Origin of the sequence: Enterovibrio norvegicus FF-33 (assembly GCF_000286835.2) — a bacterium.
Taxonomy (GTDB): Bacteria; Pseudomonadota; Gammaproteobacteria; order Enterobacterales; family Vibrionaceae; genus Enterovibrio; species Enterovibrio norvegicus_A.
In genome coordinates this window covers 728,871-786,541 of sequence record NZ_AJYD02000013.1, presented here as the reverse complement: position 1 = coordinate 786,541, position 57,671 = coordinate 728,871, and the positions used below count along the sequence as shown (strand labels likewise).

Genomic DNA, 57,671 nt, shown 5'->3' with positions numbered 1-57,671 from the left:
GAATAGTTCATCACAGTAACGTTAACGCCATGACCTCTCAGCAGCTCAACCATTTGATTGAATTCCTGCAAAGCTTTTCCACGCACCTGAATATCCGACAACGCCAATGATTTTTGGAATTCATTATCAGCACTGGTTTCAGTATTAAATTTAAAATCAACGGGTGGCACCATCACAACGGCATTGGTTGTATGTACCGCTTGGTTTTGAGAGTGGATCGTATCTCTCAGAATGGGTGCGATCATAAGAACACCTCAACATTTTATTAACATTATTGTTATGAGGTTCATTTTAGTCAGGGAATCGTGGGGAAGTTACCTAAATGAGACGATAATTCTCGTCTCTACTGGGGGTATTACCTCTAAAAAAGTCGATATACAGAAATAATAACCATGAGGCACAGATATTGCCCGTTACTTTGTCTTAACGTTTCGAGATCAAGACAAAGAAATCAACTCAGGGTTAATTCCTGCACTTCGCTTGTACTCGGCAATAACAATTTCACTTCGCGTTTGAATCACACCAGGGAGCTGGATGATTCGAGTAGACATAAATTGCTGATAGGCTTTGATATTCTTAACACGCACTTTGACCATGGCATCAAAGTCACCAGACAAGGAATAACACTCTTCGATCTCTGGAATTAACAATGCCGATTTGGCGAACTTATCAAAGATAGACAGGTTGGTCTGGTCCAAACGCATATGAATAAACACAACAACATCTAAGCCAAGCTTTTCTGCGGAAATATCCGCATGATAGCCGGAGATATAGCCCTCTCTTTCAAGCCGTTTGACGCGTTCGGAACACGGTGTAGTTGTAAGGTTTACACGCTTCGCGAGTTCCACAACAGGCAAGCGACCGTTTGTCTGAAGAATACGGAGAATTTCGATGTCGGTGCGGTCTAAGGAGACCACATTAGAAACAGCCATGCTACAACGTCCTTGTGGGAGAAATTACCTATCTGGGCTCTAACTATTAGGCGTTTTCACTGCAGCATAACGCTTTTACAACAATTGACAAAGTATTGCTGAAATCTGGTAGATACAAAAAAGCCCAGTCAAATGACTGGGCTTTCGAATTTGGTTGCGAGAACTGGGTTTTAACGGGCAAACCCTTTGCAACGGCCTGAGGGTTATGACAAAAACTTGCTATAACCACCGAGCTTAAATTTGGTTGCGGGAGCTGGATTTGAACCAACGACCTTCGGGTTATGAGCCCGACGAGCTACCAGACTGCTCCATCCCGCGTCCGATTAATCGTTCAAAGTACGATGTCAACTTGCCATGTCTAACATGGCTTCACTTTCGATAATATCGACAATGAAAATTTGGAGCGACACATCGGGTTCGAACCGATGACCTCAACCTTGGCAAGGTTGCGCTCTACCAGCTGAGCTAGTGTCGCAATATCAACCGTTTTTCAACGACTAATAAAATGTGGTTGCGGGAGCTGGATTTGAACCAACGACCTTCGGGTTATGAGCCCGACGAGCTACCAGACTGCTCCATCCCGCGTCCGATTAATCGTTCAAAGTACGATGTCAACTTGCTCTCCGTGAGAGCTTTATCTTCCGACGAATCGAAAGCTAAAATGTGGTTGCGGGAGCTGGATTTGAACCAACGACCTTCGGGTTATGAGCCCGACGAGCTACCAGACTGCTCCATCCCGCGTCCGATTAATCGTTCAAAGTACGATGTCAACTTGCCATGTCTAACATGGCTTCACTTTCGATAATATCGACAATGAAAATTTGGAGCGACACATCGGGTTCGAACCGATGACCTCAACCTTGGCAAGGTTGCGCTCTACCAGCTGAGCTAGTGTCGCAATATCAACCGTTTTTCAACGACTAATAAAATGTGGTTGCGGGAGCTGGATTTGAACCAACGACCTTCGGGTTATGAGCCCGACGAGCTACCAGACTGCTCCATCCCGCGTCCGATTAACCGTTCAAAGTACGGCGTAGACTTACTCTTCTTCAGAGTATTATCTTCCGACGTATCAGAAGACAAAATTTGGAGCGACACATCGGGTTCGAACCGATGACCTCAACCTTGGCAAGGTTGCGCTCTACCAGCTGAGCTAGTGTCGCAATATGGAGGCGCGTCCCGGAGTCGAACCGAGGTACACGGATTTGCAATCCGCTGCATAGCCACTCTGCCAACGCGCCTTTGTCCATTCGCATCTGGAAATTTCTTCCCGCTGCGGTATGGGTGGGCATTCTACGGATTCACGTGATCTAGTCAACACTATTTGATAAAAAAAAGTTCGTTCGCTCAAAATCACGGCAAAGACGACATAAATCAACCATTTCGAGCCTTTATTAGGCTGAATTTGGCCGACTAAATAATATTGCGGAAGGTGAGATTAACTCTGGGGCCTTTCATTTTCGCGGTTTTCGGGAGCGTATGCTGCCAATAACTCTGAGTTTTACCTGCCATTATGAGTAAGGAGCCTGATCCTAATTCAAACTCTCGCTTTTCTCCGGTATGAATATGCTTCAACACAAAACGGCGAGCCTCTCCGAACGTGAGTGAAGCAATACTTGGTTCAACCCCTAATTCAGGTTCATTGTCCTGATGCCATCCCATATAGTCTTGACCATCGCGATAGAGATTTGCCAATACCGAATTAAACACGGTGCCAGAAACGCGCTCACATCTGGATTTTAGTTGTTCGATAAGAGGGGGAAATCGAGCTGGGGAAAGCGTAAGACCGGAATAGGTATAACCACAGTCACCAAACCACGCCTGTAAACGCGGTTGTAGCACTTCACGTCCATACATTTTGATTGGGAGTTGTTGCCACGGCAATGTTGAAAGTAACGCATCAAAGAGTGTACTTGCTTCTGATTCATCCACGAAATCAGGCTGCCAGTAAAGTTTGCCATCAGGCAATGAAATCCAACCCGTCTGTTCAAAAAGATCGTTCTGATGCATTTCGCTCAACACTCGCCCTGCAGTTCATCAATACTGTAGCGAAAAGAAGCAGAAACAGCCACGTCTGTTCGCACGGTTCCAAGGCACTCATCAAAAGGACATATCATTTATTGTGCATGGTGATACTAACGCGAAGCCACTAAAGCTTTGCCATTAAAAAGGGAAGCAACGCTCCCCCTTCTCTATGACACACAAAATAACACGCAAAACTAAAGTTATTTCGCCAGAGCGTCTTCCAGTTGTGATTTCCAAATCGCAAGCGCTAGCGCAGGTTTACGCAAGACTTCTGGCGTCGGAATCCAACCTTGTTTGATACGTGAAAACACGTCGAAGCGCCCTGCTTGACCCGCCATTGCTTCTGCAACAACACGTCCAGCAATGTTAGTTAAGCCTACGCCGTGGCCAGTGTAACCATGGGCGGTATATATATCGTTACCCAGATGTGTGATTTCGGGCATGTAGCTGCGCGTCACAGCGAACAATCCGCCCCAATGGTATTCCATTTTCACATCAGACAATTGCGGGAACACTTTGAGCATGCGTTGACGCAAACGTTCCTGACTGTCCGAATACTCACCATTGAACGGATGATTAACACCACCAAACAAAATTCGTCCATCCGCAGTCGGTCGGAGGTAGTCCAAACAATTATTCAGATCCGACATCGCCATCTGATTAGTAATAGGTTGACGGTCTCCAAGCGGTTCAGTCACGGCTATATAAGAGGCAACCGGTAAGACTATAGATTGCGCTTTGCGGTTCAAACCATTGAGGTAGGCATTACAGGCAAGCAAAACCTGTTTGGCTTTTACACTACCCGTGGCGGTTTTAACTGTGTTGATTCCCGCCCCTTTTTCAATCTTGATGACAGGGCTATTTTCGTAAATTTCCGCACCTGAAGAAATTGCCGCTTGTGCAAGGCCAAGGGTGTAATTCAGGGTGTGAACATGCCCACTATTTGGATCGAACAAACCACCAAGATATCGACGCGTGTTCGCCACTTGTTCGATTTTGTCCGTATCCCACCACTGAGCGACAGGATAGTTATAGCGTCCATGTTTCAGCGCATGCCACGATTTCAGTTCTTCTTCTTGGCCTTTGTTCAGCGCCAGTTCGATGTAACCTTGTTGAAAGTCACAATCAATGTTGAACTCTTGGATACGCTCACGAATGATATCGATGGATTCAACGGAAAGATCCCACAGCTGCTTACCCCATTCTGGGCCATAAGTTTCATCAACTTCACGCAGACCAAGGCAATAGCCCACAAGCGCCTGTCCACCATTACGCCCAGAACCGCCAAATGCAATGCGTTGCCCTTCTAGCACAACGACGCTCATTCCCTTCTTACGAAGTTCGATCGCCGCATTCGTGCCTGTCAGCCCTCCGCCAATAATGCAAACATCCGCTTGGATATCGTTAGTCAATGTTGGCTGTTCAGGCAATACATTTGCCGTCGCTTGGTAGTAGCTGTCGATATACCCGTTTTCTGTTGCCATCTTGTGACTCAATCCTGCATGAGTAGAAAAAAAAGACGGCGAATAGTCGCACTCCTCCACAGCACTAGCAAGGAGATTTGCTGCCGTTGGTAAGAAACAGAAATTGTTACTTTTTAAACTGATTTCTGATTGACACTGGTGGCAATACTTTTGATGATGCGCGTTCAAATTTCGGCTTGGTATAGCCTTACAGGGAAACACAATGAACCTAAATCTTAAAGGGGTGAAAGCGGCGAGCATCGCACTTACCGCAACTGTATCTTTCGGCGTTTCAGCAAACAACGAAGTACTTAACATCTACAACTGGGCAGAATACATGCCCATGGAAGTCATTGCGGCTTTTGAAAAGGAATACGGTGTTAGGGTTAACTATTCAACGTTTGAAAACAATGAATCCATGTATACCAAGCTAAAATTGCTTAACGGTAAAGGCTACGACCTCGCATTCGCGTCGACGTACTTTATCGAGCGCATGAGCAACGAAGGCATGCTGGCAAAAATCGACAAATCTAAAATCCCGCATGTTAAAGACATCATTCCTGGCTTAATGGGTCAGCCTTTCGATAAGAACAACGATTATTCACTGCCATATATTTGGGGCGTCACAGGTATCAGCTACAACGGTGACATCGTTGATGGAAGCAACGTCACTAAATGGACGGATTTGTGGAAGCCTGAGTTTTCCGGTCAAATCATGCTGCTTGATGATGTACGCGACGTGTTTGGCATGGCTTTGAAAGCCAAAGGTTACAGCATCAACACCACCAACGAAGCTGAAATCAAAGAAGCTTTCGAGATGCTAAAAGACCTTCGTCCAAGCGTCGTTGTTTACAATTCAGATGCGCCTCACGTGCCGTTTGTCACGGGCGAAGTAGGCATTGGTCAGCAATGGAACGGCAATGCCTACATGGCCCAAGCTGAAATGGATAACATCGAGTTTGTGTATCCTGAAGAAGGGTCAATTTTGTGGATGGATAACTTCATCATTCCCAAAGGCGCGGAGAAGATAGATCTGGCTCATCAGTTTATTGATTTTCTGTATCGTCCAGAGAACCAAGCAGCCATGGTCGAAGAACTTGGCTACCCTGCTCCAAGTAAACGCGCGAAAGAAAAACTGTCCGCTGAATACACAGAGAACAATGTTATCTTCCCAACGGATAGTGATGTGGAGAAAGGTGAATTCACCAATGACGTTGGCGATGCCGTACGCATTTACAACCGCTACTGGCAACAGCTAAAAAGCTAATCCCCTGGCGTCAGTGACGTCTGGTTACGTAAATAGTGAAGCTCAAAGCATGCACGAATAAAAACCGCAGTTTAGGCTGCGGTTTTTGTTTATCTGTATCTGTTTGTCTGCTTCGAGTTACTGCTTATTGAGACTTGAAAAAAAGCAGATGTGCCGCGCTAAGTGATATTGCACACCGGACGATGACTTTAAGTTGATCCGCTGAAATCTTCGCAAAAACTTTGTAGCCAATAAACATGCCCACAAATAATGCAGGCAAACCCACTGCACTGGCTTCGAGCGTTTCCATGTTCACAAGCCCAAGGCTGATCAAACCCACCATCTTAAGTATATTCAGCGTCAAAAACGCCCAAACACGGGTGGCAACGTAAGCGTGTTTTTCCATTTTCTGCTCGAGCAAAAACAACCCCATCAATGGCCCCGCTGCATTGGCAAGCACACCGACAAATCCACAAAGGCCACCAGCAATACCTGCGGCATATCGATGGGAGAATATCGGTAAAGGATGGTAATCAAGCCAAAGTGACAGGCCAAGCAAAGAAAATATGAGCACGCCAAGCATGGTCATAAAGGTGCTCGAATCAATGCTCCCCAATACATAGGTACCAAGCATCACACCAATGGCGCCAAAAGGCAGTAATTTCGCCAGCACACCCCAATTGATATTTTTGCGGTAAGTCATCACAGCAACGAAGTCAGTGAGAAGATATAGCGGGACGATCACCCCAAGTGCTTCAGGCCCAGGGAAGGCCAGCATCATGAGAGGAAGAATAATCAGGCCAAGCCCACCTATGGAGAATTTAGAAAAACCTGTCACCAAACACGCGAGCGAGATAAATAGCCACGACATCTCCATTGTTGTTCCTTTTAATGCCTTCCGTTATGCCAATCAACATCAAATATTGAATGGCTCAACATATAGACGTGGGCGAAATTCGCTATGTTTTGTAATTACTTTTTGAGCGATCAGGAGTAGTCTTGTCGTTCGATCATAGTAGTAATCAGGATAGTTTGGAATGATTGATTTTCGCTCAGATACAGTAACCCAACCGGACCAAAAAATGCGTGATGCCATGGCGAATGCGCCAGTGGGTGACGACGTTTATGGTGATGACCCAACAGTCAACGAATTAGAACGTTGGGCAGCAGAACGACACGGTTTCGAGTCTGCGGTTTTTACATCTTCTGGCACACAAGCAAACTTGCTCGGTATTCTTGCACACTGTGATCGTGGTGACGAATACCTGTGCGGGCAACAAGCACACAATTACAAATATGAAGCAGGTGGTGCAGCTGTGCTTGGTTCTGTCCAGCCTCAGCCTATCGAAAACAACAAAGATGGCACTCTTTGCTTTGAAAAACTGGCATCAGCCGTCAAACCGGACGATGTCCACTTTGCACGCACAACATTGTTGAGTCTTGAAAACACCATCGGCGGAAAAGTTCTCCCGATGAGCTATTTGGCACAAGCACGTGAGTTTGCCAACAAGCACAAGCTTAAGCTGCATTTGGATGGCGCCCGTGTTTATAACGCCTCTGTTGCGCTTGAAGTCGATATCAAAGAAATCAGTCAACATTTCGATTCTATGACCATCTGCCTATCTAAAGGCCTAGGTGCGCCAATCGGCTCGCTTCTTCTAGGTGATGCGGATTACATTCAGCGCGCGCGTCGTCTGCGTAAAATGGTCGGTGGCGGTATGCGCCAAGCGGGTATTCTTGCGGCGGCGGGCATGATTGCATTGACCGAAAACGTTGAACGTCTCAAAGATGACCATGACAACGCGCGATACCTGTCGGAGAATCTAGGGGCAATTCAGGGTTTCAATACCTTTATCTATCCCGTGCAAACGAACATTGTCTATGCTGATGTTGCGTCTCACATTGATATTCATGCCATTGCGAGCCAACTGAAAGAACACGGTATCTTGGTGTCGCCAGCGCACAAAGCGATGCGTTTTGTTACGCATAAAGACGTAACAAAAGCAGATATCGACAAACTGCTATCAGCCATCGAGCAGCAATTGTAACGCTCTTGATGCGGTAACAATGTATACCCAAACAAGTGACAACAAACTAGAGGCGGTTTTCCGCCTCTAATCATATGTGATGAGGAGACATCCCATGGCTGGAGCTAGCCTGCTTACCTTGCTCGATGACATTGCGACCATCCTTGATGATGTCGCACTCATGAGCAAAATGGCCGTAAAGAAAACGGCGGGTGTCTTGGGTGACGACTTGGCATTGAATGCAGAGCAAGTCTCGGGGGTAAAAGCAGACCGAGAATTGCCTGTGGTTTGGGCGGTCGCCAAAGGGTCCCTTCTCAATAAACTTATTTTGGTACCTGCTGCCCTCGCAATCAGTGCGATCGCCCCGTGGCTTATCACTCCGCTATTGATGCTAGGTGGATTGTTTCTTTGCTTTGAAGGCGCAGAAAAGATTATTCACACCTTTTTCCATAAGAAGGACAAAGATAAAGCACACACACCGACACCTGAAGATACCGATTTTAACACTGCCACATTAAACGCCGCCGAGTACGAAGCACAAAAGGTCAAAGGTGCCATTCGCACTGATTTTATCTTATCAGCCGAAATTATCGTCATCACCTTAGGCGTCGTTTCTGGCAGTGATTTCCCTACCCAAGTGATCACACTGTTTGGCATCGCCTTTATCATCACGATTGGCGTCTATGGTTTGGTGGCGATCATCGTCAAAATCGACGACGCGGGTTTATACCTGAGCAAAAAAAGCGGCGCAATTATCCAAGCGATCGGTCGTGGCTTGTTAGGATTCGCTCCAATATTAATGAAGGGCCTCTCTATAGTGGGCACTATTGCGATGTTTTTGGTGGGTGGTGGCATTCTGACACATGGCGTGCATTTACTGTCTGAATGGATCGGTGATGCCGCGCAGGAAACTGCGTTAATCCCTTCATTAGGCAATATCATTTCCGCGGTGCTGCCAACGTTACTTCATGGCCTTATCGGGTTAATCGCAGGTGTGATCGTAGTGGGTATTGTTTCGCTGATCGGCAAACTAAAACCCAGTAAAGCCCATTAAGAAATAAGCAAAATCTCCAATTTCTTGCAGCCATTGCGTAATACTGCGGATTGACGCTGTCGTGACTCGCGCTTAGTTTAAATAGATTATCTAACGTTATGGAGAACACGGATGGCAGCAAAACATGTTTTTATCACTGGTGGCGCAAGCGGTATTGGCTTTGGTATGGCGCAAGGTTTTGCACAGGCGGGTTACCGCGTCACCCTCTCTGATATCAACACCAGCGCACTAAGCGAAGCGGTTGATACGCTCAAGCGCGATTTTGATGCGCCCGTGCAGGGCATTACACTCGATGTCACCGATCCCAAGCACATTGCGAGCGCACCCGATCGTGCGGGTGAGCCTGTCGACATACTGATCAACAATGCAGGCATTCAGTTTGTATCGGCTTTGGAGACATTTCCAGAAGATAAATGGCGACTGATTATCGACATATTACTCACGGGTCCTGCGATGTTAACCAAGGCTTTTCTACCGCAAATGTACGAGCAAAATTTTGGACGGATTATCAACGTAGGTTCCATTCACAGCTTAGTCGCCTCCCCCTATAAATCCGCGTATGTGTCGGCTAAACATGGCCTGCTGGGCTTTTCAAAAACCATCGCTCTTGAAAGCGCAGAGCATGACGTTACTATCAATACGCTTTGCCCTTCTTATGTCAAAACACCCTTGGTTGAAAACCAAATCCTCGCACAGGCACAGACTCACCAAATCAGCGAAGAAGACGTCATTAATACCATCATGCTTAAGCCCATGCCCAAAAAAGCATTTATTGCCCTTCGCGAGTTAACCGATACCGCGCTTTTTCTCAGCTCACCAAGTGCCAAAAACATCACAGCACAAGCCATTGCTATCGACGGTGGATGGACGGCGCATTAACTTTCGATAACAAAAAACGCACAACCTAACTACCCAAACGCCATCAGCATGAACGTTTTTTGCGCACTTGTTCACCTTATACAGGTGAATAAAGTGCGCCAGCCCACATTGCCAACACGTCCTCCCTTCTTTATCTCAAAATCAGTAAGTTAACAGCGCTACACTGGTTCTATACAAAGAAATCAGTGTAAGGAGAGCGCTATGACACACTCACCACTAACCAGTGACAAGCTCTATCGCACTTCACAGCTCAACCGACTCAACGTTTCTTCTACTAAGCATCTTGAGCCATTGGACGAAATCGTCGGCCAAGATCGGGCACGTCAAGCCGTTGAGTTCGCGATGTCGATTCAAGAAAAGGGCTACAACATCTATGCGGTAGGTCAGAATGGCCTTGGCAAACGCACCATGGTGATGCGTTATCTTGGTCGCCATTGGCAGTATAGCCACCCTGTTTACGATTGGTGTTATGTCGCCAACTTTCAGGATTCACGCATGCCAAGCGTACTGCAATTACCTACAGGCAGGGGCTTGAAGCTCAAGAAAGACATTGAGAAGCTCATGGCAAGGCTGAGTAATTCCCTGCCAATGGCCTTCGACAATGAGATGTACTACTCACGCGCCGACATCCTAAAAAATCGCTTAGCCGAACAGCAAGAAGGCGCGTTGGAAGAACTGAGCGAAAGTGCAAAAACACAAAACATTAGCCTTTCTATCACGGCCACCGGTGACTATCAGTTCATTGCATTAGACGGTGAAGAGCCGCATACCGAAGAAACCTTTGATGCCTTGCCAGAAAAAGAGCAAGCGCAGTTCGATACCGTGATCCGTGAGCTGGAAGTACAGCTTCGTGGGTTAGTGCGTAAGCTGACCGAATGGGAAGAGCAATACGCCGAGAAGCAACTCAAACTGGATGAAGAAGTCGCCACAGACGTCGTTTCTCACGTGTTTAAGAAAATTGTCGATGTCTATCAAGATTTGCCTCAGGTGAAAAAATACCTCAAGGCAATGCAAGGTGATATCGTCGAAAATCTCGATATTTTCCTGCAAGAAAGTGAAGAGCAAGCAGGGTTGGCTTATGCCGCACTGGATAAAAAGCTTCCCCGTCGCTACCAAGTCAACGTGTTGGTCGATCAAGATGAAGATGTGCCTCCTATTATCGTTGAAGACAGCCCTACGTATCACAATATTTTCGGTTACGTGGAAAATGCCACTTACAAAGGCACAGTGTTTACTGACTTCTCCTTAATTCGCCCGGGAAGTATCCATCGCGCAAATGGCGGTGTGTTACTTATCGATGCCGTCAAAGTGTTGGAACGCCCTTATGTGTGGGACGGCTTAAAGCGTGCTTTAAGCTCGCGTAAAGTCAGCCTGAGTTCACTGGAACGAGAAATCACCCTCAGTGGCACCATCTCTCTCGAACCAGAGCCGATTCCACTGAACGTCAAAATCATTCTGTTTGGCGATTACAAAACGTACGCGCTACTACAACATTACGACCCGGAATTCAGCGAACTGTTCCGTGTGACGGCAGACTTTGAAGACGACATGCCGCGAAACGATGACAGCGAACTAAAATACGCAAAGTTCATCTCCAGCATATGCCACGATAATAGCCTCCTGCACTGCGATCAGGGCGCGATTGGTCGCATTATCGAGCACAGTTCTCGTCAATCTGGCGATCAGGACAAACTGTCTCTGCACTCATCAGACATTGCCAACTTACTGCGTGAATCTAACTACCAAGCACGCAGCGGTAAATCCAACCTTATCCGTGCATCTCATGTCGAAAAAGCACTGGCGAGCCGCGATATGCGTGTTAGTCGTCTGCGCGATTACGTGATGGAAGGCTTTACGACAGGCACAACCCTGATAGACACCCACGGGTCGAAAGTCGGCCAAGTGAATGCACTGTCGGTGCTCACTACCAACGATTTCAGTTTTGGCGCACCGAACCGCATTACGGCAACGACATCGTTTGGCGAGGGTGACGTACTGGACATAGAGCGAAGCGTTAAGCTAGGTGGCAATATTCACTCCAAAGGGGTCATGATCCTCACCGCTTATCTTTCGTCATTATTAGGTAAAACAGCAAAAATCCCACTGACTACGCGAATCACGTTTGAGCAATCTTATGGTGGTGTCGATGGTGACAGTGCATCAATGGCGGAGTTCTGTGCCGTGGTTTCTGCCATTTCTGGCGTGCCATTGCGACAGGATTTATCCATTACCGGTTCCATGAACCAATTTGGTCAATCGCAGCCCATCGGTGGCGTGAACGAGAAAATCGAAGGCTTCTTCGATGTTTGCACCCTCAAAGGCCCGAAAGCCACTCAAGGTGTGATCATTCCTCGCTCTAACGCGCATAACTTAATGCTGCGTAAAGACATCATCCATGCCGTCGAAAAAGGCCAGTTCCACATCTATGTCATTGAGCATGTGAGTGAAGCCATCGAATTGTTCACGGGGATGCCCGCAGGTAAGTTAGATCCAAAAGGCAAGTTCAAATCAGGTACCGTGCTTCACGAAGCGTTCAAGCAACTCGAAGCACTACGAAGTGATGACTAGCTCAACGCTGTCATTAAAATAGCTAAACGCTAACCGAAAAAGAGGCCGACATCATGTCGGCCTCTTTTATTGGATTATCCATCTACCTATATTGTCGTCAGCACAGTGTGATTACCCATAGGCAATTGATGGTAACCAAAGTATCAAATTGGGCCACATCACCAAGACCACCAAGGCAATTAGCTGAAGAATGATAAAAGGTACGACGCCTTTATAGATATCCATCAGCTTCACTTCCGGCGGACACACCCCTTTTAGGTAAAACAAAGCAAACCCAACGGGCGGTGTCAGAAAACTGGTTTGCAATGCCATCGCAACCAACATCACGAACCATACCAGTTCAGCATTATCCAACCCCGGATACGTACCGATATCCAGATCGAGACCCATCACGACAGGCGCCAGTAATGGCAACACAATCAAGGTGATTTCAATCCAATCGAGAAAGAAGCCGAGCAGGAAAATGACCAATAGAATGAAAGCGACAATGCCATAAGGGCCAAAGGGTAAGGCCTCAAACGCTTGCTCGATAAATTCATCCCCACCCAATTCACGAAGCACCAGTGCAAAACACGTTGCACCGATAAATATCGCAAAAATGTACGCCGTGGTTTTGTAGCTATCCAGCAAAACATCTTTCAGCACAGCCAGCGAGAAACGCTTGTAATACATCGCGAGTAAAATCGCACCAAACGCCCCAACACCAGACGCTTCTGTCGGCGTCGCAATACCTGCGAAAATCGACCCCAGTACTGCAATGATCAGTGCAAAGGTTGGCACAATCGCTTTGGCCACATCTTTGATCACCTCCCAATCAGCGCGTTTTGCGTTTTCTGGCAGTGGCGCAGATTGCGGTTTCAACACACCAATCAGGAGCAAATAGACAATGTAGATAGCACCCAGCATCAGACCTGGGAACATCGCACCCATGAACAAATCACCCACAGACAAGCCAAGCTGATCTGCCATGATCACTAGCATGATCGATGGAGGTAACAAGATCCCCAGAGTTCCCGCAGAAGCAACCGTACCCAGTGCCAAAGGCAAACTGTAACCTTGCTTGATCATGGCCGGTAAAGACATGGTCGCCAGCAATACGACCGACGCACCGATGATCCCTGTTGAAGCCGCAAGGATAATACCAATCGCCATCACGGAGATCGCCAGCCCACCTCGGACACGACCAAACAATGCTTGCATCGCTTGCATCAATCGGTCCGCGACACCGGATCTGTCGAGCATATTCCCCATAAAGATAAACATGGGTAGCGCCACCAATATCCAGTTATCCATGATTTTGAATAAACGGTTAACCACCAAACCCAGCGTGGTGAAATCTAAGCCCGTCCATGTATCAAAATACAGGTCACTGTAGTAACCAATGATGGCAAATGCGACGCCTACCCCGCCCAAGACCCAAGCAACAGGAATGCCGATAAAAAGGAGCAAAACAAAACTACCGAACATCGCCAGAATAAGAATTTCATTTGCTTCCATGCGAGCCTCCCTGACGCAACAAGGCGACAGCGCGAAGTAGCCGAGCAAAACTGGCGAATGCCAACAGCGCAACACTAAATGGAATGGCAGATTTGATTAGCCAGCGCCAAGGTAATCCTGACGGTGCATTAGATCGTTCATCGACACGCCATGCTTCATAAACAAAGTCGAGTGAAGGAATGAAAATCACGTAGGCGAATGGCCAAACAAAAAACAGAACGGTGATGATTTCAACCCACGCTTTCTTTCTTGCCGAAAAGCGGTGATAGAAGATATCGACCCTCACATGAGTGCCGGTGATTTCGGCGTAAGACAACCCGAATAAAACGCCAATGGCGTAGAGATGCCATTGCAGTTCTTCTAAGGCAATCTGGCCGTTATTAAAGACCTTACGAAGCACTACCTGCGTGATGATAACCGCAATCAATAACAGATAGCTCCAAGCAAAAGTGCGCCCGACGATACGAACGACTTGCTCAATGCTGTCTGCAAGCGGTGAAGCAGGAAGCGAGTGAGAAGGCTGGGTCATGATGTGCTCCTTCACCCAGGTTAAAACGAATAAACGGGCAGCGTCCTGCTGCCCGAAACCACAGGGGTCTTAATTGCGAGGAAGGAAACCTTTTGATGCCCAGATTTGGTAGTTCTGGCGGAAGTCAGACATATCTTTCCACACCTTGTTGAAGTAAGGATCCGCTTTTTGCTCCTCTACCACGTCTAGCCATGTGGTTTGGAACAGGTTCAGCATGTCGTCATTCCAATAGCGAAGTTCAACGCCCTGCTCTTGGGCTTTTTGCATCGCTTCAAACTGCATTGACTCACCTTCAGCAATGGAGTTGGTCATTGATGCTAGGCACAACGTTTCAATCCCGGCTTGTTGGTCTTCATCCATCTTATTCCACGTGTCTTTGTTGATCAGAAGCTCAAAGACAGTGGCTTGCTGGTGCCAACCGGGGAAGTAGTTATATTTGACGATTTTATGAAAGCCTAAACGTTGATCGATGGCTGGCTGAGAAAACTCGCTGGCATCAATGGCTCCTTTCTCTAACGCACCAAAGATCTCACCGCCCGGCAGCTGCACCGTACCTACACCCAGTTTCTCCATGACTTGACCGCCAAGACCAAAGAAACGCATGGTTAACCCTTTCAGATCTTCCGGTTTGTCGATTGGCTTTTTGAACCAGCCCGAGGTCTCTGGCGAGATAATGGCGCACGGCAGCACTTTCACGTTATAGCCTGCTTCGTCATACATGCCTTGATAGAGCTTCAAGCCATTACCGTAAAACAACCACGCCATATATTCCGGTGCTTCAGGACCAAAAGGCACTGCAGAAAACAACGCTGCCGCCGGCATTTTTCCTTGCCAATAGCCAGCGGTCGCATACCCAGAATTCACTTTGCCACTGGAAACTGCATCAAGAATTTCTAGCGGTGCAACCAGTTTACCCGGCTCATACACTTTCATCTTGATGGTGTTTCCAGTGACAGGCTGAATACGTTCAGACACCCATTTGATCGGCGTACCGAGTGCCGGCAAATGCGTACCAAACGCAATCGGGGTTTTCAGCAATATTTTGTCTGCCAATGCAGAACCTGAAACGCAAAGTGTCGCGATGGCAATAGCTTTTAAAGTCGTCGAGATTGGCCTATTCATTGTCCACTCCTTGGTGCGCAGCATCACTGTTTAGGATGTATTGTGTTGCTGCTTTTCTGGTTGAGGTTTACAGCACATTGAGACTGTTAATAATTTGTTACCGTCTAGACTATCCCTGCAACTTAGAAAAAAATATCAGTTAGAAAACGGACTTACTGTCCATAGGATTGCGTAATAGGGCTACGTAGTTTCACGTAGCCGAGTGAAAACCTAACAACAAACGGAATTATGTTGACGACGTTATCAGGCATGAGCATGCCCATTCGGATCAAAATATTGATTCTGGCGATGCTGCCGTTGCTATTGATGTTTGGGCTAATTATTGGATTAGTGGTGATCCAATCTGACACCCTGTCTAAAAATCAGGCGAATTTAATCCGTTCTGAAACCTTACTGTCTAAGAAACAAGAACTGCTCAAATACGTCGAACTGGCTCGTGCTTCTATTGCACCAATTTATGACAGCGCTAACGAAAATGATGACAACGCCAAGCAAGCTGTCATCGATATATTGAATAATCTCACTTTCGGAGAAGACGGGTACTTCTTCGCTTACACCTATGATGGCACCAACCTCGTGTTGCCTTATCAACCTGAAATGGTGGGTCAAAACATCTGGGATGTGGAAGACAATCGCGGTTTCAAATTGCTACAAGCCTTGATACTCAGCGCCCAACAAGGGGGTGGTTTTGTTGAGTACTACTGGCATAAACCATCAAGAAAAGAACAAGTCAAAAAGCTGAGTTATGCGATTGGGCTGGACAAGTGGGGCTGGATGGTTGGCACGGGTGTATACATTGATGATATCGACACCCAGGTCACATCGGTACATGGAAAAATAGACGAAACCATCAGCAAGACCTTCATTGGTCTCGGCATTGCGCTGATTATCACCATCGGTATTGTGGCCAGCCTTGCCACCAGTATTCATATTAGTGCGCGAGAATTGGCGGACCAAAAGCTACAAGCTTTGAATCGGCAACTGATTGAATCTCAAGAAGAGGAAAGAACACGGGTTGCCCGCGAACTGCATGATGGCATCAACCAAATTCTGGTCTCAGTGAAATACCGTCTAGACAGCATTAAAGATGCGAAAACCAATGAAGAACGAAATCAAAATGTCGCGCTGGGCCAAGCCACGCTCAATGAAGCCGTCAGAGAACTCAGACGTATCTCAAAAGATTTACGCCCTGCCCTGTTGGACGACTTGGGCTTACTTGCCGCTTTGGACGATCTGGCCAAAGAAGTGACTGAACGTTCAGGAATGCATGTGATTTTTGAACATCATCTCAATATGGACGAGGTGTCAAAGTCTGCCGAAATCACCCTCTATCGTGTGGCTCAGGAAGCACTGCACAATGCCGAAAAGCATGCACACGCAAAAGCCGTCGACATTATCCTTCAACAAGAGGAAGGTGAAATTGTATTGACCATTGCAGATGACGGTGTTGGCTTTGAAGACATCAAGGTGAGCCATAATGCGCAATCAATGGGATTGAAAAATATGCGCGAGCGTATTGAGAATTTGGATGGGATTTTTTCTATCAGCAGCCTAATCGATCAAGGTACTGAAGTCAGAGCCATTCTTCCCATTGCACATTAGAGGCGCTCGCAAGGATTGCTAAGGAAGAAAAGATGGCAAATCAACAAGGAGAGAACCAATGACCACGCTTTTACTCGCAGATGATCATGTGCTGCTTCAGGATGGACTGATAGAACGACTGTCCAGGCAACCTCAGTTCAGCATACTCGGGGCAGCTAACGACGGCGATAGTGCCATTGATAAAGCCCTCTCTCTCAAGCCAGATATACTCCTCACGGATATTTCCATGCCCCATAAATCAGGACTGGAAGTACTCTCCGTATTGAGAGACAAAGCGCCTGAGATCAAAGTGGTGATCCTCAGCATGCACAACAACAAAGAGTACATCATGACCGCGATGCGTGGTGGCGCAAAAGGTTATGTATTGAAAGACGTATCCTCACAGGAGCTGGTACAAGCTCTCGATATTATCGCCAATGGCGGTTCTTATTTTAGTGCTGGAGTGTCAGAAACTCTCATGGAAAGCATGAGCGAATTAGAGAATAAAGATCACGATGACATCCTTCCTACCCCCCGAGAAAAAGATGTACTGATCCTCATCGCCAATGGTGCCTGCAACAAAACCATTGCCCGAGAATTAGACATCAGTGTTCGAACGGTTGAAACCCACCGTCTTCGCGTCAAAAAGAAACTTGGGGTCACATCAACCGCAGGGTTAGTCAAATACGCGTTTGAACAAGGCTGGGTAAATCAAAGCGGAAATGATTGAGGCATAGCAACATGGCAAGCAAGCTTGCTCACTATTGCCCAGAAAATAATAGCGATAGAAAGCATAAGGCATTTCTATTGCTCACAAAAAACACGCGATTATTTTTCGTTTTATTGATATGAAATAACAACTTTCTTACAAAAATGGGTATCGTGTAACGTATCACGAGCACATTGAAGGAGAGTTGTTATGCATCAGGAACAATTCCCTGTCCCTGAATATCCAGACATGGAATTTATAGGTGTTTCATTTCACACGCTCAACCAACAAACACCTGACTTTGTAGCGACATCTAAGTGGTATGCGCGGTTAGGGATCTCTATGGCCTTCCTGCTGTTTGCCGCGATCACCACCGCCTCGTGTTACTACTTCGGATTAACGGACGACACCTTTTTTATTGCCACACTTAGCGTCACACTGCTGCTTTATCTCGTCTCTATGCCCATGCTCACCCGTGCTTACATTGCGTCCGAACGAATGAACCGGAAAATTGTGCTAGAAAAACAACGTTTTTTCGTAAAATCGCTCGCCAATACGCCACTGGAGGAACGCTTACAAGTTGCAAACCGCATTTGGACTGCGCTTCGAGGCGAACAATGGACAGAATGCATCAATCTTGCACATGCATTAGACAAACCTCGAACCGTATATTCTTGCCAGCAAGTTGGCAAAATTGCGTCTAACTTGACCCATACCAACCCGGAAATTTTCTGCGATGCTATGCTTAAAACAATGAATAATCAAAGAGGTAGCATTAACTACTTCTTCGATATTATTTCAATGCTTGGCGAGCAGCAATTTTACGATGAACACGAAGAACAGAGAAAAGTCCGCGGAACAAAGAAGTTAATGCTGGATGATATTTTCACGCACCGCTAGCCAAGCGCCCTCTTACTCCAACCGGAGCGCGCATGAAAATAGTCCTTGTCACCGGAGGCAGCAGTGGTATTGGCCTCCACACAGTTCTCGCCTTTCACCAAGCTGGCTTTAAAGTCATTACCTGCTCACGTAACGAAGATAAGTGGAACAAGGTATTGGCTCGTCATCCTCAACTATCGTCAATCGACTACCTGCCCGTTGATCTAAAAGACGTTCAGCAAGTCGATCGTTTCTTTGGCTACATCAGAGAAAATTACGGTCACTTAGATGTTGCCGTCAACAATGCCTCACCAAAGCTAGAATCTCGTGGTGACTTTGCTAACGTGCCCATTGATGCGCTATATAGCACCATGATTGGTGATTTCTGGCTACACGCAGTGTGCTTGCGCTATGAACTCAACTTGATGCCCGAAGGTAGCGCAATCATCAATGTGAGTTCTGTTAATGGTGTTCGCCCGACCCCAAATGCAGCGATGTACTCTGCCACCAAACACGGCATTGAAGGTCTCACTCGCTCAGTCGCAGTGGAAGCAATTAGAAGTGGTATTCGCGTGAATGCCGTTGCACCTGGTGTGACTTGGACACCGCGATGGGAAGAACATCAGGCCGACATGGGTGCGGCATTGAGAGAAACGGTTTCCAAGCAAGTGCCAAACGGAAGATTCGCCATTCCAGAAGAAATCGCTAAAGCGATATTTTGGCTCAGTTCAGAACAAGCAAGTTATGTTGTTGGTCACACTTTGGTGATGGATGGTGGCTTGAGCTTAACCTAACAATGCATGGTTCGGCCGTGTAAATACGTGAAACACAAGCCAATGTTTTTTATAAAAAATAGAAACAGGCTTGATGAACAAATGATGAAAATCGGATGTTAAAACAAAGAAAATCTAGGATTTAGTTTGGAGATAGAAGGATTGGAGCAAGATATTTACAGGAGGGTATTTCGAAGATTTTTGGTAGTGCAGATAAAAAAGTAGCGCAAATGGCATGGCCATCTGCGCTGTCTTTCGAAATTACAGAGCTACTACGTTAGCAGCTTGTGGGCCTTTTTGGCCTTGCTCAACTTCGAAAGATACTTTTTGGCCTTCAGACAAAGTCTTGAAGCCTTCAGAAGCGATTGCACGGAAGTGAACGAATACGTCAGCGCCGCCGTTGTCTTGAGTGATGAAACCGAAACCTTTATCTTCGTTAAACCACTTTACTAGACCAGTTGTTTTGTTAGACATTTTGTGTCCCTTATATTTGAATTCATAAAATATTCGCATTAATGCGACGCACTGTGCTGGAATTATTTAATGTGACGATGAAGCTAAGGGAAACACAGAGAACTACAACTAGTGACGAAATCTGAGGTTTTACTTTTACTTTACGCTTTATTAATAACTCTGACTTACAGAGCGAGGCCAATATTACTCTAGTCAGAGCTATTGTAAAGACTTATTTTGAATTTGTTTGCATGAAAAATTTGCGTCCCTGTCGATACAGCCGTCATATCGTCGTAAATCAGATCACTAAGTGACGCGCCCGCCTTTGTTTTTGCGTGGTATTTTTCATGCCAAAGGCAAAAGCGACAAGGCAGATCCCATCAGCCTTGTCGCTTATTTTCAATTAATTAGCGCCACTAGTGTTCTTTCTTCACCATCACATGTCTGCCTCCCAACACGAACCCCAGCACGACAAATACCAGCCAATTCACACTACCACCGCCACTGCCACCGCTTCCACCACCAGAGTGTGTCGGCGTCGGTTGGCTAAACATAGGCTGACTAGAATCTGCCCTGGTCGGTTGAACATACTCAGCACTACGCTTTTCACGAGCCCGCTGCTCAGCGGTAACACGGGCGCGATTGTTTCGGTCAATGCCTAGCTCTTGGAAAGCTTGCTCTTCAACCACCAGCAGCGAGGTGTAGTCGGTCAGTAATCCATATTCCACCGCGATGTCTTCAATGGCTTGTTCTTTATCGCCATCTTTTTGCTCTAGATAATCCATCTGCGCCTGCAAATCACGAATGGCAGAGAACGCCCACATTCTTTCCAGTTCAGGATTGCGTAACGCCGTCTCTGGCAATGTAACCTTGGTGATATAACGTCGCGTTTCACCACCAACATCCATGCTCAATGTCACTTTTGCCGTGCCTGCCTTAAAGTAGTGGCCGAACACTACCAACTGCTCACCTCGGTACAGGCTACTGATTTGCTCTGGCGTAATGTCACTCACCTTTACCCCGTCAATATCCAACTCAATATTACGGTAAGCCTGATGTGTCAACTTGCTGGTGACACTCATTAGATGGCCGATAATGTCGTCAGCATTCGACACCGAGGTGGCAATGCCATTCGATAGCTTTGTCATCGGCACAAGCAGCGGCGTATTGGCGCTGTTTCCCATAATGAAAGTGAACAGTCGAACGTCATGTTTTTCCATCAACGTAAAGAACTGACGCTTTTCCGTCACGCCTACGTTAGCCACGCCATCAGTCACCAGCACGACACCAGTGGGACGATCTTGATCCAGATTTTTCAACGCTGCATGCAAACCTTCATAAAGATTGGTTCCATTGTCAGGTTCAACCCTCTCAATCGCTTGTATAGCCTGTTCTGCATTGGCTTTTGTCGCTGACACAAAACCTTTGGTGAGATCATGGGTTGTGTTGTCAAACATCAATACGCGGAAGCGATCTTCTTGTGGCAACCTATCAAGCCCTTGGCGTACACCCTCTACCAACGTTGAGTACTTCCCGCTCATCGAGCCAGACTTATCTAACACAAACACCCAATCTCTACCCTGAGTAACGGGGACTAAGTCATCTCCTGGCGTGAAAGTCAGCTTTACGGTACCGCGCTTAGATGAAGCAGGGTCACGGTGCGCCGCCAAGTCCAACCGACCCGGCAAGCCATCTTGTAAACGCCAGTAAAACACGATGTCTTGATCCAAACGGTAAACTGGCGCAGTTTGTGACGATGTAGTGCCTTCCTCTTCGAGCACGGCTGCAGATTGATTGGCGACTTGCGCCTTCCAAATCGTGTGCTCACCTAACGCTTCTTGTGTGAGTGCGGCATTGGGATGCGAAGGCAAACGCACACCGTCAACGGGATACGCGGATTTCAGCGTGACGTTAAACGAGAAATCTTGCTCGACCGCATCATTGCGCGTCCAAAAGGAGGCTTTTTCCTCGTCAACACCGCCCTCTTCCATCGGGTACACATACCGTCCAACGCCATGATCGAGCAACGCATCTTGCAGATACACCAGTTTTACTTTGACACTTTGCTGAGGTAACACCGGGAATACCCGCATTTCGAACGTTTTGTATTCGTCTTTTTCTGTGATTGCCGCAGCGCGACCCTGAACTTTCTGATCTTGATAGATCTCTCTGGCTTTATCTTTGGCAACCGCTTCTGCAATCACCGGTTTGCCATCTATCCAATAGATAAACTCCCCCACAACCGCCTGCTGGGGAACAGGGAAAGAATAGTGCGCTTCCAGTGCATCATTGTTTGGGTTGAAGAATTCTTGTTCGATGGACGTTGTGGCGTAGCCGTCTTCGATAACGACATCAACACGGTGGGTTTCGATGGTGAGGTCTTGATGTTGGCTGTTTGTCGGTTTCAACAAACCGCTCGCCATTGCGGTGGGTGCAAACCAGCCTAATACAAACGTGAGAAATACCATTCCCCACGTCGTGAATCTTTGCGTCATTTGCTGTTGGTTTAGCATCGTGTGCCTCCTTTGCATCGCTTCCAATGAGAGTCTGTCTCTCTGTTTTCAGAAGCTTGCAATAAGAGAGGGAGGCACGAAAGTACCATCAACAAAGTGACGTTATGTGTCACTCTCCGTCACGTATGATGACACTATTTGGTCAATTCAGACGATGCTCCCTCGTCGACTTCAAATTCGTCAAACAACGGGAATGTCCAACGTCTTATCGCCACCACCATCGACGTGCCGTGGCGCTCATTCATCGTCAATTCGCTGTCATGATTGCAAGATTCATAAAATTCACTGACTAAACGCTGAATTCGCTGCTGAAATTTATAATTGGTGGGTAAAGACATTAATCCCGTCGACATCACCAGCTTTTCGTCTTCACCAGAGAAGTGAGACTGAAAAAATGCACGTATTACCTGCTGCTGAAAGAATTGCTGAATGGGTCCACCTGCTATCCATGAAAACGAAGGGGCTATCATTAACTTGATGCGGTTCTCTGGCAAAAGCTCAATCAGTTTTAAACGATCGAGATGTGCTAATTTTTGGATAAGCAATGTCTCAGGCAAATTATATTGCGCCAATATTTGCTCGAACCGATAACCATTGGTAATGCACACCGCCACCAGCAACAAAGCTTTGTCCGCGACCAACTCTTCTTCTTGTTGTCTCGTCAAGGTTGTCAGGCTTTGGCTATCTTCCGACACCAGTTTAAACAACGCCGCCATCTCCATGTTGATCAGGCAGCACACTGCACTCAATCGATCCAAACTCAGGCTGCCACCATTGGCAAACAGGCGTTTCACCGAGCCTTCACTCAAATCCAGCGCATCGGCGACTTCCTGATAAGTCACACCGCGTGCCTTCAGTTGCTTTTTTAGTACTTTGATGAGTTGTTCGCACTCCGCCATTCCACTCTCCCTATGGTCTTCCCGATCAAACAATACATCATTAGAACACTCACGATTAGTCCCTGCATACCAATGCCAGCCCATTGTATGTGATTTTATACATTTGATGTTCTCTAAGCTCACTCATCTTCAAACCATACAAATTTCATACTTAACAAATTGATATTAAATAAATAACCGTTGAATAAAGCACGACATAAATAAGCATATCCTAATGTACTGTTCTTTATAAGGTTATTAGCTCAGGGCAGATAATGTTACCTATGCCCCAAACTCGTATTCTTCCTCTCGTACTGAATAACCCCATTCTTTTATTAAACTTTTACACCAACACGACCCCAGCCTCCTTGCTATCGGCCGACTGGTGCTGTTGACCGGTCAAACTATATACGTTTTCATCAAAGCAATGACATAAAAAAGAGGATAAGACTTTGAAGGATCTCAGCCTCTAAAACTCAAAAAGGACTCTATGACATGGCAAATGTAATTAACGGTACCTCCGGTAATGACACGATCATTGGAACAGCGGGAAAAGACGAGATTTATGGCCACGACGGTGATGATTTCATTCGTGCTGACGGTGATACTGATTACGTTGATGGTGGTGCTGGTAATGACACTGTCATTGGTGGAGACGACTCTGATGAGCTCCATGGCGGCGAAGGAGACGATCATCTTCGTGGTGGATTTGGCGCTGATTTCCTCTATGGCGATGAAGGCAACGACAGACTAGAAGGCGGTCTTGATGACGACTTTCTTGACGGCGGTATTGGCGACGACGTGCTTTTTGGCCAAGAAGGCAATGACCAACTCTATGGCGGAGCCGGAGAAGACAAATTACTGGGTGGTGACGGCGACGATGTTCTTTTTGGCGGCGATGACAAAGACATTCTCTTTGGCGACGAAGGCGACGACACACTAAACGGCGACGCCGGCAATGATATCCTTTGGGGTGGCAATGGTAATGATACCCAACACGGCGGCGAAGGCGACGATTATCTTTGGGGTGAAAACGGAAACGACACCCAACATGGCGGCAATGGCAATGACGTACTGCTAGGCGGTGACGGTGACGACACCATGTATGGCGACGACGGCGACGACATGCTGTTTGGTCAAGCGGGTAACGACTACCTTCATGGCGGAGAAGGCAATGATAAGCTGGAAGGCTTTACTGGCGAAGATACGCTGATCGGCGGAGCTGGTGATGATGACCTTTGGGCTGGCGATGACAACGATATTATTGACGGTGGTGACGGTAACGACACGATTTCTGGCGGTTGTCACGACGACGATATTGAAGGCGGCGCGGGCAATGACCTCATTTATGGCGATTCTCCAAACTTATTGGTTAACGGCAACTTTGAAGCTTGGGGCAGCAACGCAGGGAGTGAGTGGGCCTTACTTGACGACACAGAATTGGTCGGATGGAGCTCATCAAACGGCAGTACCGTGGAGATGCAACAAGGTTCATTTATCGGCACGCCACACAATGCAGTGACAAATACCGTCATGGAAGTTGACCTTACTGGTGAATCTATCGAGCAGACTGTCAATGTTTCCTACCTAACAGCAAGCAGTGATGCCACTTTCAATCTTTCGTTTGATTATGCAAGCCGAATTAAAGACGGTGATAACAAGACCAGTGGTTTCACCATTGAGATTACCGATCAGGACGGCAATACACTGCTTACCAAGTCAATCAACAATGAATTAAACATTGATATCTACCAAACGTTTGACGGTCAGGTAGCAATACCTCAAAACACCTCAAGTATCACAGTCAGCTTTAGTGGTCATGGCGCTGCAGATGGATTTGGCGCCCTGATTGACAATGTCACGCTGTATAACATCGATCATTGTGAAGGCGATGACGTCATTAATGGTGGCTCTGGCGCAGACGAAATCTACGGCAATGGCGGCAACGACACCCTTTCAGGCGGCATCGGCGCAGACTATATTGATGGTGGTCTAGGAGATGATGTTATTGATGGCGGTGATGACAATGATTACCTCCATGGTAATGGTGGCGATGACAACATCAACGGCGGTGCTGGCGACGACAAAATATTTGGCGACTCCGGCGAAGACATGTTGCTGGGTGGTGATGGCGATGATCGTATCCATGGTGGTGGTGACAACGACATCATCAAAGGTGACAACGGTGATGACAACATTCAAGGCGGTCATGGCAATGATGGTATCTGGGGTGGTTATGGCGAGGACACCATCCAAGGCGGCTACGGGAATGACTATGGTGACGGCGGATGGGGCAACGACATCATCAAAGGCAATCAAGGTGATGACAATTTCGCTGGCGCCAATGGCGATGACTGGATGTCAGGCGGTACTGGTAACGATAATTTACGCGGCGGTAATGGTAACGACCGTATGTTCGGTGGTGACGGAGACGATTATCTGAATGGTGGCAATGACAATGATGAAATTGATGGCGGTAGTGGTATCGATACGATCATTGGTGGCTTCGGCAATGATATTCTTCGAGGTCAAGACGGCGACGATACGTTAAATGGCAATGACGGAAATGACAGCGTTTGGGGTGGACTGGGCAACGACACTGTTTATGGTGGTGGAGGCGATGACATCCTTGGAGGCAATGATGGGGATGATTATGTTTCTGGTCATAATGGCAATGACACCCTTTGGGGTGGCAATGGAAACGACACATTGATGGGTGGTTTAGGTAATGACACTCTTGGGGGCCAAAATGGTAACGACCTCATTATGGGTCACGGCGGGAATGACTATCTCATTGGTGGTCTAGGCAGCGATACATTCGTATTCCGCAATAACAATGGACACGACACCATTCAGGATTTCAATCGTTTCCAAGACACCCTTGACGTTGATAGCACGTTAGCGACGCATTTCAACCAAGTCAACGCTGAACAAATTGGTGCATCAACCGTACTGACATTTGATGGCGGCAACACCATTGTCACCTTGAAACAATTTGATGCTGACAATGTCACCACTGACATGTTTGACTTCACGACCATGTAACGAAAAATTGGTGAAAAAATACCACCCAAATGGGTGGTATTTTTATATGTTATATTAGATTTTATTCTTTACCGAACACGTTGTTTTCTTGTTCTTGTACACGAATAAACGTGGTGCGTTTTGTCAGTTCTTTTAGCTGAGCCGCGCCAACGTATGTACATGTTGAACGTACGCCACCAAGAATGTCTGAAATGGTGTCGTTTACTGTGCCACGGAATGGCAGCAGTACGGTTTTACCTTCTGCCGCGCGATATTTTGCAACACCACCAGAGTGTTTCGCCATCGCGCTTTCAGAAGACATGCCGTAGAACTTCATGAACTGTTTGCCGTCTTGCTCAATCACTTCACCACCGCTTTCTGTGTGACCCGCCAGCATACCGCCAAGCATCACGAAATCAGCGCCGCCACCGAAGGCTTTTGATACGTCACCAGCACAAGAACAACCACCGTCACCAATAATACGTCCGCCTAGGCCATGTGCGGCATCCGCGCATTCGATAATCGCAGAAAGTTGCGGGTAACCCACGCCAGTTTTGACGCGAGTGGTACATACTGAACCTGGGCCGATACCCACTTTCACGATATCCGCACCAGCAAGGATAAGCTCTTCAACCATGTCCCCAGTAACCACGTTGCCCGCACTGATCACTTTGTCTGGGAATGCAGCACGTACACGCTGAACATACTCAACAAGGTGCTCAGAGTAACCATTAGCAATGTCGATACAGATAAATACCAACTCATCAGACAATGCCATGATATCTTGCGTTTTTTGGAAGTCAGCATCAGATGTACCGGTAGACACCATCACATTGTTCAGTGTCTTAGTCTCTGATTCAGCAACGAATGCCGCCCAATCAGCCACGGTGTAATGCTTGTGAATTGCCGTCAGACAACCATGCTCAGCAAGCACCTTGCCCATTTTGAATGAGCCAACTGAATCCATGTTCGCTGCGATGACTGGTACACCAGACCATTGACGACCACTGTGCTTGAATGTAAAATCGCGGGTTAATTCAACTTGAGAGCGGCTTTTAAGGTTAGAACGTTTCGGGCGAAACAGTACATCTTTGAAACCCAACTTCAAGTCTTGTTCGATACGCATGTGTCTTTTCCTTACTGATTAAGACGGTGCCCTTTCGGACATTGCTCATGAATGCGCACTATTTGCAGATAGCGCAAACATTCACCGATGAGCAGGCACAAAAAAACCGGAGCGTTTGCAGACGCTCCGGTTTTCAGCATTATAGGAGTAGAAATATTATTAACAAGACTGATATTAGTAATTTTTTTATGATACCTTTTGCAAGATTACACCCTCGAAAACTCACTTTCCGCACGTATTAACACTTCACCACCACACCACTAAGTATCAGATAAATAACAAAAAAACCGCACACCCTCGTAGAATGCACGGCTTTGATTCTATTATACTTTAGCGTTTATGCCTTCTTCCAAGGCCCCCATTGCTTGTTAGCCGCTGGATCATCACCCTGCGTCCAGTACTTTGCCTGGTAACGAACACCGTCAACAATAACTTGTTCGCCCGCTGTATATGCTTTGTCAGCTAGCCACGTAGACGATCCCGTATCAGGCGTTGGCTCCGTCACTGGCGGCGTTGGCTCCGTCACTGGTGGCGTCGGCTCCGTCACTGGCGGCGTCGGCTCCGTCACTGGCGGCGTTGGCTCCGTCACTGGTGGCGTCGGCTCCGTCACTGGTGGCGTCGGCTCCGTTACTGGTGGTGTCACTTGACCTGATACAAGGGTCCATGCGCCCCACTCCCCTGCAGTTACGGGGTTAACAGCTTGATTCCAATACTTAGCTTCATAAGTGACGCCATTCACGACAACTTGGTCACCCGTGTTATAGACCTTGGTTTCGCTCCAGCCGTTTGGTTCTGTAGGTGTTTCGCCATTTCCATTGTCTGTGCCGCCATCCGGGTTCGTGATATCAGCATCAGGAACAACACGCACCGTTGGCCAACCCGCATGTGAACCATAGAAGTTGGTTACACATTTCTCATAGTCGCCTTTTTCAAGCGCAGAATAAGCCGTTTGGTAACCGACCAATTCACACTCAAACGAATAGCCACCTGGACGGTCTGAGTAATACTTCCAGTTTCCATCCCAGTTGGTATACAGCACATCTGTCGCACCTTGAAGGTTCAAACTACCAAAAGGCAATTGCTGCCAACAGGTGTTGACTTCGTCTGCTTCAATCGGAATTTCATAATGAGCAGCAAGCCCTTCCCAATAACGAATACGGTTAACGGGCTGACCTTTGGTTTTATTTTGTTCGCCACATTCAATGCCACCATTGATGATGTTGATTGTGGTACCGAAGCCATAACCGATACCCGCATCAAGTTCGCGCTGTGACGGTACCCAAGTACGGTCAATCACATGAAGCATTGCAGGTTTCGGCGCTTGAGGGGTGAGGAAGAACCAAATAGCAGACGCCAAGTTGAGCCATGAGTCTGCAACCAACGCCGGTTCATTCAACAGCTTAGTGGCATCACCCGCATACATCACCTCCGAGAACGCACCGTAGTTAAAGTGATAAGATAGCTGTTTTGCACCGCGACCGAAATAGCCTTGCCCTGCTGAACATGGCCAGCGTTTGTTCTGCCAGTCATCCTGACCACACCCTGTGGTGTAACCTTCTTGACCTTCAATCCAGCCCATTTCACGCACATGTACCAAAGCTTGTTGCCATTCTTCCAGTGCTAATGGGTTATCCGAAATGTTGTCTTTAGCAATGTGCCCACCCGTTTCTTGCGAGAAGTGTGCAAACGCGGTGATGATGGATTTTTTACAAATCGCATCGGAATCCCGTCCATCGGTGTAGTCTCCACAAAAGGCAGGGAACTTACCAATGGCGCGGAGAAAACGAGTGTAGGTGTATTCAGGTGCAGCCATATGGGTTAAGAAATCCCAATCAGATCGCGGGAATACACGCTCTACGCGTTTGACGTTAATCGGGTTGGTTGCGATTCCTTCGTCGATGGCTTCAACGGTCGCATTCGGGCGAGTTTCAAGCGCCTGAGACCAAATGGCGTACATAGGGTCAGAGGTTTGTGCTGCCTCGGCTGCCGCTATTTCCGACTGCGAGACGATGTATCCGGCCGCATTATCTGGGTCCGGTTGTGGGGTCATTGTAATAGCGCTGTGAGCAAAAAAGCTCGCGCCAAACAATGCGGTAAATAAAGCCGTGTGTTTCATCTCTGAATTTCCTTATCAAAATTATTGGTAAGGCTGTCGCTATCGATGCGCGCTCTTTGCGAGCGACAACGACATTAGGTGCACTCTTTGTTTTTTTACCGCTGTTATCTCGAAATATGTATCGAAAATAACGCGTGAGTGCTTTTTATATTCAACGCAGCCAACCCAACTATATGCACGAGTTGAATATCAACTCGACATATATCATTTGCAGAAATGTAAGACTGGACGTGAGTTAGCTAAATTTTGATAAGGAGTGATACGTTGTAGAGTTATTTTTTGAAGTGAAACAAGGTAATGCAAAGAAAACCACCATGATGCCCTAGTTTTCATACAATTCGGCAATATTAAAAACTGAGAATTAGCTCAAACAGTTATATAAGATTTCATGGTAGGTCATAGTCTTCAGTGTCATAAAGCGCGGATTTCTCTTTCTATTGTGTAGCTTTTATCAGTCACGATTTTTTCTAGCACTTCAACGCGTGATTTTAAGGCTGCAACTTCTACAGCCAAATCGCTTTGATTGCTTTTACTGTGGTTAATTTCGAATTCACGCAATTGTGCTTTGTAGGCCAAATAACTTTTCAGTGTTTTTGCACCAACGACAACTGCCACAACGACAGTGACAAATAGCAACGCATCCATGTTTCTATCCTCATCCTGATATTTTTAAGTCTCTGCGATACCGATATAGCCAAGCAACCTAAAGATGCCTGGCTATACACTTATATTTGAATGTGGAAGGAAACTCCAAGAGCACGTGATAACACTCTGACTAACTTCAAAAAAAAGAAGGAACGATAATCGCTCCTTCTTTCTGTTAGTGGCTCATTAGCTTATTTGTCTGCCTGCTAACAAGTAGGCCAATCAATGCACAGACCACTGTGACAAGGTGCGTTTGAAATCTTGATAATCAAATTCATTCAGAAGCTGAATATCACCGCCACTACGTTTGCAATACACAGACGGCATGCGAAGGCCATTGAACCAGTTCAGTTTGACCATGGTGTACCCTGCACTGTCGAGAATGTGCAGACGCTGTCCGATCTTCAATGGCTCGTCAAAGTTAGCCACACAAAACTGGTCACCCGCCAAACACGAGCAGCTACCAATCACATACGTGTGTTCACCGTTATCGCTCGCTTCCCCGATAGATGCAGGCTCGTTGTATATCAACGTATCTAAGCGGTGCGCTTCGGTCGCACTATCAACGATGGCGGTTTTCATATCGTTTTCAACGATATCGACCACAGTCACCACCAAATCCGTGGTTTGGGTGATAATTGCTTCACCCGGCTCTAAATACAACTGCACATCGTGACGCTCACCAAAGGCTTTTAACGCAGCGGCTAACTTTTCAATGTCATAGCCCGGCCATGTAAAGAACACGCCACCGCCTAAGCTCACCCATTCCAGCGCATCAAGGTAACTGCCGAATTTGTCAGAGATAGCATCCAGCAACGCAACAAAGGCATCGACATCTTTGTTCTCACAATTCATGTGGAACATCACGCCATTGAGTGATGCAAATACCTCGGGATCGATTTTGTCAGCATGCACACCTAAGCGAGAAAATTTACGCGCCGGATTCGCCAAGTCTTGTCCGGCGTAACTCACTCCCGGATTTAAACGCAGCCCCAACGACGCTTTCTCTTCGACAAGGTGACGATAAGCCGTCAGTTGAGATTGGCTGTTGAAGATCATTTTGTCGCAGATATCCGCCACTTCACGCACATCATCTTCGCTATAACCCACGCTATAAGCGTGCGTCTCGCCGCCAAATTTTTCATGACCGAGTTTGACCTCAAACGGGCCGCTACTGGTGGTGCCATCAAGGTAAGGTTTGATGATGTCGAAAACGCCCCACGTCGAGAAACATTTCAGCGCCAGTACCAGCTTCACGCCAGACAATGTTTTTAGTTGTTTTGCTTTCTCGAGGTTTTCGATCAGTTTGTTTTCATCAATCAGAAAATACGGGGTTTTTAATTGCGCAGAATTCATGTCACTACTCGATAGAACAAGCTCGTCGATAGAAAAAGCTCGCCTGTCAGTGACAAGCGAGCCCAATGGCAGAGATTACTTCAAGATATTAATAACAGGCTCAGACGGGGTTAGCTCTTCCACGCCCCAATCAAGACCAATTGACGGCATCAATTCGAGGAACGGGTCTGGGTCAAGTTGCTCCATGTTGAACACGCCTTCACCTTTCCATGCACCCTTAAAGTAAAGCAGCGCAGCGGTGATAGCAGGCACACCCGTGGTGTAAGCAATCGCTTGATGCTCAACATCTTTGTACGCCACTTCATGATCCGCATTGTTATAAATCAATACGCTGCGTGCTTTTCCGTCTTTAGTACCTTGCACCCACGTCGCGATACACGTTTTTCCTGTGTAGCCCGGTGCAAGTGATGTTGGATCAGGCAACAGTGCTTTAAGCACTTTCAGCGGTTCAACCACAGTGCCATCTTGCAAGGTGATCGGGTTTGGGCTCAGTAGGCCAATGTCACGCATACAGTTGAAGTAATTCAGGTAGGCATCCCCAAAGCCCATCCAAAACTCAATGCGCTTTGCAGGGATGAACTCTTTCATCGAACGCACTTCATCATGGGCCATTGAGTAGACTTTGTGGCTACCTACTAGCGGGAAGTCGAACTCCATCATACGGGTGTGACAAGGTACTTTTTTCCACTCATCGTTTTCCCAGTAGAACGAGTCGCCCTGAATCTCGAGCATGTTGGTTTCAGGGTCAAAGTTGGTCGCGAACTTCTTACCGTGATCGCCAGCGTTCACATCCATCACATCAATGGTGTCGATCTCATCGAACAAATGCTTCACTGCGTAAGCCGCGAAAACACTGACCACGCCCGGATCAAAACCCGCACCAAGAATACCTGTGATGCCCGCTTGTTCGAATTTTTCACGAAATGCCCATTGTGGGTCATACGCTTCTGGCACTTCTTGCCCTTCAGAGCAAAGATCTACGGCAACAGACGTATCAAGATAAGAGACTTTTGCTTGATAGCAGGCTTCCATGATCGCCACGTTCACCCACGGAGGACCCGCGTTAATCACCAGATCAGGTTGAACGTCTTTGATCAGCGCCACCAGCGCCTCAACGTCATCTGCATTTACCGCGCGAGATTCCAGTTTACGGCTCTCGTCTTTAAGGTTGTTACGGCCTTTTATGGACGCAATGATGGCGTCGCACTTGCTCACTGTGCGAGATGCGATAGTAATATCACCAAATACATCGTTATTTTGTGCCGCTTTGTGTGCAATAACCCAACCAACGCCGCCTGCACCAATTTGTAAAATAGCCATTTTAAATCCTTTCTAAAACAATACGCTCTAAAGCAACATTGAACGTAAAATTAAACACCAGCCTGCTTAACGATTTCGTCTGCAAGACTTTCTAATTCAGTCAGTAACTGCTCGAGATCTGCCAAAGACAGGCACGGATTAAGCAGCGTAAATTTCAGTGCGACGTGTCCATCCACAACGGTTTCACCCACAACGGCTTTCCCTTGCACTAGGGCATCTAGACGGATTTGTTTATTCAGCGCATCCAAATCCATCCGTTTGTTTGAACCCTTGTAGCGGAACAACACGGTCGACAAACATGGCGCTGCCAACAACTCAAAGTTGGAGCGATTGTTGAGCATGTCCGCAACACGCTGCGTTTGGTTCAACAGGTGATCAACCATAGAGCCGATAGCCTGAGGACCGACGTTTTGCAGCGTCATCCACACTTTCAGCGCATCGAAGCGGCGCGTGGTCGCAATGGATTTATCGACCAGGTTAGGCAACACGTCTTCTTCACGGTTGAGATAGTCCGCATGGTGACGAATGAAGCCAAAGTGGTTTTTATCTTTGAGTATCACTGCGCCACAGCTAATTGGCTGGAAGAACATTTTGTGGAAATCGATTGTCACAGAATCCGCACGCTCAATGCCTTCCAAACGCGCATGGTGACGGCTAAGCATCAACGCGCCGCCATAGGCAGCGTCAACGTGCATCCACATGCCATATTTTTGTGCCAAGTCAGCAACGTCATCCAGATCGTCAACCGCACCGTGATCGGTGGTTCCCGCTGTTCCGGTGATCGCAAATGGGATCAGACCTTCCGCTTTCAGCGCAGTAATCGCTTCTTCAGCAGATTCAATGCTGATCGTGCCATCGCTGTAAGTCTCGACGCAGACAACCGCGTGCTCACCCAAGCCAAGTAAAGACGCTGATTTTTGCATGGTAAAATGAGAGTTTTTCGAGCACACAACACGCAGCTTATCGGCATAATCTGGCAAGCCGTCTTTCTGCACGTTATGACCACTGATGGTATTGATAATGTGGTCACGCGCCATCAACAAGCCCATCAAGTTGCTTTGTGTGCCGCCACTGGTGAACACGCCATCGGCTTTGTCATCAAAACCAAAGCGTTGGCAAAGCCAATCCGTCACTTCTTGCTCAACAAAGGTTGCAGCACTGGCTTGATCCCACGAGTCCATTGACTGGTTCAACGCGGTGATAAACGCTTCTGCCGCCACGGCTGGTAACATGGGCGGGGTATGAAGGTGCGCAATACAATGAGGATGCTGAACAATGATTGAGTTCTTGCCAATCAGCTCGCTGGTTTCTTCAATCACGTTAGCAAGAGGCTGAGGGTTCTCGCCTAGTTGCGCACGACGAATTTGTGAATGTAGCACGGTAGGATCGAGACCTGAATACGGAGACTCAGTCGATTCAAATAGCTTCTTCAACGCTTGCGTACTTTGGTTCATCGCAGCTTCGAAGCCGTCTGCACCCTCTTTACCCACGTGGATAAAGTGATCACGCCAGTTTGCTTGCAGCGTATCCGCAGGCTGCACCACAGGTTTCGGCTCAACCAAAGATTCAATCGCGTCTTGCAGCGCTTTCAATACAAAGTCGATTTGCTCAAAAGTAATAATGATTGGCGGCAGGAATCGCAACACCGACCCTTCTCGTCCACCTTTTTCGATGATCAAGCCACGCTCAAGGGCTGCACGTTGGATAGCAATGGTGAGCTCAGGTGCAGCTAGCGGTTCACCGAATGCGTTCTTATTGCCTTCAGGGTCACAAATCTCAGCACCCAACATCAGGCCTTGCCCTCGCACTTCGGCGATACAGCTGGTTTTCTCAGCGATTTTTTCCAGGCCACGGCGCAGGTATTCACCTGTCACTGCCGCTTTGTGTGCCAAATTGTCGCGACGAATAATTTCCATCGCTTTCGCGCCAGAAACCATGGCTAATTGATTACCACGGAATGTGCCCGTGTGCTCGCCCGGCCTCCACGTATCGATAGATTTGTTGAACACCAATAAAGACATCGGCAAACCACCACCGACCGCTTTCGATAGACACAAAATATCCGGTGTGACGCCCGCTTCTTCAAACGCGAAATGCGTGCCCGTTTTACCGATACCACACTGAATTTCATCAAAAATCAGCAGGATGCCGTGTTCTTCCGTGATACGACGTAATTCTTGTAGCCAGAATGCAGGGGCTGGAATGACACCGCCTTCGCCTTGAACAGGCTCAACAATGATGGCTGCTGGTTTCTGAACGCCGCTTTCATCATCTGCCAACATGCGTTCGATATAGCGCAAACCTTGTCGAGCACCCTGCTCGCCATGCAAACCAAACGGGCAGCGCAAACTGTAAGGGAAAGGCAAGAAGTGCACGTCTGCCATCAGACCTTGACGGCGCTCTTTGGTACCGAGGTTGCCCATTAGCGCCATGGTGCCGTTTGTCATGCCATGGTATGCACCATGAAACGCAGCCATGGTATTGCGACCCGTGGTTTGCTTCGCCAATTTAATCGCCGCTTCAACGGCATCTGCACCCGAAGGACCACAGAATTGAATTTTGGCGTTTTCAGCAAAATCTTGTGGCAAGAATGCCATCAACTCACGGATGAAATGATCTTTAGCAGGCGTCGTGATATCGAGCGTTTGGTAAGGAATACCGGCATTGAGCTGTTCAATCAGTGCTTGATTGATTTCAGGGTGGTTATACCCCAATGCTAACGTACCCGCACCAGCGAGGCAGTCGAGATAGACCTGACCGCGGCTGTCTTCCACCATCACGCCTGATGCTTTCGCAATGGCGAGAGGTAATCGACGCGGGTAAGAGCGAACCTCGGATTCATAATGTTCCTGACTCAGCAAAAGCTCATCAGGCGTAAGATCATGTAAACCGTCTAGAACGGGCACGTTTTGGGTTGCTTTTGTGTCTTGGATGTCAGTGGTGAAGCTAATCATTTTTCTTGATCTTCCATGTTCCACTCCCTGCATTCTGTTTAATCGACGTACACGGTTCCCAAGCACTTTTTATAAGCGATGAGGAAAGCAAACGTCAGAATGTAGGTCGCGCACACCCCCGAAAAATTCGGGAAATACCCGTGATCAACGCATCATACGTCGTCATCGGAAACCAAAGTGTGTGTTGAAACGCGAGTTCAGGTACGCCGAGCAGCACGGTCATGCCGTGGGGAACCACTCAAACGATAAGAATGCGTCTCAATCGATCGGAAAGATCAAGGCTCAGTAATAATACTGCAGTTGGGTAAGACAAAGCTGAAATGAGTATATGACTTAATCACAGTTGGGTTCCTCAATATGCCCCAAGCCTTTCTCAGGCCGGACAGCACTATTAATGCCCTTCTATTGGAGAACTATTCTCCAATACCTACTTGCGACAACTACGTGTGAAATGGGTATCAAACCAAGGCGTTAATCACCGTGTCGCGTGTGTCTCGAAAAGCGCGATGTTCGAGATTGTTGCGAAAAATAACAAAGCTACTTTTTGAACACAAGTGAATTTTTTGTCTCGGCAATAAAAAGTTAAACACAATTGAAACAAAGTGCATTTGAAAACGGGTAAGACAGGCCTTTCCTGCGAATGGTGAGTGGATAGAAAGAGAGAAGAAATGTCTAATTTCCAGTACTCGACAAGCGCTGAGAATGCGCAAGATCGGACGTTTCTTATGATGCTTGTACCAGAGGTAAAAGGTACTATACCCCGGCCTCTTGAGGTTGCTTGGGTATATCACTCGCGTATCAATATCGGAAAGTTTTATATGTCTCGTGCCGACACCGAAAACCAAAATCAAGCTCACACTATCGTCGATAACTTTGTTGCCCCTGTTTGCGAAGGCTTCATAGAGATCTTGTATCAAGATGACGATATCTTGCTGATCAACAAACCTAGCGGCCTATTCAGCTTATCGGGAAAAAACCCGCTTAATTGGGATTCGGTTCACTACCGTTTGGTGAATGGTCAGGAGGGAAAAACGCCCGCATTTCCAGAAGCAATGCTGCCACATCGATTAGATTTCGGCACATCAGGCATTATGGTCGTGGGGTTACACGCTTCTGCGGGGCAGCATCTCAATAAGCAGTTTCAAGCGCGCACGATTCAAAAGCGCTATATCGCCATGCTAGAAGGTTGGGTGGCTGACGATCATGGGCAAGTGACTGCGCCAATCGCGAAAGACAAGGTGCTATTCCCTTGCGTGAAGATTTGTCCTATCACTGGCAAAGCTTCCACCAGTGAGTACTCAGTGTTGCAACGATTTGAGCACCCGCGTCGAAGCTTAGTGCAATACACTCCCCTGACAGGGCGCACGCATCAGTTACGCATTCACAGCCAGTACATGGGACACCCCATTCTTGGCTGTGACCTCTATAACAGTGAATCGAGTGAACAACTGGCGGACCGTTTGCAATTGCACGCCAGTGATTTGTTTTTCGAGCATCCGATTCGCCATGAGCCTTTCCATGGCGAATGTCCGTGTCCGTTTTCTGTTTAAGCGTTATTCAACAAGTGCTACGGCTTCGCGGATCAAGTGACTCAGCGCCGCCCAATCACCTTGTTTCATGAGCTCACCAGGCACCATCCACGTACCGCCGCAACACGCAACGCGATCAAGACTCAAATAGTCCTTCACATTCGCAGGGCTTATCCCCCCAGTTGGCATCATTTGAATATCTCGGTAAGGCGCCAAAAGCGCTTTTACCATGGCGATACCACCTGAAGCCTCGGCGGGGAAAAACTTCACAAAGGTCATGCCAAGCGCTAACGCTTGTTCAATTTGGCTCGGGTTGTTTATCCCTGACACCATCGGCAAACCGATTTTCTGACAATACTTGACGATGTTCGGGTTTAGCCCCGGCGCCACGGCAAACATCGCCCCTGCTGCCAATGCTGCGTCGGCCTGCTTTGTGGTTAACACGGTTCCCGCCCCCACCAGCAGATCGGGTTGGCTTTCTCGCATGATCTTAATGGCTTGCGCGGCGACATCCGTGCGAAACGTCACTTCTGCGACCGGCAGTCCATTTTCCACCAAGGCATCTGCCAACGGCTTCGCATGATGAATGTCATCAATTTGAATCACGGGCACAATTTTGTGTTTCGCCACTTGGCTAAAAATATTCTCGCTCGACGGTTGGCTCATGGGAGGCTCCTAAATCATTCCAGTTAACGTTAAATCAATGTGGCCGCTATTAGGTTGTCGCTGGCGGCTTCATTTTGGGCAGAACAGCTGTAATTTGGGCATCGCCGTTTTCGGGATCACCGCCCCAGGGTATTGGATGACGGTCGAGGCAAGCTTATGGGCCAATGCCACGCGTGCTTCAACAGGCCATTGATTGATATATCCGGCGAGATAACCCGCAGCGAAAGAATCCCCCGCGGCGCAGGTATCCACAACATTCTCGACCCGTTCTCCCGCAACAAGAAAATGCTCGGCTTGGGCTTGTTGTAAACCGCTGATCACCGTACACGGCTGGGCACCTCGCTTAATTACCACTTCTTGGCAGCCAAACTCACGGCAACGCTGCTCAATATCGATGTCTCCCCATATGGCCAAGTCGTCATCTTCGGTCATCAAGGCTAGGTCGGTTAAGCGCAAACAATCTGCGTACCACGTTTTTGCGTCGCCATCAGGCCACAAGCGCGGTCTGTAGTTGTTATCGAAGACTATCGTGGTGCCTTGCTGTTTGGCTTTTTGGATCAGGGTGAGTAATTTCCGACGGTTCTCTGTGGGCAAAATAGCGATGCTGATGCCGCTGAAGTACAAGAGATCCAAACCCGTTTCTTGGACAAAATGCTCGAGAGGAGAAACCCCATCAAAGTAATGTTTCGCTGCGCTGTCATTGCGCCAATAGTGAAATTTTCGCTCACCGTCGGCGTCAGTTTCGACCAAATATAACCCCGGCATTTTTCCAGCAATACGCGAGACCAGCTGCGTATTAATGCCTTCGTTTTGCCAATGCGCGAGCATTTCCTCGCTGATCGAATCATCCCCCAAACCCGTCGCATAGCGAATGTTCACATTTGACTCAGCGAGTAATCTGCTGAGGTAAAGCGCGGTGTTAAGGGTGTCGCCACCATAGGTTCGCGTCAACGGAAGCCCACTGAGTTCCACCATGCATTCACCCACTAAAGCGACCTGATAGGTATCCATTTTCGTCTCAATTCACTCTGTCATGCCAAATGAACGTTAAACGCGATCTGCGCGATAACACGTCACGTCGACTTCTACTTTCACATCCACCACCAAATCACACACCATACAAATACGGGCAGGTGGGTGTTCGCCAAAGTACTCTTTAAAGACTTTATTGAACGACTGGAAGTAGCGCGAATCTGTCAGTACCACTTTCACATGCACCACGTCAGCAAGGCCGTACCCTGCTTCTTCCATGATGTCGACGCAGTTTTGAATCGCCAAACGTGACTGCTCAACCACGCCACCTTCAACCACTTCTCCGTCAATCATTGGCGTTTGACCCGACACATACAAAAAGCCGCCGGCTTCAGTTGCACGAGAAAAAGGTAAATGTTGCCCGCCAGTACCCGTACCGCCTTCGGCACCATATCGTTTGATTGTCATGAGTGTGTCTCCATTACTGAATGAGTGTCGGCGTTATCATCGGGCAGTTTGGCGTCATTTCTTGATAAAAATCGACCATGCCTTCCCTGAACACCGATAGATTGTTGATAACTGATTTTCCCGTTGACCCACACGGTGTGAATGCCGGTGGCGGCCTGAATCGGCTTTTGAAAGCTGGCGCTGTCATTGACAGTTTCTGGATTAAACAGCACCAGGTCGGCATAGTGACCGACTTTGATTTCGCCTCGTCTCGCCAAATTAAAACGCTTTGCCGATAACCCTGTCATCTTGTAAATCGCTGTCTTAAGAGGAAATAAACCCCGGTCACGGCTGTAATAGCCCAAGACTCGCGGAAATGCTCCCCACAAGCGAGGATGGGGATGTGGGTCGTTTGGCAATCCGTCAGACCCTATCATGGTGAGCGGATATTGAAGCACTCGCTCAACATCCTGCGCATCCATATTGTGGTATACCGCCCCCGCAGGTTGAAGGGACTTTGCCGCTTCCATGAGGCTCACGTTAAGCTCGTCAGCGATGTCAGAGAGCATGCGTCCGGCAAGTGTGGGATGGTGTTTCGACCAGGTGATGAAAATCGGAAATTCATCGGTGACCTGGTTCAAATCTAACGTGGAAGAGCTTGCCGTGTAGGGGTAGCAATCACAGCCAATGTCTTGTGACTTTCGGGTGTAATCCATCTTTTCCAGCACTTCCGTCGTCCTTCCCCAGTTGCCTGCTCCCGCACATTTTAAATGGGAGATAACCACAGGGACTTTCGCGCGCTGCCCCACCCGAAATGCTTCATCCATGGCATCCAAAATACCTTCAAACTCTGTTCGCATGTGCGTGGTATAGATGGCATTGGCTTGGGTGAGTGCTTCGCTTAATGACAGAACTTCCGCTTCATCACACGATTTTGCACTGGCGTATGCCAAGCCGGTGCTTAAGCCTAACGCGCCGTCATCGAGTGCTTGTGTTAGCTGTGCTCGCATCACGGCAATTTCGTCTTGCGTAGCCGTGCGATACAGGTCGTCCATAACATTGTTTCGCAATGTCGTATGCCCCACCAGCGCGGCAACATTGACCGCTGGCTGCGCTTCTCGCACCGCGGCCGCATAGCTTGCAAAGGTAGGGTATTGAAAATCTTGTTGCTCACCGAGCAGATTCATTGGATCAGGTGGTGCGTTATGAAGCACCGCAGGTGACGCGCTGATACCGCAATTGCCAACAATGGTGGTTGTCACGCCTTGAGATATCTTCGGCAGGCATTCGGGCATTCTGATGACATTGGTATCATCATGAGTATGAACATCAATAAAGCCGGGGCTCAGCACCAATCCTTTTGCATCGATGACAGTGTCAGCGTCGGACGCATTCAATTGACCCACAGCGACGATGACATCATCAATCACTGCCACGTCAGCTTGGAAAGGCTCGCTATCTAGACCATCAATGACGGTGGCTCCAGCAATTAGCATGTCGTATCTCATAACGATCTCATTGTTGACGGTTAATCTCCCAGAGGCTGTCTGTCGCCCCCGCCTCGGTAAGAATCCAAAGCAAGTTTTAATCTTCTTAATCGGTCACGAGAACGGCGCTTATGTGTCACTGCCAATTGCATCGCTAATACATCAACCAAGGCCAACATCGCGTAGCGGGATGCGGAAGGTTTATAAATAAAATCGGTTTCCTGCGTGGCTATCGGCAAGGTCAAATCACTGATTTCAGCCAACGGCGATTGTGCTTGGGTTATTGCAATCACCTTCAAACCATATTGTTTGGCTAATTGCGCGACATCCAAAACGCCAGGGGTGTAACCGGTCACCGACAAAATAACCATGACATCGCTGCTGTCTGCGGTTGCGGCTACCATGCGTGTCAACAACCCATCGTGATACGTCGACACGGCGTAACCTAAACGGAACAAACGAAACTGTAATTCTTGCGCAACCATGGTGGAGCCGCCGCCCATGCCAATACCGATGATCTGCCGAGCGTTGTGTAGCCAATTGACGGCAGTTTCAATGTCTTTTTCATCCAACAGTTTTCGGTTCAAATCCATGGATTGTTTGATGGATTCATACACGCCGTGAACGCCTGTCTGCTCAACAGGTTCATTGATAAATCGTTGCCCGACCGCCAAAGATTGCGCTAATTTCATTTTCAAATCGCGCACGTTTTTACAGCCGACGGCTTTGGCAAAACGTGTAATCGTCGCTTCACTCACTTGCGCTTCTTCCGCAAGCTCAGTAATGCTTGAACTTGCCGCGCCCGCTAAATTGTCCATGACACATTTAGCGACTTTCTTCTCAGCGTCTCGCAAAGCATCGAACCGTTGTGAGATTTGAGAAAGGATATCTACTTCCATCGTCATTCCGATTACCTCTGGCATTATCGTAGCGAGTCGAGTGTGGCGATAAAGTGATAACGCGCACATTTAGACTTGAATTGTTTGATAGTTTCCAACATGGTAAGCATTGTATATTATTCTAAAACCCTATTCCACGCGCAATCCATTGCATGTTAGGAGCGTCAACTCATGTCGGACAAAGAAGTGAAATTTGATAGTTATTATCACCCAACGGACTCCCTACCATTTGAACAGGGGGCGAAAGGTGTGCCATTGACACTCAAACCAAACGGTCGATATTCCTTACTATCTGACTTACCACTGCCTGCCGCTGTCGTGTCTGAATCAGCGTTGATTCATAACGCGCAATGGATGCAAAACTTCTCCGATCAGAGCGGCGTGAACCTTTGCCCCCACGGCAAAACCACCATGTCACCGCAGTTGTTCAACATGCAGTTAGAACAAGGTGCTTGGGGAATATCTGTAGCAAGTCCCGCACAAGCTCAGGTTGCTGTAGAAGCGGGCGCAAAACGCATTATCATTCCTAACCAAATCGTGGGATTAGCGAACATCAACGCCGTATTGGATCTCATTGAACACAAAGGCGTAGACATCTACCCCTGTGTAGATAGCCAATATTTGGTCGAACAATGGCAAGAGGCGGCATCACGTCGGCAATTGACCGTCCCGCTTTTGATTGAACTGGGCATCGCTGGAGGCCGCTGCGGTTGTCGTAGTCACCAGCAAGTAAAAGCGTTGGCAGAAGACATCGCCAAGGCGACCCACTTACGCTTTGCGGGTGTTGAGTTTTATGAAGGTGTGATTCATGGCGACCACGGAGAAGATAACGCTGAACACCTAGTCAGAACGTTTGTGAAAGGTGCTGTCGCGCTTGCCGAGTCGTTGATAGATTTATCTGAGCTCGATAAACCGATTGTCACGGGTGCAGGCTCCGCATGGTACGACGTGGTGGCAGAAGAGTTTGCCAACACCCAGGATCTGACAACCATTATCCGACCGGGTTGCTACCTCATTCATGACGACGGCATATACCAAGACGCGCAAAACGCGGTCATGGCGAGATCTCAACGGGATACAAGCACGGCCTGTCGTATTGGCGGTGATTTAATTTCAGCATTAGTGCTTTATGCCCACGTTATTTCTGTTCCAGAAACCGGCAAGGCCATCATTGGTTTAGGTAAACGTGACGCCGCTTTTGATGCAGGGCTACCTCGCGCAGTCAGGCTTTACCGAGATGGCGAACAACATCCGCTTCCGTCGCTAGTCAGCACTAACATCATGGACCAACACCTTTTTGTCGAGTTTGAACAGGCAGGCGCGTTAAAAGTTGGTGATGTCATCGCCTTTTCAACGTCGCACCCTTGCCTGACGTTCGACAAATGGCGCTATATTGGGGTTGAAGAAGAAACGGGCTTTGTCACCAAATGGCTAGATACCTATTTTTAGTATTAGCTTGGTTTTAGTATTTGCTTGGTTCTAGTTTTTGCTTGACCGTTAATGTCGGTTTAGCTTTTCACTAACCAGTGAATCAGATTTCAAAGGGCGCAACGCGCCCTTTTCTTTGGTTGAATGTCGCGATTCCATCGCCCCCACATTGACACCAAATTGCCGCCAAGCAACCCTTCACACCCTCTTAGCCTGATTGATCGCAATCACACTTCCTGCACAAATATCCCCGCCTACACGGTGTTACTTTCTATCTACACAAGCCCCTAAACATCTTGTCTTCACCATGCTTTCTGGCATTCCACGTATGTTACTTTTCAAACACCCTTTGCACCTTGCCAACACAGTGAAAATTAAATAACCACAATAAAACAACAGCTTACTGAAACTCGTCTTTTGTTAATGTTAGAAACTATCACACATTGAGCGATTCGCGATCGGGATCACGGTTAATTCTGTGCCACAGGATTAAGGTTTTGCTCATTAAACAGTCAAAAACTGACGCCTTAAATCATGAATTGGGATACATCATGAACAGTACCGACGTCTTATTAAAAAACATCAAAGCGATAAAGCGCTCATTGAACAAGGTCAACCAAATCGTGGTCGCTATTCTCATGACGCTGCTGATATTGGATGTCTGGCTAGGCGTACTGGATCGCTATTGGCTCAGGCTGCAATTGGTCTGGGTAGAAGAGATGGCGCGTTACATCATGATATGGGCCATTCTCATGGCAGTGCCTTGCTGCACCGCCAATCGAGAGCACATGGGATTAGAGTTTGTTACCAAGCACTTCCCCGAAAAAGTGAAAAGCGCCCTCAAACTCCTGATTGGTGTCCTCACGGTCAGTTTCTTTGCTTATATCGCCTACCTCGGCATCGCCTTTACCGAAAAAGGTGCGAGCCAACTTTCAACCGTGTTTGGCATGCCAATGGCTTACGCCTATGCCGCCATTCCTGTGACATTCGGACTATCCGCTGTACAAGCATTCCTGAACTTATTGGACGATGCACTTTCGCTTTCCAACGGTCCTGATAAAAACCCACTCGCCCCGCAAGAGGAGAACATCTGATGGTTGGTGCATTATTCTTTATCTTGATGCTAATAGGTGCACCCATTGCCATCGCTTTAGGCGTTGCTGGGCTACTGGGCATGTACGAAATCGGCGGTACGCATTTTACGTCATTGGCGCCCAGTAAAATTTTTAACGGACTAAACATCTTTCCATTTCTTGCCATGCCGTTTTTCATTCTCGCCGGTGAAATAATGAATCACACCGGCATCACTAGCCGCTTGGTTCATTTGGCACAAGCCTTAGTCGGGCATTTTCGAGGTGGCCTTGCCCATTCAAACATGTTGGCGTCGGTCTTTTTCTCAGGGATCACCGGATCTGCTACCGCTGACGCAGCTGCCTTTGGCCGTACCTTAGTGCCAGCAATGGAAAAAGAAGGCTACACCAAAGACTATGCATGTGCCGTTACCGCCGCAGGTTCCATCATAGGGCCAACGATACCGCCCTCAGGCATTATGGTGGTCTACGGCTCGTTAATGGGTGTATCTATTGGAGGCTTATTTGCCACAGGTATTTTGCCCGGGCTCTTGGTGTGTTTTGTTTGTATGGCCATCATTGCAGCAACGGGAAAACGTAAGAACCTACCCAAGAGCCAACAACACGCTTCGTTAATGCAGGTGTTGCATTTGTTCCGCAAATCCAGCCTTGCGTTGCTTATGCCCATCATCATCTTAGGTGGCATTGTCTTCGGTATTGTTACACCGACAGAAGCAGCCTCGATTGCTGTCGCTTACGCATTAATCATCGGTACCTTTGTTTACCGCAACCTTAGCTTGAGCGCCTTGTACCACATGATTGTGCGTACTGCGCAAATCTCAGGGGTGATTTACCTCATCATTGGCTCCGCATCGATATTGGGTTGGTGGCTGAGTTTCAATCAGATCCCACAAATGATCGCGGATGTGTTTGTGTCTTTTTCAGATAACCCACACGTCATTCTCGCGCTGATCATCGTATTACTGCTGACCGTTGGCATGCTGATGGATATCAACGTTATGTTGATCATCCTCGCCCCTATCTTGATCCCACTCACGGTCGAAATTGGCATGGACCCACTGCATGCGGGCATTGTTTTTGTGCTGGCACTCAATATATCCCTGATGACGCCTCCCATTGGTGCCTGCCTCTTTGTGCTTTCTTCCGTCACTGGCGCAAAAATTGAAGGGATCGCTAAAGAACTCATGCCGTTTTTGATCGGCCAACTCCTGTTGCTGTTCTTTATCGCTTACACACCAGACGTGGTGCTCTTCATCCCTCGTCTGCTTGGCTACTAATCAACACGTTTACGTTTGTTCTCTAACCCCTACAGGCTTCACAAAGCGCGACGCACCACGCGAGCGCTATTGGAAGCAAGCATAACAATGGAGTGATTATGAAAACCATCAACAAATCCCTGATCGCAGCAGCGCTCGCCACTACCTTATTGTCAGCACCTTTTGCTATGGCTGAGAAAGTGCTTCGTATCGGTCATGACAACAAAGCGGACATGATGGAAAACCCGGCGCACGCGTTCACGGGTGTATTCAAAAATATTGTCGAAGTGGCCACTAACGGCGAAATTAAAGTACAGGTTTTCCCGAGCAACCAACTTGGTACGGCGAAAGAGCACATCCAAATGGTTCGTGATGGTCAGTTGCAGGGAACATTGGCACCTGTCGGCCCACTTGCAGGTTATTACCCACGAATCGGTGTACTGGATGTCCCTTTTGCTTTCACCAGCAACGCGTCCACTTATGAAGTCCTAGATGGGAAATTCGGTCAGGCATTAGCGCGAGATATTGAGAGCGAGCTAAAAGATGTCAAAGTTTTGGGCTTCCCCGATACAGGCGGCTTTTTCTCCGTCACCAACTCAAAGCGCCCGCTTGAATCGCTTGATGATTTTAAAGGGCTACGCATTCGTACCATGACACTGCCAACTCATCAGAAGATCATTCAATCTCTGGGTGCTGAGGCGTACCCTTTGTCTTGGGGTGAAGTTTACTCGTCACTGCAAACGGGCGTGATCGACGGACAAATGAACCCAATCCCGACGGTTTCGTTTGCCAAATTTAATGAAGTGCAAGGTTACCTAACGCTGACAAATCACTTGTTCGCACCTTACACCTTCATGATCAACAAAGACTTTTATGACGGCCTTACCGCTGAACAACAGAAAATTGTCTCTGATGCCGTCGAAATCGCATTAAGCTCAAACCGTGGCTTGTCCCGTCTGATCGAAGCGTCTAGCGACCGTGGCATTGAAGGTCTGAAATCGAAAATGAAGATCAACGCCCTCACCGCGACAGCACGTCAGAAAATGAGCGACGCCACGCAGCCTGGCGTGATTGAGTACATTAAAGAAACCCATGGCGAGAAAGGCACAGAACTGTTGAATTTGTTTTTAACCGAAGTGGATAAAGCCAACGAGTCCGTTTATCTGCAATAGGCTTTTCCGTAAATAATCCGCAAATAAAAACGGCTCACAGGCATAAGCGTGTGAACCGTTTTTATGTGTTTTCTGTGCAAAAGAAAATCGATTTCCTCGGTCAGGTAAAGCGACCGACTATGGCCTGAATGCTCGATCAAGTCTGTTGAATTGAATCGACTCAGATATTTCGTTAGCGAATTTTTCTGAGCTAAGTTTTGCCAGTAATTCAAATGCTGCCTGATAGCTAACTGGTCCGCCATTTGACGTAATAACGTTACCGTCAATCACGACGTTCTGGTCATATTGAACGTTTATTTTTGGGTACGACATCGCTAGGTCTTTTTCACCACCTGCCCATGTAGTGGCTTTTTTTCCATCCAAAATGCCCGCTTCACCTAAAAGAAAAGCACCAGAACAATTGCTAGCCATCCACGATGCGGATGCCCCCTGCTTTTCAATGAAGCCGATGAGGTTGTCGTTATCTATATAATCACCCATGTCATAGGCACTGGGAACAAGAAGAACATCCAGCTCTATCGTGTCATAGATGGTTTGATCGGCGACCACCTTTAAGCCTTCTTCAGAAATCACGGTCTTATCTTCTGTGGCAGAAATCACCACAACTTCATAAGAAGAAAACCATGACTTCTTGGTTGCCGCCCCAAACACTTCTATAGGTGCAGTAACATCGCTTGTTAAAAAGCCATCGAAAACCAAAATTCCGATTTTGGAGGACGCTGCGCTAGCAATATTTGCGGTGATTGATAGAACAACAAAAAAGACAAACTTCGTTAAGGTTTTCATAAACATTCCCTATTTATGTAAAGCTCACGCCCAACGCATCACTGAACCCCACATCGCTGAGCGGCATGAATAATGAGTTGGAACTCGTGAGGCACGAACACCAAATGATGATCTGCATCCATTTGGTTAACGTGTTAGCTAGCTGTTTTATATGGCTTAACTAAACACTTTCTTTGTGAAAATACTTAATGACAGGTGCCGACGAAAAGAATGCTGCCAACTCACCTAGTACGCCATTTTGCTGAATGTAACCTATGTATGCTTGATGCTTTTCAATGCTTAACCACTCTTCTTCTAACAGCATTTCCTCGCCTTTTTCATCAAAATAGACGTCCACACTCAAGCAGCCATCAAACCCCCTCACATTCGGTAAGTTCTTATCTAGAAAAGGCAATAACGTTTCATGCTGACCTGCTTTAACGTTGCAATTAAGGGTGACTCTTACGCTCATTGTCTTTCTCCATTGATTAACTGATGCTGAATATTTAATCACGTGGGAAAAAAGAAACTGCTCAAAAACCCTCAAAAGTAACGTTTTTCAATCAATTCTCTTTTTAAATATGCCAAGCGTGAACAACGGCCCTATTAGGCCGTTTTAACTTTGCTCGCCGTGAACAACACTTAGTCCGTTAGCGTTGTTCATCGGCTGGTATGGACGTTATCTTGAGGGGAAATATTTAGTCAATTTGTCCTCGAATCTCACCTCCCGCATTTGCAGGGGTATGGACATTCACATAGTTCCCACCGGACACAAACGTGGTCAATGCCGACGCATTTAACTCCGTGTTCGCCGGAGCATTCCAGATATTTGCATCACCCGTCTCTTGTTCTAATGCAACCAACACACCACCGTTTGAACCGCTCGCACCAGTGTGAACATGTGCGGCGGTAGCATCCGCAGCACCTGTCGTTATCGCCTTTAAGGTCAACGCACCGCTGTTTTTATCAACCAACGCATAACCATCACCTTTAGCCGCTGTCGTCACAGCAGGCACTTCTTGGCTGCCTGACAATGGGAACGTCAATAACACGTAGTTGTCTGCCAGCACCTGCCCACGGATTTCACCCCCAGGGTTCGCTGGTGTGTGGAAGTTGGTGTAATAACCACCCGCGTTCAACACGGCCAAGGTAGCGGCATCAATTTCCGTGTTTTCAGGTGCTGTCCACACGCTGCTGTCTTCCGCATCTTGATCGAGAACGACCAGCACACCGCCATTGCTCCCGACATCGCCAGTGTGAATGTGCGCGGCTGTCGCATCGTCAATTCCATCTGTGTTAACACGCAAATTCAACACCTTGCTCTCGCTGTCATATTCCGCATAACCATCGCCCGTCGCCGCACTCGTCACAGCTGGAACCTCCTGTTCGCTATCCACCTCGAAGGTGTAAATCGTGGTGGTATTCGGCACAATTTGCGCTCGCACTTCGCCCGATGGAACAAGCGTTGTATGCAGATTGATATACCAATCACCACTTAGCAGGGTTTGAAGCTGTTCATCGGTTAGGTCGCTCACATCAATACTGGCTAACCCATTTGAATCCGGCGTATTAAATGGAAAGACAACGCCGCCTGTTTCACCAATATCACCGGCATGAATATGCGCTGCGGTGAATTCTGGCAAATTAGCGGTGTCGAGCGTTGCTTGCAGTTGTTGGGTATTTTCATCCAGTTGCACCGTTGAACTTGCCATGCGTATAGAGTCATTCATGGGCACCGCTTGGCGTCCGTTGAGCGCTAACACATAGGTTTTAGTGGCAGTAAATTCAGGGGAAGGAGGAGTCGGTGTTACTGCATGATTGTCATCATGGCACGCCACGAGTGTTACCAAGGTCGCCGCCGCAATTATGTACTTCATATTATCGTCCTATTGATTAACCCAGCCCTTGGAGCACGTAAACGCCCACGTATATCGTTCGAAAACCAGACCATCGACAAAGGTTTCTAAGCGGGAAATTCCAAACTTCTGGTTTCGTGTTTGGGGAAACACTTAGTCGGGACGATAGAGAAGTGCCGCTAGATTCAGCTAATTCGCGTAAGACAGCATTTAATTAGCGTTTCTCAAGGACGCGACAGTTCACATCAGTTTTATTTATCGCTACGCGTAAAAAGAAGGAATTGGACGGAAACACGCCGCTCTGCAACATTAAAACGCCACGGATGACCAGCATAAGGAAACGCGAAAATGCTCAGCAAGCAGCACAACGCCGTCACCATGTATGTGCTCGCCAAAGACAACAACAAACCACATTTGATGAGAAACGTATTCACAGAAGAGGCCGTTTTATCGATGAAGGTCGACTCGAGCAACATCGCCTTTCCTCCTCGCACAGAGGGCTTAGAAAAAATAACGGACACGCTATGTCGCGATTTCAACGCCAACAATGAAAACATCTACACCTTTTGCCTGACCGACACACTGAAACAGACAAAAGACTCACTGCATTGCGGCTGGTTAGTGGGCATGAAAAACAAAACGTCAGGGGAGATAAAAGTGGGCTTTGGTGATTACGCTTGGTGTTTTGACAACAATACCCCTGGCGGGGCTAAGCAATTAACTATAGAGATTCACGACATGAGTGTGTTACCCAACGACGTAGAATCCACACTGTTTGATTGGCTCGCTAAACTTCCCTACCCGTGGGTAAGCCACTCAGATGTACTGGGAACTATGCCTGCCGCGCTTTCATCAACGGCTATCAGCATGCACTTAGCAGGATTGAGAGTCGGTCATCAGTCTGGATGCTGACAACCAGAGCGAACAAGAAAGTCGCTTATTTCCAATGCGTGTTACCCAAAAATAAACGACAAAAAAACCAGTAAGAAAACTGACTGGCTTTTTTAATTGGCTTAGGGCGTTAGAGACCTTTCCTATTTATCACTTACCAAACGTAAACACCTTGAATTGGATAGCTGCCATTAAGCGTAATTTGACGAGACACTGACAACGTCTCTAAATCAATCTCAAGAATTGAACCATCATTACTTGCCGCCGTGTAAAAGTATCTGTCGTTCTTTGGATCAAACGAAGAGGTATGAGACTGCGTTTTGTTCGACGCCGAAGCAGAAAGCTGACTCACTTCAATATCTGTAAGTTTCTTGTGCGTGTTCAAATCGATCACTGTCATGAATGTATCAGAGTGATTGGTAGAAACAGCCAGCATTCGTCCTGGAATCATCGTTGTATGACCATTCCCTTTGCCTGTTTCGATCGTATTCACCACACGCATTTCAGTTCTGTTCACGACAAATGTTTGACCTTCGTTAGAGCCTACATAGATGTGCACGCCATCTGGATGGAATGATGCGTGGTGAGCCCCCATACCGCCAACCGTCTCTTCATCAGAAGACAAAAACAGGGTGTTACTGTGGTAGAGCTGATCACCAGAGAGTTCGAATGCAACGATAGCTGGCGCAATCCCTTCTTTCGGTGCCCCTTCTGCTACAGCGTAAAACAGGTCCTTCTGAAAACCAGTCGCCTTCGGTACCGACATAATGTGATGAACGGACGATGGCACATCCAGCGTGTATAGATAGTCTACGGTGTAGTTATCGGTGCCAAGCTTGTTTACCCGATATAGATCGATTTTTCGCTTTTCACGGTCAAGCAACAAAAACTTATCTTCGGTAAGCCAAAATGGATGCCCAGTTGCTAGACCACCACCGAAGCCAGTTGGACGAGCCAACATTTCTTCTCCCACGACACCAACAACACGGTTAGTTTTGGTTTCAATCACACTGGTCACTGGCTTTCTCACACCAGAAACGATCGCCAGCTTATTGGTGCTGTTATATGTCACTGAACGAGGATAGTGGGACAAATGTATCGTCTCGACCAGCTGCATACTCTCTTTATCTATGACATCCAGAGATTTCGAAGCTCGGGTAGTGACGTAGACCTGTTTGTCACCCGCGTTGTCTATTGGATAAGGCGACGCGCCGTTTGTTGAAATGATATTGAGTACATCCATTGTTCTTGGATTAAATGCAATAACGCGATCATTGATCTTATCTGAATAGTAACCAACAGGAACGGAGGCAGAAGTAACATTTACGTTCACCAGAGCCAAAACTGCGATAAAAAGATTGGTTACTTTAATTGGACTTATTCTCACTACACACTCCTTTGTGCAAATAGACTTGTAGGACGTATCGTCCCCTTAGTTGTTCAGCGCGCTAGCCTAAATCCACTTAAGCTTGGAGTGACAGCGATTTTAAACAAAGTGATAGAAAACGTTTTGTTGCTTGGAGATGCGCCGAAAAGCTAGTGACATGCCTATCAACGTAATAACTGAAACGCCAGCTCACAACACAGTTTTTGAATAATGAATAAAGGAAGAATTGTTGTGACAACGGCGGGTGAAAAAGACAGAGACAAATAAAAACTAATTTCATCGTCAATTGAGAAAATCACCGTGATCAAAATAAAAGCAAGACAAAAAAGCCTAGGAATGGCCTAGGCTTTGGTATTTTAAAATCTACGAGCGTAATGGAACTGTTATTTCTTTAACGATTGCAGAAGCACTTCTACCGGTCTAACCAAGGCAACGATGATTTCATCCTGCGGTTGCGCAGAGTCGGAAATCTGCTTCGCGTATTTCGTGAACTCTGCGCGATTTAGGGTTTCATTACTGAGTTTTTTTGAAATCAGTAGGTTTCCTAATTTCGCCATCGCGAATGCGTGTTCAGCAACTGGAATAGAATCCTTCATGGCGTGATTGTTTGCCATTAGGCTAACCACCGCATTGTGATTGGCGATAATTTTATAAAAGTCACCCTGGAGTGTGAGGATGTCTTTTTCTTCGTTAGACAGAGCCAGTTTTTCCATGTCGCGTATACGGTAAGATTCGACTGGTAAGGTATCGACATAGCGATTCAAGCGTTCGAATTGATGATAAACACCATTGTTGAATTTGATCCAGTTACGCGCGTAATACTGAGCGGGTTCAATATACGTGGCCAAGGTGTTTAGCGCGGTTACATCGGTGGTACCCGCCAATCGAACTCGCATGGTATATGGCGTGGTTTCATGATCTAAGCCAACAGAGACCGTAGCCCACGCAGATACAGATTGTATGCGTTCGTACATAGAATCTTCGTCTGTGAGCTCTTTTGGTGACCATAAGCGTTCTGCAATCGCGTAGGCACGTGGGTACAAACGTACTGACAGCGTTTCGTCAGATACGTTTTCGGCCCACAGTGTCATCTCACCACCCAAAATTTGCTTTTCTAGGTTCTTAGGAAGCGTGAAGGGTTTGATGTTGTCAGGAATAACGGTTCCTGCCATATCGGTACCCGCAGTCTTATCGCCAAAGGTTGGCCAACGAACGTTACCAATAACTTGATATGAGGTCTCACCCTCAATCATTCCGTTTTCCATGTCTAACACGAAATTGGTGTAAGACATGAAGTTGTCGAAATGACCGACGAAACGTTTGCCTGCTTCGTATTCCGTGACAACCACTTCAGCGCGAGGTTTGCCTGCATAATCAGTGAATGCACGCGCTTGACCGTTTTTGTCAGTGATAATGGTCAGGGTTCCGGTTCGGTCAGATCCTTTACCACGTGGTTTGCTCCACGTGTAGGTTTCGAACGTCTCACCACTGTGCAGAGCGTCATCAACGGTCAATCCTGACGGCATTGGGTCGTTACGGTAGTGATAGCTCGTTGGCTGAGGTTGGTCAATGTAGTAACCCGTGGAAAGAATGCCTGTGTAGCCTTCTTTTGCAGCATCAGCAAGAGATTCATGCCCACGCCAAGATTGGATTGTGATTGTCTTTGGCAAATCAGGGTGGAATATTTCATCCCAACCGCTCATGTCTTTGTCGTATTTTGCTAGGATTTCTTGAACTTTGGCATTGAAGTAGGCTTGTAAGGCACGAGGATCTTTGATGCCTTGTTCTTTCATGTACGCTTGAATTTTTGCGTTCTTCTCCCATTCACCATACAAGGGTTCATCACCCCCAATGTGCAGGGATTTGTCAGGGAAAATGGCTGCCATCTCTGACACAATTGCATCAACAAAAGTAAATACATCTGGATTGGTTGGGTCGAGTAGCGGTGGGAACACACCCCACTCCGCAGTGCCCTCATAATTTGATGCATCACCTGAACCGAGGTTAGGGTACGCCTTTACAATTTGGCTGGCGTGCGATGGCAGGTTGATTTCAGGGATAACGCGAATACCGCGATCGCGTGCATACGCTACCACGTCTTTAAGTTCTTCTTGTGTGTAGAACTGCCCACCAAGCGATGTTTCTTGAAGCAATGGATAGGCTTTTGATTCGATGCGCCAGCCTTGGTCATCTGTAAGGTGCCAATGGAGTACGTTCAACTTCGCCGATGCCATGCCGTCGATTTGGCGCTTGATGGTTTCAAGCTCAACAAAATGTCGCGATGAGTCGATCAACAAGCCACGGTGTTTGAAGCGTGGCTCATCGTCGATTATCACGTTCGGTACAGAGGTTGAGTTTGCATCCGTCGTTATCAATTGCAAGAAGGTTTCTGCGCCATCAATTGCGCCGTCAGGATACGCCGATGAAAGCGTGATCTGTCCATTTTTGCTAGTGATTTTGTAAGACTCATCGGTATCAATAGTCTGTACCAAAGACGTTGAAGCCGCTTTTATATCAATCACTAAGGTCGCATCTGATTGCTTTTCTGCAATCGGATTGTTGAGTAGCAAACCTGTTTGTTTTTGCACACGATCGATAATGCGTTGGCTCAGTTTTTCAACGCGCTCAGAGCTATAACCTGAAATGAACAAAGAAAAATCTTGGTTAATCTCGGTGTTGCCTTCTTGGAGAAAGACCGAGCTTGGGTAAGGCATTAATTGAAGATCAGTGTTTGGTGCATCAGCAAGTGTTACAGGGGACAACAGAGCGGCAGAGATCAATAAACTGATAGCGGACTTCTTCATAGTTTTCCTTCAATACACATTATTTTTTGGCAAATAGCATTTTTAGCTAAGTGCTTTGCGATTAAATTCAAGCTATAAATTAATAGGACAACCAACAAGGCTATCAATAGATTAACGTGATTTTTAGCAGCTATTTTTCGACATAGCGTTTAATAATTTTAGAAGGGTTCACAGTTATGCCATTGAGTGCAAAAATAGTTATTCTATTCAACATGTTAACACATTGTTTCCGTTGCCTTCTTGAGGGCTGTATGTGCAGTGAAGTATAGAATTTTTGAATGTATATTGGCGTTACTTAGAAGCTTAGAGATAAAACATTCACAGTTCGATTAAATACTCAGGAAGAATGTAACTGACAAATTAAGTATTACAAAGGAAAGTGACGAAGCGTTAACTATTTAACTATTTGGTAACATGACCTTGCGGTAGAAGCACATGAACCTAGCATTAGAACTGCCTGCATTACTAGGCAATCATTTAAAACTCAATGCGGAGATATTCATGTCTACATACAAAATCTTGAGCTTCTGTGGTGGTGGTGAGCGTGGTTTAATGTCAGTAAAAATGCTACAAAGACTGCAAGAAGAAAATCCAGGCTTACTTCAAAGTGCGGATATGCTCACTGGTTGCTCTACAGGCTCCATCATTTCAGGCTTCTTAGCTTTGTATAAAAAATACAACACATTTGAAACTGAAAAGGATGTGAACAGCGCTCTTGAATGTCTCCTCAAGCTTTATATCGACGTCATGCCGGCTGCGTTTAGCAATGGCAAACAAGGCGATCCTAAACGTCCCATATTAACCTCAGACCATATGGATGAGTTTCTTGGTGAACTCGGAAAGCTAATTTCACCAGACCTCGATGCTGCCAAGCTTGCGTCACTATGCATGTTTGATTTGTCCGATAGCTTTGATCTGATGTTTCCTTCATTTAACGTCCAGCAACACGAGCAACGCCAACCTGGCTCTCAATACGAAGTCGTAACGAATAACTCTTGGGGCATGGCACTGTTTAATAACCTGGCTTATTCACCCACCGGAAACGTTTCTCTGACAGAAGCCATTACTGCCAGCGGAGCAATGCAAGGGATGTGTCCTAGCGCTGAAGTTCGTAAATCGGTTCATGGCTCTGAGGTTTTGGGTTATTTCGTAGACGGCGCTTATGTAAATCATGATCCAACGATTGCAGCAGTGTGTATGGCCGTTGAACAGGGTCATAAACTAGAAGAAATCTCGGTTATCTGCTTTGGCACTGGCTTCATGAAAAACTATCTAGACAACCCTAGCAATACAACAGAATGGGGTTCTGAACAGTGGTTAAATATCAAAGGTGAACTGGAATACACTGGAAGTAAAGTACCACCTCTTTTTGTAAATGACAGCCAAAAGAACCCAATTCTAAACATGTGCCTGAATGGCACTTCGACGAATGAAATTCCCCAGCAGTCAAATATGTTATTAGGTCAACGCTATGCATATCTGAATCCTGATTTGGGGGATGTGTACCTTGCCGAAGATTGCCACAAGCCCCACGAGATACAGGAACTTATCAATTTTTCTGACAACGTGAGCCTACTTAGCGCAAATCAGGTAATCAGAAAGTATTGGGGGTAGTTCTTACTCTCACCTAAATAAAAACCTCGGCCTGTTTACAGGTCGAGGTTTTACATTATTAGGAGAAAACAACGCGGCTTTTGGTTGGGTTCAAGCGGTTTGAGCATTCATCATCGTTTAAACCAGTTTAAAAACTGAACTTTCGTATCGAAAGCAGGATCAACATCACGTGGTACATTCCCGCCAATTGCTGACAAAAATGCGCTGTTTTTCAACAACTCTTCGTAAGTCAGACCAAGCATTTCGCTATATTTGGCGTCCATCAATATACTCTCTTCACCTTTCCTACTGTTCAGGACTCCATTAAACACAGCCAACACGGTTTAAAAAGTGGGATTATGGGCAATGCTTTAACCCTGATAGACCCTGCGACGCTCGCCACTCTTTTACTATGCGTACATTGCTGACACGCGTGCCATCTTGTTCTATTTCTGGGTAGTAGTAGATCAGATCTGCACCATCAGGATGCTCTGTGATTTCTTCAAAGTGATCAACTAATGCATCCAGTTCACTTTCTGATGGCGCATCAGCTCTACAAATTTTGGTCACGAGATCCAAGAACTCTTCTTCCGTGTAATCAGATAGTTGTCTGGGTTCTCGCATTTAGCCTTCCTTGAAACATGGTAGATCTTGCTCTTCATACCATCAAGGTTTTATGACTCATGACGGACAACGAACAATGAAGCGAGAAATCAGCGAGTTTGATGAGATGTTGGAGTATAACGTGAGGTGGAAAGAGGTTTAAGACCACCTCAAAACGTGTTTACCACCCGTTTAATGAGAAAGTAAATAAACCGTTTAAATTAAAATGCGATTGGTGTTTCAGGTTAAGCGGTTGCTGTTTTCATTTCACGCGACGGGCTGCAAAATTTGCGTGTCACTATTGCGCAGTGCTAGCATCAATTAATTGTTTTATCAGTGGTGTATTCATTATGGACAAAACAAAGATGCTCGTTGTTGGTTTCACCCTGATATTACTGGTTTCAGCATCATCCATCGAATATGACACCTATGACTACAACTCAACATATCGTGCTGACTATATAGTGTATTTGCTATTTGGCTACCTCAGCTGCCTCCTCGTTTCCTTGCAGTACCGTATTGGTAAATGGATGCTAATTATTTTCTATTTAATGCAGTCCGCAACAACTCTCCCTAGTACGGAATTCTACTTCACTACTGGTTTTTCTATCTATTTTTCAAATTGGTCTGGCCCAATCGACATCCCAGCAAATCAAAGAACTGGATACTCTCTCAACATCCTAGCAATAGGCATGATGATAATGACGTGGGTGTATTTTAAGAACGAAGATACAGAAAAGTAGTTCTACTTTTTCTTGCTTGGAGAGAAGCCTACAGACACGAGTTACATCGTAGCTTAGAGGCCGAAGAGTAAGATCAACAGACGAAAAAAAAGCCCACCTTTCGGTGAGCTTTCTTAAAGATGGTGCCCCGGGCCGGACTTGAACCGGCACAACGCGAACGTCGAGGGATTTTAAATCCCTTGTGTCTACCAATTCCACCACCAGGGCACGCAATTCTTGATTGCGATGATAGGCACCATCGTCGTATGTATTTCTACATACTTACTTTCGACGAATCGAAAGTCAAAATTTGGAGCGACACATCGGGTTCGAACCGATGACCTCAACCTTGGCAAGGTTGCGCTCTACCAGCTGAGCTAGTGTCGCAGTATTAACCGTTTTTCAACGATTAATACAATGTGGTTGCGGGAGCC

At 47.1% G+C, this 57,671-nt stretch carries 46 protein-coding genes and 10 tRNA genes (1 of these 56 only partly in view); 17 read left to right on the top strand and 39 right to left on the bottom strand.

What is annotated here, in order from left to right; translation table 11 throughout:
* The 12 genes from A1OO_RS05855 to A1OO_RS05800 all read right to left on the bottom strand — a co-directional run.
* On the bottom strand, positions 1 to 245 hold the 5' end (the start) of the coding sequence (locus A1OO_RS05855; RefSeq protein WP_017004907.1) for an arginine deiminase-related protein. The gene continues 724 nt to the left of window position 1, outside the view; only the first 245 of its 969 coding nucleotides appear in the window; it begins with the start codon at positions 243 to 245; its stop codon lies beyond the left edge, outside the window.
* 192 nt (positions 246 to 437) lie between these two features.
* Positions 438 to 932: an Lrp/AsnC family transcriptional regulator gene (locus tag A1OO_RS05850; protein ID WP_016958882.1), complete on the bottom strand. Its 495-nt coding sequence runs from the start codon at positions 930 to 932 to the stop codon at positions 438 to 440.
* Between the two features lie 241 nt (positions 933 to 1,173).
* A tRNA-Met gene (locus tag A1OO_RS05845) sits at positions 1,174 to 1,250 on the bottom strand.
* 81 nt (positions 1,251 to 1,331) lie between these two features.
* A tRNA-Gly gene (locus tag A1OO_RS05840) sits at positions 1,332 to 1,407 on the bottom strand.
* A 33-nt stretch (positions 1,408 to 1,440) separates the two neighbouring features.
* A tRNA-Met gene (locus A1OO_RS05835) sits at positions 1,441 to 1,517 on the bottom strand.
* Positions 1,518 to 1,596: 79 nt separating this feature from the next.
* Positions 1,597 to 1,673: transfer RNA gene (locus A1OO_RS05830), tRNA-Met, on the bottom strand.
* An 81-nt stretch (positions 1,674 to 1,754) separates the two neighbouring features.
* Positions 1,755 to 1,830: transfer RNA gene (locus A1OO_RS05825), tRNA-Gly, on the bottom strand.
* 33 nt (positions 1,831 to 1,863) lie between these two features.
* A tRNA-Met gene (locus tag A1OO_RS05820) sits at positions 1,864 to 1,940 on the bottom strand.
* Between the two features lie 79 nt (positions 1,941 to 2,019).
* Positions 2,020 to 2,095: transfer RNA gene (locus A1OO_RS05815), tRNA-Gly, on the bottom strand.
* A 4-nt stretch (positions 2,096 to 2,099) separates the two neighbouring features.
* Positions 2,100 to 2,173, bottom strand: a tRNA-Cys gene (locus A1OO_RS05810).
* 172 nt (positions 2,174 to 2,345) lie between these two features.
* Positions 2,346 to 2,942 (bottom strand): alpha-ketoglutarate-dependent dioxygenase AlkB family protein, encoded by a 597-nt coding sequence (locus tag A1OO_RS05805; RefSeq protein WP_016958883.1) that lies wholly within the window; start codon positions 2,940 to 2,942, stop codon positions 2,346 to 2,348.
* A gap of 215 nt (positions 2,943 to 3,157) precedes the next feature.
* Complete coding sequence (locus A1OO_RS05800; protein ID WP_017004906.1) at positions 3,158 to 4,441, bottom strand: NAD(P)/FAD-dependent oxidoreductase; 1,284 nt, start codon at positions 4,439 to 4,441, stop codon at positions 3,158 to 3,160.
* Between the two features lie 202 nt (positions 4,442 to 4,643).
* Here A1OO_RS05800 and A1OO_RS05795 point away from each other — a divergent pair, with 202 nt between their 5' ends.
* The gene (locus A1OO_RS05795) at positions 4,644 to 5,687 is read left to right on the top strand and encodes an ABC transporter substrate-binding protein (protein ID WP_017004905.1); all 1,044 of its coding nucleotides are present in this window, start codon (positions 4,644 to 4,646) and stop codon (positions 5,685 to 5,687) included.
* A gap of 124 nt (positions 5,688 to 5,811) precedes the next feature.
* On the opposite strand, the gene A1OO_RS05790 is transcribed toward A1OO_RS05795, so the two are convergent.
* Entirely contained in the window at positions 5,812 to 6,543 is a 732-nt protein-coding gene (locus tag A1OO_RS05790) for a sulfite exporter TauE/SafE family protein (protein ID WP_017004903.1), read from the bottom strand.
* Positions 6,544 to 6,703: 160 nt separating this feature from the next.
* Between A1OO_RS05790 and ltaE the strand changes: the two genes are divergently transcribed.
* The 4 genes from ltaE (at position 6,704) to A1OO_RS05770 (ending at position 12,194) form a co-directional block, all read left to right on the top strand.
* Entirely contained in the window at positions 6,704 to 7,714 is a 1,011-nt protein-coding gene (ltaE, locus tag A1OO_RS05785; RefSeq protein WP_017004902.1) for a low-specificity L-threonine aldolase, read from the top strand.
* Positions 7,715 to 7,808: 94 nt separating this feature from the next.
* Positions 7,809 to 8,747, top strand: coding sequence for a DUF808 domain-containing protein (locus A1OO_RS05780; protein ID WP_017004900.1), 939 nt, complete (start codon positions 7,809 to 7,811; stop codon positions 8,745 to 8,747).
* 111 nt (positions 8,748 to 8,858) lie between these two features.
* Positions 8,859 to 9,626 carry a 3-hydroxybutyrate dehydrogenase gene (locus tag A1OO_RS05775; protein WP_017004898.1) on the top strand — a complete coding sequence of 256 codons (768 nt, stop codon included), beginning with the start codon at positions 8,859 to 8,861 and terminating at the stop codon, positions 9,624 to 9,626.
* Positions 9,627 to 9,827: 201 nt separating this feature from the next.
* Positions 9,828 to 12,194: a Lon protease family protein gene (locus A1OO_RS05770; protein ID WP_017004896.1), complete on the top strand. Its 2,367-nt coding sequence runs from the start codon at positions 9,828 to 9,830 to the stop codon at positions 12,192 to 12,194.
* A 111-nt stretch (positions 12,195 to 12,305) separates the two neighbouring features.
* Here A1OO_RS05770 and A1OO_RS05765 read toward each other — a convergent pair whose 3' ends face one another.
* The 3 genes from A1OO_RS05765 to A1OO_RS05755 all read right to left on the bottom strand — a co-directional run bounded on the left by A1OO_RS05765 (position 12,306) and on the right by A1OO_RS05755 (position 15,342).
* Positions 12,306 to 13,691: a TRAP transporter large permease gene (locus A1OO_RS05765; RefSeq protein WP_017004894.1), complete on the bottom strand. Its 1,386-nt coding sequence runs from the start codon at positions 13,689 to 13,691 to the stop codon at positions 12,306 to 12,308.
* A complete protein-coding gene (locus A1OO_RS05760) occupies positions 13,678 to 14,220 on the bottom strand; it encodes a TRAP transporter small permease subunit (RefSeq protein WP_016958892.1) in 543 nt (180 codons plus the stop codon). The genes A1OO_RS05765 and A1OO_RS05760 overlap by 14 nt, the downstream gene beginning before the upstream one ends.
* Positions 14,221 to 14,289: 69 nt before the next feature.
* Positions 14,290 to 15,342 (bottom strand): TRAP transporter substrate-binding protein, encoded by a 1,053-nt coding sequence (locus A1OO_RS05755; protein WP_016958893.1) that lies wholly within the window; start codon positions 15,340 to 15,342, stop codon positions 14,290 to 14,292.
* Positions 15,343 to 15,570: 228 nt separating this feature from the next.
* Here A1OO_RS05755 and A1OO_RS05750 point away from each other — a divergent pair, with 228 nt between their 5' ends.
* The 4 genes from A1OO_RS05750 (at position 15,571) to A1OO_RS05735 (ending at position 19,305) form a co-directional block, all read left to right on the top strand.
* Complete coding sequence (locus A1OO_RS05750) at positions 15,571 to 16,944, top strand: cache domain-containing protein (RefSeq protein ID WP_016958894.1); 1,374 nt, start codon at positions 15,571 to 15,573, stop codon at positions 16,942 to 16,944.
* 58 nt (positions 16,945 to 17,002) lie between these two features.
* Positions 17,003 to 17,653, top strand: a complete 651-nt coding sequence (locus A1OO_RS05745; protein ID WP_016958895.1) for a response regulator — start codon at positions 17,003 to 17,005, stop codon at positions 17,651 to 17,653.
* A gap of 189 nt (positions 17,654 to 17,842) precedes the next feature.
* A complete protein-coding gene (locus A1OO_RS05740) occupies positions 17,843 to 18,532 on the top strand; it encodes a hypothetical protein (protein WP_016958896.1) in 690 nt (229 codons plus the stop codon).
* Between the two features lie 32 nt (positions 18,533 to 18,564).
* Positions 18,565 to 19,305, top strand: coding sequence for an SDR family NAD(P)-dependent oxidoreductase (locus A1OO_RS05735; RefSeq protein ID WP_016958897.1), 741 nt, complete (start codon positions 18,565 to 18,567; stop codon positions 19,303 to 19,305).
* 240 nt (positions 19,306 to 19,545) lie between these two features.
* Here the strand turns inward: A1OO_RS05735 and cspE are convergent, their stop codons facing one another.
* The 3 genes from cspE to A1OO_RS05720 form a co-directional block, all read right to left on the bottom strand.
* Positions 19,546 to 19,758 (bottom strand): transcription antiterminator/RNA stability regulator CspE, encoded by a 213-nt coding sequence (cspE, locus tag A1OO_RS05730; protein WP_016958898.1) that lies wholly within the window; start codon positions 19,756 to 19,758, stop codon positions 19,546 to 19,548.
* 395 nt (positions 19,759 to 20,153) lie between these two features.
* Complete coding sequence (locus A1OO_RS05725) at positions 20,154 to 22,250, bottom strand: VIT and vWA domain-containing protein (protein WP_017004891.1); 2,097 nt, start codon at positions 22,248 to 22,250, stop codon at positions 20,154 to 20,156.
* A 134-nt stretch (positions 22,251 to 22,384) separates the two neighbouring features.
* Positions 22,385 to 23,149 carry a helix-turn-helix domain-containing protein gene (locus A1OO_RS05720; protein WP_016958900.1) on the bottom strand — a complete coding sequence of 255 codons (765 nt, stop codon included), beginning with the start codon at positions 23,147 to 23,149 and terminating at the stop codon, positions 22,385 to 22,387.
* A gap of 474 nt (positions 23,150 to 23,623) precedes the next feature.
* Between A1OO_RS05720 and A1OO_RS23875 the strand changes: the two genes are divergently transcribed.
* Positions 23,624 to 26,173: a calcium-binding protein gene (locus tag A1OO_RS23875; RefSeq protein WP_017004889.1), complete on the top strand. Its 2,550-nt coding sequence runs from the start codon at positions 23,624 to 23,626 to the stop codon at positions 26,171 to 26,173.
* A 61-nt stretch (positions 26,174 to 26,234) separates the two neighbouring features.
* Here the strand turns inward: A1OO_RS23875 and A1OO_RS05710 are convergent, their stop codons facing one another.
* The 6 genes from A1OO_RS05710 to A1OO_RS05685 form a co-directional block, all read right to left on the bottom strand.
* Positions 26,235 to 27,278: a GMP reductase gene (locus A1OO_RS05710; RefSeq protein ID WP_017004886.1), complete on the bottom strand. Its 1,044-nt coding sequence runs from the start codon at positions 27,276 to 27,278 to the stop codon at positions 26,235 to 26,237.
* A gap of 337 nt (positions 27,279 to 27,615) precedes the next feature.
* Positions 27,616 to 29,394: a chitinase gene (locus A1OO_RS05705; RefSeq protein ID WP_017004884.1), complete on the bottom strand. Its 1,779-nt coding sequence runs from the start codon at positions 29,392 to 29,394 to the stop codon at positions 27,616 to 27,618.
* Between the two features lie 411 nt (positions 29,395 to 29,805).
* Complete coding sequence (locus A1OO_RS05700; RefSeq protein ID WP_017004882.1) at positions 29,806 to 30,039, bottom strand: hypothetical protein; 234 nt, start codon at positions 30,037 to 30,039, stop codon at positions 29,806 to 29,808.
* 222 nt (positions 30,040 to 30,261) lie between these two features.
* A complete protein-coding gene (nspC, locus tag A1OO_RS05695; protein ID WP_017004880.1) occupies positions 30,262 to 31,395 on the bottom strand; it encodes a carboxynorspermidine decarboxylase in 1,134 nt (377 codons plus the stop codon).
* A gap of 75 nt (positions 31,396 to 31,470) precedes the next feature.
* A complete protein-coding gene (locus A1OO_RS05690; RefSeq protein WP_017004878.1) occupies positions 31,471 to 32,715 on the bottom strand; it encodes a carboxynorspermidine synthase in 1,245 nt (414 codons plus the stop codon).
* A gap of 50 nt (positions 32,716 to 32,765) precedes the next feature.
* A complete protein-coding gene (locus tag A1OO_RS05685) occupies positions 32,766 to 35,669 on the bottom strand; it encodes a pyridoxal phosphate-dependent class III aminotransferase (RefSeq protein ID WP_017004876.1) in 2,904 nt (967 codons plus the stop codon).
* An 818-nt stretch (positions 35,670 to 36,487) separates the two neighbouring features.
* Here A1OO_RS05685 and A1OO_RS05680 point away from each other — a divergent pair.
* A complete protein-coding gene (locus tag A1OO_RS05680; protein WP_017004874.1) occupies positions 36,488 to 37,219 on the top strand; it encodes an RluA family pseudouridine synthase in 732 nt (243 codons plus the stop codon).
* Between the two features lie 3 nt (positions 37,220 to 37,222).
* Here A1OO_RS05680 and A1OO_RS05675 read toward each other — a convergent pair whose 3' ends face one another.
* The 5 genes from A1OO_RS05675 to A1OO_RS05655 all read right to left on the bottom strand — a co-directional run bounded on the left by A1OO_RS05675 (position 37,223) and on the right by A1OO_RS05655 (position 41,675).
* Positions 37,223 to 37,864, bottom strand: coding sequence for a bifunctional 4-hydroxy-2-oxoglutarate aldolase/2-dehydro-3-deoxy-phosphogluconate aldolase (locus tag A1OO_RS05675; protein ID WP_017004872.1), 642 nt, complete (start codon positions 37,862 to 37,864; stop codon positions 37,223 to 37,225).
* A gap of 69 nt (positions 37,865 to 37,933) precedes the next feature.
* Positions 37,934 to 38,875, bottom strand: coding sequence for a sugar kinase (locus A1OO_RS05670; RefSeq protein WP_017004870.1), 942 nt, complete (start codon positions 38,873 to 38,875; stop codon positions 37,934 to 37,936).
* A 36-nt stretch (positions 38,876 to 38,911) separates the two neighbouring features.
* A complete protein-coding gene (locus A1OO_RS05665; protein ID WP_016958912.1) occupies positions 38,912 to 39,304 on the bottom strand; it encodes a RidA family protein in 393 nt (130 codons plus the stop codon).
* Positions 39,301 to 40,791: an N-acyl-D-amino-acid deacylase family protein gene (locus tag A1OO_RS05660; protein WP_016958913.1), complete on the bottom strand. Its 1,491-nt coding sequence runs from the start codon at positions 40,789 to 40,791 to the stop codon at positions 39,301 to 39,303. The genes A1OO_RS05665 and A1OO_RS05660 overlap by 4 nt, the downstream gene beginning before the upstream one ends.
* Before the next feature lie 20 nt (positions 40,792 to 40,811).
* Entirely contained in the window at positions 40,812 to 41,675 is an 864-nt protein-coding gene (locus tag A1OO_RS05655) for a MurR/RpiR family transcriptional regulator (RefSeq protein ID WP_026024061.1), read from the bottom strand.
* A gap of 165 nt (positions 41,676 to 41,840) precedes the next feature.
* On the opposite strand from A1OO_RS05655, the gene A1OO_RS05650 reads away from it, so the two are divergent.
* The 4 genes from A1OO_RS05650 to A1OO_RS05635 all read left to right on the top strand — a co-directional run bounded on the left by A1OO_RS05650 (position 41,841) and on the right by A1OO_RS05635 (position 46,616).
* Positions 41,841 to 43,118 (top strand): amino acid deaminase, encoded by a 1,278-nt coding sequence (locus A1OO_RS05650; RefSeq protein WP_017004867.1) that lies wholly within the window; start codon positions 41,841 to 41,843, stop codon positions 43,116 to 43,118.
* A gap of 530 nt (positions 43,119 to 43,648) precedes the next feature.
* A complete protein-coding gene (locus A1OO_RS05645) occupies positions 43,649 to 44,191 on the top strand; it encodes a TRAP transporter small permease (RefSeq protein ID WP_241819047.1) in 543 nt (180 codons plus the stop codon).
* Positions 44,191 to 45,465, top strand: a complete 1,275-nt coding sequence (locus A1OO_RS05640) for a TRAP transporter large permease (protein ID WP_017004865.1) — start codon at positions 44,191 to 44,193, stop codon at positions 45,463 to 45,465. The genes A1OO_RS05645 and A1OO_RS05640 overlap by 1 nt, the downstream gene beginning before the upstream one ends.
* 98 nt (positions 45,466 to 45,563) lie before the next feature.
* A complete protein-coding gene (locus A1OO_RS05635; RefSeq protein ID WP_017004863.1) occupies positions 45,564 to 46,616 on the top strand; it encodes a DctP family TRAP transporter solute-binding subunit in 1,053 nt (350 codons plus the stop codon).
* Between the two features lie 117 nt (positions 46,617 to 46,733).
* Here the strand turns inward: A1OO_RS05635 and A1OO_RS05630 are convergent, their stop codons facing one another.
* The 3 genes from A1OO_RS05630 to A1OO_RS05620 all read right to left on the bottom strand — a co-directional run bounded on the left by A1OO_RS05630 (position 46,734) and on the right by A1OO_RS05620 (position 49,258).
* Positions 46,734 to 47,402: a DJ-1/PfpI family protein gene (locus A1OO_RS05630; RefSeq protein WP_017004861.1), complete on the bottom strand. Its 669-nt coding sequence runs from the start codon at positions 47,400 to 47,402 to the stop codon at positions 46,734 to 46,736.
* A gap of 160 nt (positions 47,403 to 47,562) precedes the next feature.
* Positions 47,563 to 47,853, bottom strand: coding sequence for an antibiotic biosynthesis monooxygenase (locus A1OO_RS05625; protein ID WP_016958920.1), 291 nt, complete (start codon positions 47,851 to 47,853; stop codon positions 47,563 to 47,565).
* Positions 47,854 to 48,079: 226 nt separating this feature from the next.
* Positions 48,080 to 49,258, bottom strand: coding sequence for a CHRD domain-containing protein (locus A1OO_RS05620; RefSeq protein ID WP_017004858.1), 1,179 nt, complete (start codon positions 49,256 to 49,258; stop codon positions 48,080 to 48,082).
* Between the two features lie 327 nt (positions 49,259 to 49,585).
* On the opposite strand from A1OO_RS05620, the gene A1OO_RS05615 reads away from it, so the two are divergent.
* On the top strand, positions 49,586 to 50,149 hold the full coding sequence (locus A1OO_RS05615) for a hypothetical protein (RefSeq protein WP_017004856.1): 564 nt from the start codon (positions 49,586 to 49,588) through the stop codon (positions 50,147 to 50,149).
* Between the two features lie 133 nt (positions 50,150 to 50,282).
* Here A1OO_RS05615 and A1OO_RS05610 read toward each other — a convergent pair whose 3' ends face one another.
* Positions 50,283 to 51,515 carry a hypothetical protein gene (locus tag A1OO_RS05610; RefSeq protein ID WP_016958923.1) on the bottom strand — a complete coding sequence of 411 codons (1,233 nt, stop codon included), beginning with the start codon at positions 51,513 to 51,515 and terminating at the stop codon, positions 50,283 to 50,285.
* 383 nt (positions 51,516 to 51,898) lie between these two features.
* Positions 51,899 to 54,319 (bottom strand): family 20 glycosylhydrolase, encoded by a 2,421-nt coding sequence (locus A1OO_RS05605; RefSeq protein WP_017004853.1) that lies wholly within the window; start codon positions 54,317 to 54,319, stop codon positions 51,899 to 51,901.
* A 435-nt stretch (positions 54,320 to 54,754) separates the two neighbouring features.
* On the opposite strand from A1OO_RS05605, the gene A1OO_RS05600 reads away from it, so the two are divergent.
* A complete protein-coding gene (locus A1OO_RS05600) occupies positions 54,755 to 55,933 on the top strand; it encodes a patatin-like phospholipase family protein (protein ID WP_017004851.1) in 1,179 nt (392 codons plus the stop codon).
* Between the two features lie 110 nt (positions 55,934 to 56,043).
* Here the strand turns inward: A1OO_RS05600 and A1OO_RS23545 are convergent, their stop codons facing one another.
* From A1OO_RS23545 to A1OO_RS05580, 4 genes are all read right to left on the bottom strand, one after another.
* A complete protein-coding gene (locus tag A1OO_RS23545) occupies positions 56,044 to 56,196 on the bottom strand; it encodes a hypothetical protein (RefSeq protein ID WP_017004850.1) in 153 nt (50 codons plus the stop codon).
* 73 nt (positions 56,197 to 56,269) lie between these two features.
* On the bottom strand, positions 56,270 to 56,536 hold the full coding sequence (locus A1OO_RS05595) for a bacteriocin immunity protein (RefSeq protein ID WP_017004849.1): 267 nt from the start codon (positions 56,534 to 56,536) through the stop codon (positions 56,270 to 56,272).
* Between the two features lie 842 nt (positions 56,537 to 57,378).
* Positions 57,379 to 57,465, bottom strand: a tRNA-Leu gene (locus A1OO_RS05585).
* A gap of 83 nt (positions 57,466 to 57,548) precedes the next feature.
* A tRNA-Gly gene (locus A1OO_RS05580) sits at positions 57,549 to 57,624 on the bottom strand.
* Between the last annotated feature and the right edge of the window lie 47 nt (positions 57,625 to 57,671).

Coding starts and splice junctions, on each gene's coding strand:
- A1OO_RS05850 (WP_016958882.1), bottom strand. CDS start 932: ATGGCTGTTTCTAATGTGGTCTCCTTAGACCGCACCGACATCGAAATT.
- A1OO_RS05805 (WP_016958883.1), bottom strand. CDS start 2,942: ATGCATCAGAACGATCTTTTTGAACAGACGGGTTGGATTTCATTGCCT.
- A1OO_RS05800 (WP_017004906.1), bottom strand. CDS start 4,441: ATGGCAACAGAAAACGGGTATATCGACAGCTACTACCAAGCGACGGCA.
- A1OO_RS05795 (WP_017004905.1), top strand. CDS start 4,644: ATGAACCTAAATCTTAAAGGGGTGAAAGCGGCGAGCATCGCACTTACC.
- A1OO_RS05790 (WP_017004903.1), bottom strand. CDS start 6,543: ATGGAGATGTCGTGGCTATTTATCTCGCTCGCGTGTTTGGTGACAGGT.
- ltaE (WP_017004902.1), top strand. CDS start 6,704: ATGATTGATTTTCGCTCAGATACAGTAACCCAACCGGACCAAAAAATG.
- A1OO_RS05780 (WP_017004900.1), top strand. CDS start 7,809: ATGGCTGGAGCTAGCCTGCTTACCTTGCTCGATGACATTGCGACCATC.
- A1OO_RS05775 (WP_017004898.1), top strand. CDS start 8,859: ATGGCAGCAAAACATGTTTTTATCACTGGTGGCGCAAGCGGTATTGGC.
- A1OO_RS05770 (WP_017004896.1), top strand. CDS start 9,828: ATGACACACTCACCACTAACCAGTGACAAGCTCTATCGCACTTCACAG.
- A1OO_RS05765 (WP_017004894.1), bottom strand. CDS start 13,691: ATGGAAGCAAATGAAATTCTTATTCTGGCGATGTTCGGTAGTTTTGTT.
- A1OO_RS05760 (WP_016958892.1), bottom strand. CDS start 14,220: ATGACCCAGCCTTCTCACTCGCTTCCTGCTTCACCGCTTGCAGACAGC.
- A1OO_RS05755 (WP_016958893.1), bottom strand. CDS start 15,342: ATGAATAGGCCAATCTCGACGACTTTAAAAGCTATTGCCATCGCGACA.
- A1OO_RS05750 (WP_016958894.1), top strand. CDS start 15,571: ATGTTGACGACGTTATCAGGCATGAGCATGCCCATTCGGATCAAAATA.
- A1OO_RS05745 (WP_016958895.1), top strand. CDS start 17,003: ATGACCACGCTTTTACTCGCAGATGATCATGTGCTGCTTCAGGATGGA.
- A1OO_RS05740 (WP_016958896.1), top strand. CDS start 17,843: ATGCATCAGGAACAATTCCCTGTCCCTGAATATCCAGACATGGAATTT.
- A1OO_RS05735 (WP_016958897.1), top strand. CDS start 18,565: ATGAAAATAGTCCTTGTCACCGGAGGCAGCAGTGGTATTGGCCTCCAC.
- cspE (WP_016958898.1), bottom strand. CDS start 19,758: ATGTCTAACAAAACAACTGGTCTAGTAAAGTGGTTTAACGAAGATAAA.
- A1OO_RS05725 (WP_017004891.1), bottom strand. CDS start 22,250: ATGCTAAACCAACAGCAAATGACGCAAAGATTCACGACGTGGGGAATG.
- A1OO_RS05720 (WP_016958900.1), bottom strand. CDS start 23,149: ATGGCGGAGTGCGAACAACTCATCAAAGTACTAAAAAAGCAACTGAAG.
- A1OO_RS23875 (WP_017004889.1), top strand. CDS start 23,624: ATGGCAAATGTAATTAACGGTACCTCCGGTAATGACACGATCATTGGA.
- A1OO_RS05710 (WP_017004886.1), bottom strand. CDS start 27,278: ATGCGTATCGAACAAGACTTGAAGTTGGGTTTCAAAGATGTACTGTTT.
- A1OO_RS05705 (WP_017004884.1), bottom strand. CDS start 29,394: ATGAAACACACGGCTTTATTTACCGCATTGTTTGGCGCGAGCTTTTTT.
- A1OO_RS05700 (WP_017004882.1), bottom strand. CDS start 30,039: ATGGATGCGTTGCTATTTGTCACTGTCGTTGTGGCAGTTGTCGTTGGT.
- nspC (WP_017004880.1), bottom strand. CDS start 31,395: ATGAATTCTGCGCAATTAAAAACCCCGTATTTTCTGATTGATGAAAAC.
- A1OO_RS05690 (WP_017004878.1), bottom strand. CDS start 32,715: ATGGCTATTTTACAAATTGGTGCAGGCGGCGTTGGTTGGGTTATTGCA.
- A1OO_RS05685 (WP_017004876.1), bottom strand. CDS start 35,669: ATGATTAGCTTCACCACTGACATCCAAGACACAAAAGCAACCCAAAAC.
- A1OO_RS05680 (WP_017004874.1), top strand. CDS start 36,488: ATGTCTCGTGCCGACACCGAAAACCAAAATCAAGCTCACACTATCGTC.
- A1OO_RS05675 (WP_017004872.1), bottom strand. CDS start 37,864: ATGAGCCAACCGTCGAGCGAGAATATTTTTAGCCAAGTGGCGAAACAC.
- A1OO_RS05670 (WP_017004870.1), bottom strand. CDS start 38,875: ATGGATACCTATCAGGTCGCTTTAGTGGGTGAATGCATGGTGGAACTC.
- A1OO_RS05665 (WP_016958912.1), bottom strand. CDS start 39,304: ATGACAATCAAACGATATGGTGCCGAAGGCGGTACGGGTACTGGCGGG.
- A1OO_RS05660 (WP_016958913.1), bottom strand. CDS start 40,791: ATGAGATACGACATGCTAATTGCTGGAGCCACCGTCATTGATGGTCTA.
- A1OO_RS05655 (WP_026024061.1), bottom strand. CDS start 41,675: ATGACGATGGAAGTAGATATCCTTTCTCAAATCTCACAACGGTTCGAT.
- A1OO_RS05650 (WP_017004867.1), top strand. CDS start 41,841: ATGTCGGACAAAGAAGTGAAATTTGATAGTTATTATCACCCAACGGAC.
- A1OO_RS05645 (WP_241819047.1), top strand. CDS start 43,649: ATGAACAGTACCGACGTCTTATTAAAAAACATCAAAGCGATAAAGCGC.
- A1OO_RS05640 (WP_017004865.1), top strand. CDS start 44,191: ATGGTTGGTGCATTATTCTTTATCTTGATGCTAATAGGTGCACCCATT.
- A1OO_RS05635 (WP_017004863.1), top strand. CDS start 45,564: ATGAAAACCATCAACAAATCCCTGATCGCAGCAGCGCTCGCCACTACC.
- A1OO_RS05630 (WP_017004861.1), bottom strand. CDS start 47,402: ATGAAAACCTTAACGAAGTTTGTCTTTTTTGTTGTTCTATCAATCACC.
- A1OO_RS05625 (WP_016958920.1), bottom strand. CDS start 47,853: ATGAGCGTAAGAGTCACCCTTAATTGCAACGTTAAAGCAGGTCAGCAT.
- A1OO_RS05620 (WP_017004858.1), bottom strand. CDS start 49,258: ATGAAGTACATAATTGCGGCGGCGACCTTGGTAACACTCGTGGCGTGC.
- A1OO_RS05615 (WP_017004856.1), top strand. CDS start 49,586: ATGCTCAGCAAGCAGCACAACGCCGTCACCATGTATGTGCTCGCCAAA.
- A1OO_RS05605 (WP_017004853.1), bottom strand. CDS start 54,319: ATGAAGAAGTCCGCTATCAGTTTATTGATCTCTGCCGCTCTGTTGTCC.
- A1OO_RS05600 (WP_017004851.1), top strand. CDS start 54,755: ATGAACCTAGCATTAGAACTGCCTGCATTACTAGGCAATCATTTAAAA.
- A1OO_RS23545 (WP_017004850.1), bottom strand. CDS start 56,196: ATGGACGCCAAATATAGCGAAATGCTTGGTCTGACTTACGAAGAGTTG.
- A1OO_RS05595 (WP_017004849.1), bottom strand. CDS start 56,536: ATGCGAGAACCCAGACAACTATCTGATTACACGGAAGAAGAGTTCTTG.